We start from the raw sequence: 55,784 nt of genomic DNA, 5'->3' as shown, positions 1-55,784 counted from the left end.
GCGCGAGGAAGGGCACGGGGGCGTGCGGGCACCCGATTGGGTACGGTCTCTGCAACCGGTTGCAGAGACCGGTTGCAGGTATCATGACATGGCATAAAGGGAAAGTGAACAGCGGCCCGGACGAAAGCTTTGGACACCGGGCCGGGCACCTCGGCCGGGACGACCGGTCGGGACGGCGAGCAGGGGGCAGCAGTGGCGACGCTCATGGACGTGGCGCAGGCGGCGGGGGTGTCGAAGGCCACCGCCTCGCGGGCGTTGCAGCGCCCCGACATGGTCGCGGAGGGCACCCGACTCCGGGTGCGGGAGGCCGCGGACCGGCTCGGGTTCCAGCCCAACTCCGCGGCCCGTGCCCTGACCAAGGGCCGCACGGGACTGGTCGGCCTGATCGTGCCGACGCTCTCCAACCCCTTCTTCGCTCCCCTGGTCATCGGCGCGCAGCAGGCCGCGGAGGACACCGAGAGCCATCTGCTCATCGCCGTGTCCGAGTACGACGCGGAGCGTGAGGCAGCCCTCGCCGACCGGCTGTCCGAACAGGCCGACGGGCTGATCATGGTGACGCCGGTGGGCACGGACGCCGCGCTGCGCGAGCGCTTCAAGCGGCGACCGCTGGTGCTCGTGGACCGCCAGGTGGGACGCCTGCCGGCCGTCGTGGCCGACACGGCGGCGGGCCTGGCCGAACTCCTCGGCCACCTCATGGACCTCGGCCACCGCGAGATCGCCTACGTGTCCGGGCCCGCGGGTTCCTGGGCGGACGAGCAGCGGCGGGCCTCGCTCACCGCGCAGGCCTCGGACGCGGGCGCCCGCATCCATGTGCTGGGCCCGCTGCCGCCCACGTTCGACGCGGGCATCGAGGCGTCGCGGTCCCTGCCCGGCGCCGCCACGGCCGTGCTCGCGTACAACAGCTATCTCGCGCTGGGCCTGCTGCACGGTCTGGGTACGACGGGGCGGCGCGTGCCCGAGGACATCAGCCTGGCGGCGGCCGACGACCTGAGCACGCTCGGCGCGACGACTCCGCCGGTGACCGCGCTCGATGTGCCGCTGCGGGAGGTCGGCACGCTCGCCGTCACCCGGCTGCACGAGCTCATCGACGGGCATCGGCGCACGGTGACGTCCCGGGTGCCCGCGGCGCCGGTGCTCCGTGCGTCGACGGCGCCGCCGCAGGCGGTCTGACGGGGGTGCGTGTCACCGTCAGTGACTCAGCGCCGGTGCCACGTCCAGCTCCAGTGTGTCGCCGACCTTGATGCTGCCCGGTGTCAGCACGTCCGCGTACACACCGAACAGGACGCCGCGGCCCAGGGTGCTCTCGCCGAGGCCCCGGTAGCCCTTGATCAGAGACAACGCGCGCATTCCCCCGGAGCCGTCGGCCGGGTCGCGGTTCACGGCGCCGCACCGCTTCACCGGGCCCTCGACGCGCAGCTCCGCCCCGCCGACGCGCACGGTCCGGCCCTCCCAGGTGTCCTCGGCGTGCGGTTCGGCGCCGGTGAAGCCGAGCGTCATGCGGAAGCGTCGCGCGTCGACCGCGTCGAGGCCGGACCTGCGGGCCAGTTCGTCCACGGAGGCGTCGCCGAGGAGGGTGACGGGACGCAGGTCCACGCCGCCGTTGTCGGCGTCGGGGCGGACCAGGCGAACCGGTTGACCCACGCGGTCCGAGAAGAGTTCGGCCCACGGACCCTCGACCAGGCGACCGGGCACCGCGTGGTGCCGGAAGAAGTCGACCTCCAGCGCGTCGCCGAGGCGCACCTCACCGGTGGCCTCCGAGCCGTCCGGGCCGGTCACGGTCAGGACCCTGGACTCCGCCGTGTAGTGGGCGGTGTACCCGGCCCAGGCTCCCGTACGGGTCATGGACAGCAGGTTGCCCTCCGCGTCCACCATGAGGAAGGCACGGTCGCCCGCGACCCCCGTTCTCGTCAGCTCCACCTCGTGGCGCGGCACGACCCCGAGTCCCTTGATGGCGGTGGTCGTCAGCGAGGTGACCTGGAGTCCTTGAACGGGTGTCATGGGCCTGTGCTCCCCTACTTGGCGTACGTCTCCGAGTACAGATCGGCCACGTAATACTTTCCCGGGTCGGTGTTGTCGTCCAGTTGCTTGTTACGGACGAAGAAGTCACCGAGCTTCTTCAGCCAGGTGTCCACCTCGCCGCTCCTGGTCTTGGCGACCAGGTCCTTGGTGGAGAGCGTCTGGACGTGGGAGGCGTCGGCCTTGGCCTGGGCCTGGGTGACCTGGAGCATCTTGGCGGTGAGGGCGACGGTCTCCTCGGGGTGTTGCTGACGCCAGTCATTGGCCTGCTGGAGGACCTTGATGACCTTCTTGTTCTTGGCCTCGGGCACCTTGTTGCCGGCGACGAAGGCGGTGGGGAAGGAGTCCTCGGTGTCCTTGGTGCTCGCTATCTCGTGCAGGCCCGGGACCTTCTTCTTGATGGTGTCGATGGCGGGGTAGAAGAAGCCGGCGCCGTCGATCTTTCCGGAGGAGAAGGCGGAGACGATGGTCGACGGGTCCATGTTGACCTTGGTGATGTCCTTCGTCGTCATCCCGGCCTTCGCGAGGGCGATGTTGAGGATCATGTCCCCGGACGTGCCCTCGGGGACGCCGACCCGCTTGCCCTTGAGGTCTTTCATGGACTTCATGCCGGGCTGACCGATGACCCGGTCCGCGTACGTGAGGGTGTCGATCGCGATCACCTTGGACTTGCCCGAGGCGGGCAGCCACATGGCGCCGGGGCCGATGTAGCCGTAGTCGAGGCTGTCGGCGCTGAGCGCCTGGATCTGCACCGGGCCGTTGTTGAACGCCTTCACCTTCGCGGTGAGGTCGGCCTTCTTCCACAGGTTCTGCCGCTCGGCGATGGCGAGCAGGCTGGCGCCGTTGTAGTCGGCGATGTAACCGAAGCGGACCGTGTTGTCGTCGTCCGAGCCGCCGCCGGAGCAGGCGGTGACGGACAGCGTGAGCATCAGGGCGGCGGGCAGCGCCGTGCGGGTGGTGCGCCTGAACCTGCTTCTGGGCATGCTGGAGGTCCTCTCGGGGTGGTGCGCGGGAAGGTGTGAGCGGAGGTCAGGCGGCGTTGGGCGGCGCGTCCTGGTGGTAGACCGAGGTCCACACCTCGTTGCGGATGCGCCGGAACTCGGGCGAGAGCCGGATCTGTTCGGTGCGCGGGTAGGGCAGGTCGACGTCGACGACGCGGTGGATGCGGCCGGGCCGCGCGGCCATCACCACGACCCGGCTGGCGAGGTAGACGGCCTCGTCCACGTCGTGGGTGATGAACAGGACGGTGCGCTTCTCCTGGCTCCAGGTCGCGAGGAGCTGGTCCTGCAACTGCACCCGGGTCAGGGCGTCGAGCGCGCCGAACGGCTCGTCCATCAGCAGGACTTGGGGGTCCACCGCGTAGGCGCGGGCGATGGCGCAGCGCTGCTTCATTCCGCCGGACAGCGTCTTGGGCAGGGCGTCGGCGAACTCGTCGAGGCCGACGAGGGCGATGGCCGCCTCGGCGCGGCGGCGGCGCTCCGCACCGGGCACGGAGGCCAACTTGAGCCCGAATTCCACGTTCTGGCGGACCGTCAGCCACGGGAAGAGCGCGTACTGCTGGAAGATCACGCCCCGGTCGGGTCCCGGCCCCGACACGGGTGTGCCGTCGACCAGGACGGCGCCGGAGTCGGGCTCCTGGAGTCCGGCGGCCATGCTCATCAGAGTGGACTTGCCGCAGCCGGAGGGGCCGACGACCGTGACGAACTCCCGGTCGGCGATGTCGAGACGGATACCGTCCAGTGCGGTGAAGGTGGCTCCCTTGAGCGGGAACGTCTTCACCACGTCCCGGAAACTGATCTTGCTGTCCATCATCGTCCCGTCGTGTGCTTCCTGTGCTTCCTTGCCGTTCATCGACGCTCCTGCCAGCCGGTGAGCCGCCGTTCGGCCAGCAGCAACAGCCGGTCCATGACGAGCCCGAGCACACCGATGGAGATCAGGGACACGAAGATCGTGTCCATTTCGAACCAGGTGGACGCCTTCTGCATCCGGTAGCCCAAACCCTCCTGGGCGCCGATGAGTTCGGCGGCTACCACGGTCGCCCAGGAGGCGCCGAGGCCGATGCGCATGCCGACGAGGATGAACGGGGTGGAGGCGGGGACGACCACCTTGGCGAAGATGGTGCGGTCCGAGGCGCCCAGCACCCGGGCGGCGTTGATGAGTGTCTTGTCGACGTCGACGACTCCTTGGAAGGAGGAGACGACGCAGGCCATGAAGGACGCCAGGAAGATCACGGCGATCTTCGGCACCTCGCCGATGCCGAGCAGCACCACGGCCAGCGGAATCAGCGCGAGCGGCGGGATGGTGCGGAAGAACTGGATGTACGGCTCGACCAGGGCGCGCACCGTCGGGTACCAGCCCATGAGGAAGCCGACGGGCACGGCGGCGAGCACGCCGAGGGCGTAGCCGAACAGGACACGGCGCAGGCTGGCGAGGGTGTCGTCGGCCAGGGTGCCGTCGGAGATCATGCTGCCGGCCTTCTCGGCCACGGCCGCGGGCGTGGGCAGGTTCTCGACCCAGCCGAGGGCGGCCACGACGGCCCATACGGCGATTCCCGCCACGACGGCGACGACGTTGAGGATCAGGGGTCGGCCGCGCCCGCGGCGCGGTGGCTGCCGCCGGGTCTCGGTGGTGGTCTTCTGAGCGGGGGTGATCACAGCCATGGTTGCCTCGCTGCCGGCTTCACGCGTGCTCCTCGGGGACGGGCGGCGGGTAGTGGGTGAGCAGGGGGGATTCGTGCAGGACGAGGGCGATGCCGCCGAGCGCGCTGCCGGCCTCGCCGAGCGTCGCGCGGCGCAGGTCCACGTGGGGGTGGGCCATCGGCATCAGGCGTCGGCGCAGGGCGCGTTCGACCGGGTCGAGGAGGGCGGCGCCCGCCTCGACGAGTTCGCCGCCGACGACGATGACGCCCGCGCCGACGACGTGACAGACCGCGGCGAGCACGGTACCGACGTCGCTTCCGACGTGCTCCAGGACCGCCAGGGCCGTCGGCTCGGCGGCGGTGACCGCTTCGAGGAACCCGGCGAGATCCTGGGCCCTGCCGCCGGACTCGCGGTAGCGGCACAGGACGGCGTCGAGCGAGGCGCGGGTCTCGAGACATCCGGTGCCGCCGCACTCGCAGGTGCGGCCCATCGGGTCCACGGTGATGTGTCCGAACTCGCCCGACAGCCCGTACCGGCCGCGGTGCAGTGCGCCGCCCACGACGAGGCCGCCGCCGACGCCGTGCGACAGGCGCAGGTAGAGGACGTCGCTGCTGTCGGCCGCCGCGCCCCAGACGGCTTCGGCGAGGGCGGCGAGCCGGGTGTTGTTGTCCAGCAGGACCGGCACCTCGAACCGCTTGCGCAGCAGGTCGGGCAGCCCGTCGAGGCCCTGGGCGTGGGCGTGTTCGCTGCCGGGGTCGGCGATCGGCCCGACGACGCCCACCCCGATGGCGGTGAGCGCGTCGAGGTGTACGCCGCGGGAGCGGCCCTGCCCACCGGCCTCGCCCGGATCGGCAGCGGGCGGGCCGGTGGCCAGGGCGTCGAGGAGCCGTTCCGCGAGGTCGACGCGTTCGGGCCAGGAGAGGTCGGGGGCGTGTGCCTCGCTCGCCGACCCGACCACCTCATGGGCGAAGTTGACGGCCGCCACGTGCACGGCGCGGCGCGCGAAGTCGATGCCGACCGCTTCACCGGCGGCCGGGTTGAGGCTGAGCTTCTCCACCGGGCGGCCACGCTTGCGCGTCTCGATCTGCGCGGGGGCGGCGACCACGGCGCCGCTGCCGAGCAGGTCGGCGACGATGTCGTGGAGCGTGGTGCGGGAGAGCCCGCTGCGGGTGCCCAACTCGGCGCGGCTCAGGGGGCCTTGTTTGCGCAGCAACTCGAGAACGGACTGCTCGTGGCCGCGTCGGAGCCGCGTCAGCGGGCCGTCGTGTTCGTGCATGCCGCACAGCATGTGAGGGCCGACGATTTTCGTCAATGAGTCGGACCGAAATACTCACGCCGCCCCTTTGCGCAACAGCCCGTGACCGCACTGAACTTGACCTGCGGTGATGTGGAGGCGCCCCGCACACGGCCGGGCCGCGGCATGCCCGGGGAACGCCATACGACTGCAACATTCCCCGCCGACCAGCACCCTCTCGACTGCCGGTCCGCCACTCCCGCACTCATTTATGTAGGCGCTCTTGACTTAAATTGCGGGCACGCTGAAGCATGCTGCGCACACCCCAGACCGATCAGCCGAGGAGCCCGCCTGATGACCCGGGAAGAGACGAACGCAGCGCACATCGGCCGCCGCGGAGTGCTGGCCGGCATCGCCGGAACCATGGGGGCGGCGGCACTCCCCTCGACGCCCGCGCTCGCGGAACCCGCCCGCCCCGCCATGAGAAGGCCGTATCCGCCCAACTGGCCCGCCCTCGCGCCGTACGGGCTCGCGGACACCCGCGAGGACCTCTGGCCGCGCGCGGACAACTCCTTCGTCCTGCCGCTGGAACTGCGGCCGCGCGACGAGGAGTTGGGCCGCGTATGGATGCGCGACACATACGTGAACTGCTTCGTCGTCGACGGCCGTCCGCTGTACGTGGCCACCGGCACCACCCGTGTGCCCGGCCTCTCGGCGGCCGGACCCTGGAACGACGGCATCTTCGTATGGACCGCCCCGTCGCTGTACGGGCCGTGGCGCCTCGCCGACACCACCGGGATCCGGCCCGGCACCGAGCGCGGCAAGGTGTGGTCGCCGGAGTTCGTGGACGAGAACCGGCCCGGGCGCACGGTCGTCGCGTCGTGGCAGGAGTACTGGCACGACGAGCAGTTCGGCAAGCGGGCCAACGCCTGGGCACCGGAGCTGCACCGCTTCCGCGGCAAGTGGTACATCGTCGCGTGCATGGGCGACCACTCCCAACTGGTGGGCTCCTTCATGCTGGTGAGCGACGGCGGGGTGGAGGGCCCCTATCGGCTCGTCGACGGCAACCTCGACAAGCCGTTCGGCGACGTGGTGCCCGGCGGGCCCGCCTTCATCAAGCCCGGCGCGTACCACCACATCGACGGGGGCCTGTTCACCGAGGGCGACGACGCGTGGTTGGTGCTGCACAACCACGTGTACGCGAAGTTCCGCGACGACATGGAGGACATCGTCCCGACGACGAACCTCCCGGCGTTCCGGCAGACCCCGTACTCGCCCGAGCCGTACCTGGAGGGCGCGTACGTCTTCAAGTACGGCGGCAAGTACTTCCTGGTCCACGCCGCGTGGGACCGCGCGTCGACGGCGGCCGACGGCAGCACGCGCCACGCCTACGACCCGCCGGGCGACGGCCGCACGCAGTACCAGTACGACGCGGTCGTGGCCGTCGCCGACCGCTTCGAGGGCCCGTACTCCAAGCGCTGGACCGCGGGCGTCGGCGCCGGGCACAACAACTTTTTCGAGGACCACCACGGCGGCCTGTGGGCGACGTTCTTTCGCAATCCCGCCTTCGGCTACTGGGCCGACCCGGCTCGTTCCGGCGACGCTGCGGTGCCCGGTGTCGTCCGCCTGGAGTGGACGGGGCCGCAGGGCAACCGCCTGTACGTGAAGCGGACCTAGATTGGACTCGATCCAAACTGGGACGTACCCTAAGAGAAACCGAGGTACATATCAGCGCAGTCAGTGACGCCTGCCACCTCCGGTAACACATCACCACGGAGGCCCCCAGATGACTTGCTACGACTGCATCCAGGAAAACCGTCCCGACTCGACCGGAATCGGCATCTGCACCCGCTGCGGCCTGGCCACCTGCCACGACCACGCGCGCGTGCTCGCCACGCACGTCCAGCGGGCCAACGGCATGAGCCGCTCGACCAGCCACCTCTCCGGACGGCGCGTCGTCTGCCGCACCTGCCTGGCCGCCGAGGCCGCGTAATGCCTGGCCAGGACGTGGGCGAGCTCCTCAGGCGCAGGGGTCTGCGCGGCACCGCGCAGCGGCGCGCCGTGCTGAGCGCGCTCCAGGGTCGGCCGCACGCGTCCGCGGCCGACCTGGAGGAGCGGATCAAGGCAGCGGCCGGGCCCGAGGGCTTCACCCGGGGCCTGTCGCACCAAGGGCTCTACAACGTCCTGGAGGACCTCACCCGGGTCCACCTCGTGCGCTGCATCGAGCCGGCGGGCTCCCCCGCCCGCTTCGAGCTGCGCGTGGGCGACAACCACCATCATCTGGTCTGCCGCTCCTGCGGCCGGATCGAGGACGTGGACTGCGCCGTCGGCGCGGCCCCCTGCCTCGACCCGGCCGAGGACAGCGGCTTCACGGTGGACGAGGCGGAGGTCACTTGGTGGGGCCGGTGCGCCGACTGCCGCCGCGCCTCCGAGCGGCCCGCCTGAGATACGACAGGCGCCGCGCGGGCCTTGTGCACGCGCCCCATCCGGCGCCGCGATCTTTGTGGCTCCTGCCAGTCGGCCCCGGCGGTGCTCCGCGAGAAGGTTGCTCGCAGACATGACCGAGCCCGTACGGGGAGGCAGCGTGAGCACGAGCGCGGAGCAGCAGTACGACCGGATCGGCGAGGCGTTCGAGGGCTTCAAGGCCCTCAACCTGGCCCGCTATGTGGAGGTGCCGAGCTTTCTCGACCTCGTCGGCGATGTGGGCGGCAGGTCCGTCGTCGACCTCGCGTGCGGGACCGGCTTCTACAGCCGACTGTTCAAGCGGCGCGGCGCCACCGACGTGTGCGGCGTCGACGTCTCCGGGGAGATGGTCGACGTCGCCCGCCGAATCGAGAGCGCCGACCCGCTCGGTGTGCGCTACGCCGTCGGGGACGTTGCCACGACCGAAGTGCCCGGCGAGCGCGGCTACGACATCGCCACCGCCGTCAACCTGCTCAACTACTCCGAGACGGTCGACACGATGGCGGCCATGTGCCGCACCATCCATGCCGCCGTCCGCCCCGGCGGCACCTTCTACGCCCTCAACCAGAGCCCCGACTACGACTTCGACGGCCCGAGCCCACGCCCGTACGGCTTCCACTGCGAGCTCGAGGGCAGCAGTGTCGAGGTGGGTCCGCGGGTGCGTGTCACCGCGTTCCTCGACCCCGAGCCCGTCTCCTTCGTCGCCAGTCTGCCGCGCCGCGAGGTCTACGCCGAGGCGCTGACCCGGGCCGGATTCACCGACGTCGCCTGGTCGCCGCTGGCCGTCTCGGCCGAGGGCCGCGCGGCCTTCCCCGCCGGGTTCTGGGACGACTACGAGGCCAATCCGCCCTTCGAGCTGCTCACCGCCCGTCGCCCCTGACCTCGGACGACCCGTCGGGGGTCTCGGGCGCGCGCCGGCCCGAGGACTCCGTCGGGTCCTCACCCGCGGCGAGGTGTTCCAAGAGCTCGGCGAGCTCGTTGCAAGCGTGCTGCACCGAGTGCCGGGTCGCGCGCTGCTCCGTGACCAGCGCGGACAGCAGCAGCGCCGTCAGCGCCGCGGCGCCGTTGAAGGCCTGGAGCTTGGTCATCACCTCGATGTTGGTCAGGTCGAAGAACGAGCCCCGGTCCACGTGCGCCGCGTACGTGGTGAGCACGGACGCGAACAGCGCGCACAGCATGCTTCCGGCCAGCTCGAAGCGCAGCGCCGCCCAGATCAGCAGCGGAAAGACCAGGAAGAGCATGCTCGGCGAGCTGAACACGGCGAACGGCACGAACAGCAGCACCGCGATCCCCAGGCACCCGGCCTCCACCCAGCGATGGACGGGTATGCGTCCCACTGACGGCCGCCGGGGCAGGAGCGTGCCCCGGGCCAGCACCAGCAGCATCGGGGTCACGAGCAGCACACCCATGGCGTCGCCCACCCACCAGGCCAGCCACACGGGCAGGAAGTCCCCCGGGGCCAGCGATCCCGTCCACACCTGTGGCGCGACGCCGGCCGTCGAGCTGATCAGCATGGCGCCGAGGCCGATGAAGACCAGGCTGGTCCCGTCGCGCAGCCGTGACACGTCCGGCCGGAAGCCGACCCCCCGAAGCAGCAGCAGGGCGCACAGCGGCGCCGCGGTGTTGCCCGCGACCGTGACGATCGCGGTCAGGTCGGGGGTGGTGAGGGAGGTGATCACGAGGAAGGAGCCGAGGGCGATGCCGGGCCAGACCCATACGCCGAACACCAGCAGGGCGGCGACCGCGAGCCCGGTCGGCGGCCAGATGGGGGTGACCACCACGCCCTCGACGCCGACCTGCCCGAGCAGGCCGAGGCGCCCTGCCGCGTAGTAGCAGGCAGCCACGGCGAGTGCCTTCAGGGCCATCTCCATGGCCGGTCGGAACCGCCGAGAAACCACCACAGCAGCCATCAGACACCGCCCGGGTCGACTCGGCCACGCGAAGCCCTCCGCTCGTGTGGAGTACGCGCACCCATCAGCCGGTCGGCGGGCGCCGTCCCACGGAGCCGACGTCGTGGCCGACGACGAGGACGGCGGCGTCGTCCTCGTGCCCCACCGAGTCCGCCAGCTTCATCACTCCCCCGGCGAGTGTGTTGACGCCGAGACCGGCCGCCGCGGTCACCTCGGCGAGCCGCCGCACCTGGCCGAGACCTTCGTCGAGGTCGAGCGAGGGGCCCTCGACCACGCCGTCGGTGGGCAGGACGAAGACACCGCCGGTGGTGAGGCGGTGGCACGCGACGGGGAACGTGGCCCCCTCCAGCACGCCGAGCGGGGGCCCGCCCTCCGTGTCGTCGATGCCGGACCGGCCGTCGGCGGTGGCCCAGATGTGCGGGATGTGACCGGCCCGGGCGGTCTCCAGGGTGCCGCTGGCCGGGTCGAGCCGCAGGAAGGTGCAGGTGGCGAAGAGATCGGTGTCCAGGGAGACCAGGAGGTCGTTGGTGCGGGCGAGCAGTTCTCCCGGGTCTCCGGTGACGGAGGCCAGCGCGCGCAGCACGACCCGGACCTGCCCCATGTACGCGGCGGCCTGGATGTTGTGGCCCTGTACGTCGCCGATGGACAGGCCGATACACCCGTCCGCCATGGTGAACGCGTCGTACCAGTCGCCGCCGACGTTGAGGCCGTGGTTGGCGGGCATGTAGCCCACGGCGAGGCGGACGCCCTCGGGGCGGGGCAGGTCGCGGGGCAACATGCCCCGCTGCAGCGCCACCGCCAGTTCGACCCGGGAGCGCTGCAACTGCGCGAGCTCCCGCGCGCGGGCGGTGAGCGCTCCGAGTTTGGTCAGCAGTGCCTGACCGTCCTCGAGGGACTCGCTGCGGAACATCGTTCGCCCCGTTCCAGGAGATTTTCCCCCACTGTGCCCGTGCGGCGCGACGGTCGCACGTCAACGACCCGCGTGCGCGGTACGGGGCCGGGCGAGGACCGCCGCGGCGAGCGCGGCCAGCAGCAGGCCGACCAGCGGCCAGCGCACCGCCGTGGTGAAGCCGTGCAGCAGCGAGGTGCGGTGCGGGGCCGCGAATCCCGCGGCAGCGCCCGCCGCCACGGTGTTGAAGACGGCGGAGCCGATCGAGCCGCCGACCTGTTGGGCCGAGTTGAGGGCGGCCGAGGCGATTCCGGAGTCCTCGGGCGGCAGGTTCGAGGTGGCGGTGGTCATCAGGGCCAGGAACGTGGCGCCCATGCCCATGCCGAACAGGGCGAGACCGGGAAGGATGCCGCTCGCGTAGTCGGCGTGCACCGTCAGGCGGCTGAGCCACCACAGGCCCGACGCGGCGACGCACAGGCCGCTGACCATCATCACGCGGGCGCCGAGCCGGGGCAGCAACCGGGTGCCGAGCTGCGTCGCGGTCAGCGTGGTGACGACGCTCAGCGGCAGGAAGCCGAGGCCGGTGCGGGCCGCCGACCAGCCGAGGACGGTCTGCAGGTGGAAGGTGAGGAAGAGCGAGAGGGACAGTTGCGCCGCCATCAGGCAGGCACCCGCCACGAGGGCCGCCACCCTGGCCCGGTCGCGCAGCAGCCGCGGCGGGAGCAGGGGGGTGCGGGCCTTGCGGAGCCAGAACGCGAAGAGGAGGAGCAGCACCAGGCCCGTCGACAGCGCCGCAACCACGGGCCGGCCGGTCCAGCCGCTGTTCTCCGCCGCGCTGAACCCGTAGACGAGCAGGGTCAGTCCGCCGCAGGCGAGCAGCGCCCCGGGAATGTCGAGGCGGCCGCGAGTGCGGGGCGCCGTGTCGGGCGGCATGAGCACGCTGCCGGCGAGGGCCGCCCCGGCGAAGAGGACATTGACGTAGAGACACCAGCGCCAGCCGGCGGTCTCGGTCAGCACGCCGCCGAGGGTGACACCGAGGGCGCCGCCCGCGCCGCCGAGCGCGCCGAAGATCGCGATGGCACGGCGGCGTTCGCGCAGGTCGGGGAAGGTCGTCGTGATGAGGGCGAGGGCGCTCGCGGCGAGCAGCGCGGCGAACACTCCTTGCAGGGCGCGCGCCGCGAACAGCGTTCCCGATCCCGGGGCCGCGCCACCGGCGGCGGAGGCGACGGCGAAGCCGGCCAGGCCGGTCAGGAAGACCCGCTTGCGGCCGACGAGGTCGGCGATCCGGCCCGCCAGCAGGAGCAGCCCGCCGAAGGCGAGGGTGTAGGAGGTGATGGCCCAGGGGCGGGCCGCGTCGCTCATGCCGAGGTCGCGCTGCATGGAGGGGAGCGCGACGTTCACGATGGTCGCGTCCAGCAGGATCATCAGCTGGGCGAGGCCGAGCACCGCCAGGCCCCACCAGCGGCGGGGCGGGGCGGGCGGGGCCGGTGCGGCGGTGGCCGCGGCGGCGGCGCAGTCCTGTGTCATGTTGTGTGGTGGTCCGTGGGATCCGGTTCCAAAGAGGGGCGGGGTGATCTTCGCACCCCGTCGGGGCGTCAGGCGCTGGTGGGGGCGCCGGGGACGCGGCGGTCGCCGCCGTTGCGCCGCTGCCACTCGCGGTAGACGTCGACGGCATCGGAGTGCGGCTCGTAGGTCATCGGCAGCCGGCGCTCGTCCCAGTTCTTGGCGAACTCGCCGTAGAAGGTGTCGAGCTCGAAGTACTTGCGGTCGTCGACGTAGTGCGGGGCGTAGGCGTCGCGGGTCGTGACGAAGACGACCTCGGCGGGGCTGCAGTAGTAGAGCGCGGCGAGGCACATCGGGCACGGGTGGGCGAGGACGTAGATCGTGGCGTCGGTGAGGTGCTCGGTGCCCAGCTTGATGCAGGCCTCGCGGATGGCGAGGATCTCGGCGTGGGCGGTGGGGTCGTTGGTCTGCGCGACCTGGTTGGGGCTCTCCACGATGATCTCGCCGTCCTGGACGATGACGGTGGCGAAGGGACGCCCTCCGTCGGCGACGTTGGCGCGGGCGATGTCGATGGTGCGCTGTGCGAAGTCCTTGACGTCCATGGCGAGCTCCTTGTTGTGCCGTTCCTGATCGGACGCTCCCGGAGGAGCGGGCCGATGGATTCACCGTGCATCAACTGGAGCTATAGCGTCAAAGACTCGTTGGGCATGAGTTCTATTGGTGTTCTCTATACCTGCTCGTACGCTGGGAGCATGTCCGTCGAACTGCGTCAGGTGCGCTACTTCATGGCCGTGGTCGAGCACGCGGGGTTCACCCGCGCCGCCGAGGCGCTGCGGATCTCCCAGCCGACCCTGTCCCAGCAGGTCAGACAGTTGGAGCGGAGCCTGGGCGTGCAGCTGCTCGACCGCGGCGGGCGCACCGTGCGGCCGACCGACGCGGGGCGCGCCTATCTGGATCACGCGCGGCGCGCGCTGCGGGACCTGGCCGCCGGGGAGCGGGCCATCCATGACGTGCGCGACCTGTCGCGCGGGCATCTGCGCCTGGGGGTGACGCCGACGTTCACCGCGTATCTGGTCGGGCCGCTGATCGCCGCGCTGCGCGAGAGTCATCCGGGCATCACGGTCTCCGTGCGGGAGTTGACGCAGGACCTGCTGGAGGCGGAACTGCTCGCCGACGCGTGCGATCTGGGGATTGCGTTTCAAGGCGGTGAGCTACCGGGGATCGCGGTGGAGCCGCTGTTCACGGAGAACCTGAGCCTGGTCACGGGCGACGGGGCCGGCTCCGCCCGTGCGGCGGACGGGCCGTGGACGGCGGCCGACCTCGACCATCTGCATCTCGCGCTGCTCAGCCAGGACTTCGCCACGCGCGGGCGGATCGACGCGTATTTCGCCGAGCACCGGGTGCGGCCGTTGATCGCGGTGGAGGCCAACTCCCTGCAGACGCTGATCGACATCGTGCAGCGCACGGGTCTCGCCACCGTGCTCCCGGACCCGGTCACCCACGGCCATCCGCATCTGACGCCGGTCCCGGTCGCCCCTCCCCTGCCCACGCGAACGGCCGCGCTCCTGCGCCGCGAGGACGGCTACCGGAGCGCGGCGGCGGACGCCTTCGCCCAGCTCGTGCGCGCGCATGTCGAGGCCCATCCGCTCCGGCCGCCCGAATCTCAAACCCGTGTGACGCAGGACACACATTAGACGTGCATGATCACGGGTATGAGCCCGGGCGCTGCCTGGACAGATCCAGGGAGAACGACAAGAAACACCACACCCTGGGAGGTATCGATGTCCTCGAAGCGACGCCGTAAGAAGAAGGCCCGCCGCAAGAACGGCGCCAACCACGGCAGCCGTCCCCAGTCCTGAGGGACTGACGGCAGCGATACGGAGCGGGGCGGCAGAGCACATCTGCCGCCCCGCTTCCGTTTCCCGGCGTGCATCCGGCCGTGCCCGCCGGGACTGAACGCGCCCACCGGGGCGCACGTATCTCTGTGCGACGCACTGCTCGCTACGCGCCTCGAGGCGCGGAGGAGGACCGTGGAGATGCTGGAATCCGGCCAACCATCCCTGCACGCACTGCCGGACGGTGAGGCGGAACTCGCCGTGGTGCTGCGGCTGACGTGGGAGGACGTCGCCGCGATCGGACAGGAGGCGAGCAGGCTCGCCGCGCGGGCGCAGCGGTCCGTGACGCTGGACGAGGCGGTTAGCCACCGGCTGCGCTCCCGTCCGCCCGCCGCCTCCCACGCCAAGCCGCCCCAGGCGAGTGCCGCGGCGCTGCCGGCCCTGGCCCCGAACGGGCACGCTCCGGCCGAGCAGGCCCGCCAGGCCATCGACAAGATCAACGGCAGGTCGGGCCCGGAATCGGGGTGAGAGCCTGTGAACAAACCCCCGTCGTCCGCCCGAAGGGCGGGCGCTGCGGCGTCCGGTGCGTGCGATCGCAAGGCGCCGGAGCGTCCTAGGGCGCGTATCGGGTCGTGATCAATGAGTGGTTCGGGTGAGGTCTTTGATCCAGATCATCGAGGCACGCAGATGAAGTCCGGCGAGGTAGCTTTCGGGGGTTTTGTCGTAGCGGGTGGCGATGCCCCGCCATCCCTTGAGCTTATTGATCAGGCGCTCGACGGTGTTCCTTTCCTTGTAGAGATCGGCGTCGTGGCCGACGGGCCGTCCTCCCTTTCGGCCCTTCTTCTTCCGGTTGGCTGCCTGGTCGCGTTTCTCCGGGATGACGACCTTGATGCCGCGTCGGTGCAGGTGGGCGCGGTTGCCGCGGGACGAGTAAGCCTTGTCCCCGGCGACTGCGTCCGGCCGGGTGTGAGGACGGCCGACAGGCCCGCCGATTCGCACTTTGCTCAGTACGGGGATGAACTGCGGGCTGTCGGCGGCCTGGCCCGCGGTCAGGACGAACGCCAGTGGGCGGCACTTGCGGTCGGCGGCGAGGTGGATCTTGCTGGTCTGCCCGCCCCGGGAGCGTCCCAGGAGTGCGGCCTTCAGCCCGAGTTTGCGCCGGCGTCGCAGGCGCCGCCGTTCCTCGCGTACGGGATCATCGTCGGTGTCCTGCACGTTTCGTTCCCCGCTGCCGCCCCCTTTGGTCTGAGCTTCTCTTCGGTGGCGGCCTTCTCCAGGGCGTCGAGTACGCCGGGAGCGAGGTGCATCCCGGCGGCGTCGTGGTGGGCCCGGGTCGTGGTGGAGTCAACACTGATTAGGGACAGGTCGACCTCGCCTCGCTTCGCGGCCTCAGCTATCAGCCCGTCCAGCAGGGTTTCGAAGACACCGGTGTCGCGCCACTGCCGGAACCGGTTGTGGACGGTCGGCCAGGCGCCGAACTCGGCCGGGATCTCCCGCCACTGCGCTCCAGTGGCGAACCGCCACACGACCCCTTCGAACTGCTGCCGCAGCCGCATCGGGTACGGGCCGTACTCGCCGATCGGCAGGTACGGCTCGATGAACTCCCACTCTGCTTCGGTCAGTTGCGTTCGCGTCATGCAAGACGATCTACCGGTTCGAGGATCCACACGGAGGGGAAGCCCGCAGATTGATCACGACCGCTACGCGCCCCTGGTGCTGGGCCTGGACGAAACGAAGTACCTGGTCGGCGGCGAGGGCTTTCTCTTCTTTCGTCGGCAGGCTGACTGTGCCGAATGATGGGCTTTCGGCGGGTCCTGCCAAGTGGGTCTGGAGGCGGCGGAAGCTGTCGATCTGGCGGGTGAGGGCGTCGATGTCGACGAGGTCTCCCTCGAGTTCTGCGAGGAGGTAGAGGGGGCCGGTGACGAGCGCGACAGCGGGGATACGTTGGTCGTGGAGTGGCTCGCCTTCACCCAGGTGGACGAGTGCTCCCGGCTTCAGGGGGGTGGAGGAGCCGACGGTGACACCACTCCACGTCGCGCGGGTCAGTTCTGCCAGTTCGCTTGTCGTCGCGTACAGGATTTCCGGCTCGAGAGTGCCGTCGGGTTCGTAGTGCCCGGAAGCGGGATTGATCCCGAAGTGCTTGGCGCCGAGGTGTTCGATGGCCAGTCCGGCGACGGCCGTGAGGCCCTCGGTGTCGGGGGACCAGAGCTCGGGGTGGGCGTTGAGCCACGCGGTCGTGGCCTGGCCGTGCTGGGTGACGGCGGGGATGCGGAGGTGTCCGGCGGTGCAGACGAAGACGATGGTCCTGTTGTGAGGGGTTGTCGCTGCGTCGCGTGCGAGGGCGAGGAGTCCGAGGTGACCGTTTTCTTCGACGGCGTTGCCGCCGTCGCTGTGCGTGACAACGAGGACTGCTTCGTCGGCGTTCGGCCCGGATCCGGCAGACACCGCCCACAGGGTGTCCATGGAGGCGTCCGGGGTCTTGGTCGCGTCCAGGGTCAGGGTGGCGGTGTCACCGCGCTCGGCGGCGCTGAGAACGATGTCGCGTTCGGATTCCGGTACCCAGAGGGCCGGGATGCCCTGGTAGTCGCGGGTGAAGGGCAGGTACTGCCCGCGTGCCGCGTCGTCCGCGAGGCCGCTCCAGACGGCGATGACTCCTACGACGCCGGCCTCGCGGGCCTTCGTCAGGTCGGTTCCGGCGAACTCGGATCCGATGACGGGGTTGGCGACGGTCTCGAAGGGGAGTTCCTCCGACCAGGTGTCGAACAAGAGCTTCGACGGCACGTCGAGGTTGTGCACGTCGATGACGGCGATCTTCCCGGCGGCCGCTGTCCAGTCCTTGGGTAGACCGGTGACGAGTGTCAGTGGCGCTGTGGCTCCCTGGGGTCCGGTCTCGCCGGAGTAGGGCCAGGGAGAGGAGACGGTGATGTCTTTCTGGCCGATCGTGAGGGTGCTGCCGCCGTCCGCGACATCCCATCGCTCGAAGGAATGGGTATCACGTTCAACGGTGTATCCGAGTGCGGAGAGTTCGCTCGCCACGTCCTCGATCAGGGTGCGATGGGCGTCATTGCCGGAGTATCTCGGTCCCAGCTCGCGCAGTCGTTGGATCTGGTGTCCGTAGTCGGTCATAGTTCTCCTTTCTCGCTGAAGCTCTCACGTGCGCGCTGACCGGGCCACACGAGATCAGCAGGTCGGCCCGTAACGCACTGGCCGGTGGGCAGGCCGTGGATCACACGACGGACGGCGAACCACTGAGGGTCCGCCGACAGCGTCTGCAGCCACAACGCACATGCTGATCACGACCCGATACGCGCCCCAGTAGCGGAGCTACTCGGGCGGTTCGGCAACGCAGCGAGCGTGCGTGCCGGACGCCGCAGCGCAGACGGGGGTTTGTTCACAGGCTCTCAGGCCGTCAGTGCGGGGCGGGCGCGAACTCGTTTCCGCACGGGCCGCCGCCGGTGCTCTCCTGCGCCTCCACCACCTGCCCGTCCATCGTCCGCAATCCGTAGTAGCCGGCGATGCGTTCGGTGGAGCGGCCGACGTAGTGACAGATGAAGGAGCGGCGGAAGCGGTCCGTGGTGCGGTTGGGTCCTGAGCCGTGGACCAACGTGCCGTTGAAGAACAGGACGTCCCCGGGCTCCATGTCGACGGGCTCGGGAACGAGTCCCGGGGGCGGCGGCACGTACTCGCGCGCGAAGGACAGGCTCGCGTCCGCCTCTTCGGGACAGAACAGATCCATCAGGTGTGTGCCCGGGACGACTTCGAGTCCGCCGTTGTCCCGGTCGATGCGGTCGAGGGCGACCCAGGCGGCGATGCAGGTGCCGGGTTCGACCCGTAGGTAGAAGTTGTCCTGGTGCAGGGCCTGGCCGCGGGCGCCGGGCGGCTTGAAGTAGAACATGCTCTGCGCCGCGAGCGGTTCCTCGCCGAAGAGTCCTTCCAGGATGCCCGCGAGGCGCGGGTCGAGGAGGCGGCGGCGCGCAAGGCCGTTGAAGCGGTGCGGCTGCATCACGCGGGGGTACGCGAGGAGCGGGTCGAGGACGCCGTCGGCCGGTTGCGGCTTGGGCTCGAAGTGTCCGGGTACGGCGCCCGAGGCCTGCAACTCCATGAATTCCTCGGCCAGTTCACGGGTCTCGGCGGGATCGAGGAGGGCGCGGGCGATCGCGTAGCCCCTGGAGCGGAACCGTTCTTGAAAGGCCGCGGTGTCTCGGACGTCGAACTCGTCTGTCTGCACGGGATGTTCCTCTCGGCCGTCGGACGTGTCTTGAGCGGGCGCGCACCGTGTGCTGGACTGCTGCCCACTCGTGGTCCGCACGCCGGCGGACCGATCCGAACCTACGGCCGAGGCGGCGGACACCGAATGACGGGCACCAGCGCGCACATGCCTGAAACTGCTGCGGACACACCGTCCCCGCCGGCGCGGCTGCTGGTCGCCTCGCGGTTCTCGCAGCCCGCCGACTACCGGGTGACCCGTGCCGCGGGCGCCGCCAACTGGCTGCTCATGTGGACCTCGGAGGGGCGTGGCCAGATACGCGGAAGCGGCTCCTGGATCGCACAGCGGCCGGGTGATCTCGCCGTGCTCCCCGCGCACCGCCCGCACGCCTACCGCACCGACCCCGCCGGACGTTCCTGGGGCGGCTGGTGGGTGCACTTCCAGCCGCGCGCGGCCTGGCCCGCCTGGTTGCGCGAGCACACGCGGGACGGCGGCGTGTACTGCGTGGCAGGGGTGCCCGGCCCGGCGCGCGGCCGGGTCGACGCGGCGTTCCGGAGGCTGCACGCCGACGCGCGCTGGGCCGACGGTGAGGCGCCGCCCGCCCAGGACCCGACGGGCATCGCGATCGCCTCCGCCGGGCCCGGCCGGGAGCTGGCGCTCGGCGCGATCGAGGAGGTGCTGCTGCTGGCCACGGGATCCACCGCCGCCGCGGGCCGGGCCGCCACGGCGCTGCGCGATCCGCGTGTGGTGCGAGCCGACGCGATCGTCGCCGCGGATCCGGGCGGCCCGCACACGGTCCGCTCGCTGGCGGGCCACGTCGCCCTGTCGCCCTCACGGTTCGCGCACCTCTACACCGAGCAGACCGGCCGTACGCCGATGCAGGCGGTGCGGGCCGCGCGGCTCGGCCACGCCCAACAGCTCCTGGACGCCACCGACCTGGACATCGGCCAGGTCGCACGGGCCGCGGGCTTCGCGAGCCCCTTCCACTTCAGCCGGGCCTTCCGGGAGCGCTTCGGGGTGCCGCCGACCGGCTACCGGACGGACGCCGCGCAGCCGCCGCCGGAATGACCGGGCGCGCCGTCCGTCACACCGACGCCCCCGCCCGCAGCCCTTCGAGCACCGCTTCCTCCACCGACCGGGGGCTCACGCAGTCGCCGATCGCCACGGCACCCGGGAGGTCCGTGAGGTCGGTGACGGGTGTGTGTCCCTGCGCCAGGACGACCGCCGCGATGTCGTCGAGGACCACGGGCTCCTCCGTCAGGGTGTGCTGGAGGTAGGCCGTGTCGTTGTCGGCACCGTAGAGCCGGACGTTGGGGACGACCTCGATCTTCGCGCGCACGGCCGCCGTGAGCATGGCCGCGCGCACGTACTGCTGCAGGTGCTCCCCTGCGGCGAAGCCCGTGACGCCCAGGGTGACGCGGCGGCCCTGCTGGGCCAGGAGGAGCGCGACGCCCAGGCCGACCCAGTCGCCGCGCCAGTCGGCGACGAGGACGCGGCCGCGCGGCGTGCGGGCGCCCTGGATGACCTGCCAGGCATCGAGGACGACCGGGTCGTCCAGGCACTCCAGTCGAGGCCGCAGCGGCTGGGCGCCGGTCGCCAGGATCACCGCGTCGGGCGCGGCGTCGGCGAGCAGCGCGTGGTCGACGCGGGCGTCGGTGACGATGCGGACCCCGGCACGCCGCGCCTCGCCCTCCAGATTGGTGGCCGCTCCCCCGAACTCGGCGCGGCCCGGCAGCTCCTGGGCGAGCAGGACCTGGCCGCCGGGGCGTCGGCCGGCCTCGTACAGGGTCACGTCGTGTCCGCGTCCCGCCGCGACCGCCGCGGCCTTCAGACCGGCCGGGCCGCCGCCGACGACCACGACGCGCTTGCGCCGTGTGATCAACGGCAGGGTGCCGAAGCGCACCTCGCGTCCGGTCTCGGGGTGCTGGATGCAGGAGATGGGGTGGCCCGACTGGAAGTGGCCGATGCAGGCCTGGTTGCAGCCGATGCAGGCGCGGATCTCCTCGGTGTCGCCGCGTTCGGCCTTTCCGGGCATGCGGGGGTCGCAGATCAGGGCGCGAGTCATGGCGCAGGCGTCGGCCTGGCCCTTGGCGATGATGGTGTCCGCTTCCTGCGGCTGGTTGATGCGACCCGCGACCATGACGGGGACGCCCACCACGTCGCGTACGCGCGCGGCCATCGGCGCGGTGTAGCCGGCCGGGTGGGCCATCGGCGGCGCGATGTGCTGGGCCGCGGACAGGGTGGCCGAGCTTCCGGCGCACACCGACACGTAGTCGACGAGTCCTTCCGCGTCGAGCCGGGCGGCGACGTCGCACACCAGCTCTGGGCTCAGCCCGTCGTGAGCGAGTTCGTCGCCGGAGATGCGCAGGCCGACCACGAAGTCGTCGGTGGCGTGCTTGCGTGCGGCCGCGAGGGATTCGCGCAGGAAGCGCAGCCGGGCGTCGGCGCTGCCGCCGTAGCCGTCGGTGCGCTGGTTGACCTGCGGGTTGAGGAACTGCGCGGGCAAGTAGCCGTGGCTCGCGACCACTTCGACGCCGTCGAGGCCCGCGGCGCGCAGCCGTCGAGCCGCCTCTCCGTAGCCCTCGATCACCTCACTGACCTCCTCGCCGGTCATCGCGCGCGGCATCACGTGGAAGCGCTCGCTGGGCACGGCCGAGGGCGCCCAGGCGACCGGGGCGCTGCCGTCGGGTGATTCGAGAATCTCGCGGCCCGGGTGGAAGATCTGACCGAAGACGGTGGCGCCATGCCGGTGGGCGGCCTCGGCGAGGCGGGCGTATCCCTCGACGCAGGAGTCGTCGTCGGCCATGAGGACGTGCGAGGTGTAGTGGGCGCTCGCGTGCACGCCGCCGACCTGGACGACGATCAGACCCACGCCACCCTCGGCGCGCGCCGCGTGGTAGGCGACGAGCTCGTCGGTGACTTTGCCGTCGCGCACCAGGACGGTGTCGTGGCCGGACGACACGACACGGTTCTTGACGCTCACGCCCGCGATCCGCAGCGGGCTGAACAGGTGCGGGAACTGCGATTCCACGTGACTTCTCCGTCCCGGCGCGCCGCGGCGCCCTGAGGTTCAACACCCTTACTGGGCAGGCGGGTTCAGGCCCTGCTCTTGGGCGCCCGGACTCCGAACACCGTGCGGGCGGTGCCGAGCAGCACATCGGCGTACTGCTGCGGCGTCATACCCCCGCGCGAGGCCACCGCCATGTCGCAGCCGTCGACCAGGACCACGACCGAGGCGATCGCCGTGTCCACGGGAATGGGCGGCACGAACTCTCCCTGCGCAACGCCGTCTTCGGCGATGCCGGTGAGGAGGGCGCGCCACTCCTCGTGCACGGCCCGTACGCCGTCGCGCAGCCGGGGGTGACGGGCGGCGCTCGCGCAGAACTCCGTCCATGTGGCGCACCGGCGCTCCAACTCCGCGTCCCCCGTGAGGGCTTGGACGAGCAGCTCGAAGCGGTGCCAAGGATCCGGCTCGTCGGCCGCCGAGGCCCGCCAGCGCGAGATCAGCTGCTCGATGGACCACTCGAAGGCCTCACGGAACAGCTCGTCGCGGGTATCGAAGTGATGCTGCAACGCGCCGATGGAGACCCCGGCGGCCCGCGCAACATCCCGCAACCGGGCGGCGTCCAGGCCCCGTTCGGCAAGCACGAGCGCCGCCGCGCGCAGCACATCCTCACGGTCGACCACTGGCCCTCCCCGGCTTTGGCGAATGTCTCTGTGCCCTCCATCTTGCCAGAGAATAATAACGCATTATTGTGAGCTGCCGCACAGTCCTCACCTCCCCAAATTCCCTCAGAGGTGGTCCTCTTGGACGGGCACAACGCCGGACACACGGCCGGGCACAGCGGTCCCGAGCCGCTGCGCAAGACGCTCACCTGGCGCGACGGTTTCGCCATCGCCCTCGTCATCCCCAACGGCCTGCTCCTCACCGTCGGTTACGCGATCGGGGCCATCGGCGCCTGGACGGCGATCGCCATCTGGGTGGGCGGCGCACTCGTCGGCCTGTTGCAGAACATGCTGTTCTCCGAGACCGCGGCGATGTTCCCCGGCATGTCCGGAGGCGTCAGCCGGTACGCGATCGAGGGCTGGAAACGCTATTTCGCCCCACTGGGCGCCGTGGCCTCCTTCGGGTACTGGATCGGCTGGTCGTTCAGCATCGCCGTGAACGGCGCGGCCATCGGCACCCTCGTCACGACGCAGTGGCTGCCCGGCCTGCCGTCGTTCCCGCTGTTCGGCCACGAGATCGGCGGCACCGAGATGATCGCGGTCCTCGCCATCGCCGCCGGCTGGGCGTGCAACTACTTCGGGGCGCGGCTGACCGCCGCCACCAGCAAGGTGGTCAGCGCGGTGGTGCTGTGCGGGCTTGTCGTGGTGGTCGTGGCGCCGCTCGTGCGCTCGACGAGCTGGGACGTCGACCGGCTCACCTGGTTCCACGGCGGGTCCTGGATGACCATCGTCGTCTGGTACTACGTGACGTGCTGGACGACGTACGGAACGGAGATCTGCGCGTCCTTCGCGCCGGAGTACCGCGATACGGTGCGCGACACCGCCAAGGCGCTGCGCGCCACGTCGCTCGTATCCCTGGGACTGTTCCTCGTCGTGCCGCTCGCGATGACGGGGTCGGTCGGCGAGAAGCCCATCGCGGCCGACCCGGTGGGGGCCTTCGCGCTCGCCTTCGAGAAGGCGCTGGGCGGCATGGCCCCGCTCGGCGTCGGCATCCTCGTCGTCTCGATGTTCCTCGGCATGGTCTCCACCACGGCGGACGGCGGCCGCGCGCTGTACGGGCTCGCCCGCGAGGGCATGACGCTGCGCCAGCTGGACCGGCTCAACCGCTGGGGTGTGCCCGGGCGGGCGCTCACGCTGGACGCCGTGGTCAACGCGGCGATCGTGCTGCTGCTGGGCGAGCCCCTGAGCATCCTGCTGGCCAGCAACTTCGGCTATCTGACAGCCGTCACGCTCGCCGTCGCGGCGTTTCTGCTGCTGCGCCGGGACCGTCCGAACTGGACGCGGCCGATCCGGCGGCGGCGCGCCTGGATCCCGGTGGCGTGGGGACTGCTCGCCCTGAACGTCGTCGTGGTCGCCATCGGTGTGACACATCCCTCGCTCGCGGGATACGGCGGCATCGGCGACACACTGGTGGGTGTCGCGATCCTCCTCATCTCAGTGTGTCTGTACGGGTATCGCTGCCTGGTGCAGGACCGGCGGCCCATCGCCTGGCGCATCGAGACGCCCGACATGCCGGTGTCGCGCGCAGACGCACCGATTCGCACCGAGTGACCCGACACATCACCCATGCGGGATGCGGTAACTCCCCGTAACGCGGGGCTGGTTGTGCGCGGCCACACACCGGGCAGGCACACACCGAACACAGCGCCTACGATGTGCCGCCGTGCCCCGCACCCGATTGTGAAGGACCCGCATGGCGCCCCCGTCCCGAGGCCCCGCCGGAAAGCGGCGCAAGCCGCGCACCTCGCCGGCCGAGTGGCTGTCCGCGCGCGCCTCCGCCGCGGGGGAGCGCACGCGGGCCGCCCTGACCGGCCGCCGCGCCGGTGCGTTCGTGGCGGGCGGGGCCGTCCTGGTCTCGGCCACGGTGGGCGGCACCTTGCTGGCCACCGGAGGCGACGAGGAAGCGGCTGTGACCGCGCGCTACCAGGGCACGACCACCTCGCAGAGCGCCTTCTCCGGACGCTACGTGCTCCACAACGGCGGCGGATCAGCAGCCCCCGACTGGAAGCTGTCGTTCACGCTGCCGAAGGGCGCCACCCTCTCGTCACTGTCGCCCGCGCACTACGCACTGCGGGGCCGGCACGTGACGGTCGAGCCCCGCCCGGGCGATGCCCCGCTCGCGGCCGGCAAGTCGCTCACCCTCACCCTCAAGGCCCGCTCGACGTCCGGCGCGCGCCCCACGGACTGCTCCGTCGACGGCGCCCCCTGCACGATCGGCGCGATACCCGAACCGAGCCCCGCCAAGAGCACCTCGCCGTCGCCGCACCCCTCGCACTCCCCGCCGAAGAAGCACACGCCGAAGCCGACCCACTCGACCTCCCCGCCCCAGCCTGTGTCGTTCGCCCCGTACGTCGACACCTCCCTCTCCCCCGCCTTCGACCTGCCCCGGTCCGCCCGCGACACGGGCGTGAAGACCTACACCCTCGCCTTCGTGAAGCCCAAGGGCGACTGCACACCCCAGTGGGGCAGGTCGACGCTCGACGACAACCCGGTCGCCGCCAGGATCGGCGCGCTGCGCTCCGCGGGCGGCGACGTACGTGTCTCCTTCGGCGGCCAGAGCGGCAACGAACTCGCCCGCACCTGCACATCGACCTCCCGCCTCACCTCCGCCTACGAGGAGGTGATCGACCACTACAAGCTGACCAAGGTCGACTTCGACATCGAGGGCGACGCGCTGAGCGACCGCGCGAGCGTGGACCGCCGCAACCGGGCCGTCGCGGCGCTGCAACGCCAACACCCGGGCCTGGACGTGTCGTTCACCCTCCCGACCCTCCCCCGCGGCATCACGGCGGACGGCCTGTCCCTCCTGCGCAACGCCAAGAAGCACGGCGTGGACATCGGCGCCGTCAACGCCATGGCCATGAACTTCGGCTCCTCCCCCGCGCCGCACCCGCGCGGCCGGATGGGCGCGTACGCCATCGACGCGGCCGAGGCCACGCACGCCCAGCTCAAGGACATCGTCGGCGGCTCCGACCGCGCGGTCTGGAACCGCGTCGCACTCACCCCGATGATCGGTGTCAACGACATCGACGAAGAGGTGTTCACCCTCTCCGACGCCGCCGAACTCGGCGCGTTCGCCAAGTCCAAGGGCATGGCCTGGCTCTCCCTGTGGTCCGCGACCCGCGACCACGCCTGCCCCGACGGACCGGGCGGCCCGGCGGCGGCGACGTGCAGCGGGGTGGGGCAGTCGACGGGCGCGTTCATGAAGGCGTTCGCGTCACACATTCGTTGACGTGCGACGACGCACCAACCAGCGCTGAGATTTAGCGGTTGTTTGCCTCTTGACTCAACTCTGGCCGTGGTCTTCATAATTGGCGTCACGAAATACGGGATGGTGTCCTACATTTTATGACGACCAACGAAGCGAACAACACGACAAAGCCCATGACCTCCGCCCTCAAGCTGCTGCGTCTCCTCGACGTGGTGGGAGAGACCACCGACCCGGTGCGGGTGGCGGAGCTGGCCCGAGCCGTCGGCGCCACACGCTCCGAGGTGCACCGCCAACTGGTCACGCTCGTGGCCGCGGGCTGGATGGAGCAGCTGCCCGACGGCGCCTACCAACTCACCGTACAAGCCGCCCACTTGGGTAACGCCGCGCTTCAGCACGCCGGGTTCGGTGAACGTGTCTCTCGCGTCCTCGCCGACCTCGCCGAGCGCATCGGCCAGTCGGTGTGTCTCGCGGTCCTCGACGACGACGCGACCCGCGTGGTCAAGCGAGCGGAGCCCGGCACGACGGCCCATGTCACGCTCGCGCTCGGCCGGCGGATGTCGCTGCGGGGCGGCGCGACGGGGCGGGCGCTGATCGCCCACGCCGACGAGGCCACATTGGCGGCGCTGCGCGAGCGTGGCGTCCCGCTCCCTGACGACGAGGAGCTCGTCGAGATCCGGACGGCGGGTTACGCGCTGATCCCCGAGTACGCCGACGAGGGCCTGGCCGCCATCGCCTTCCCGCTCATCGGCCGCACCGGCCGACCGACGGTGACGCTCTGCGCCGTCGGCCCCCAGACCCGCTTCGACCCGCTGTCCGCCAAGGACGTGCTCGCCGACGCCGCCGCCGATCTGGCCCGGCTCACCGCCGGCCTCGGCGAGGGCCACACCTCCTGGACGGCCTGACCACCGCAGCTGCGCTCGCGCAGTCCCCTCTCCGAAGGGAGTCACATGACCACCCGGAGCGAACTCCGGCCCTCCGAGGACCACCCCGAACCCGCCGCGGCCTTCATGCGTCCCGAGCGGCTCGCCACCCTCGCCCCGAGCAGGCTCAGCGCCAGCCGCTCGCTCATGCACCTGATGACGCGGGAGCGGTGGACGGTCGACCTCGTGCGCTTCGACATCGATGAGCGCGCCCGGGGCGAGGCGGTGTACCGCGTGCGCACGCCCAGTGCCGTCTTCGACTTCATGGTGTTCTCCTTCGAGCCGAAGCTCGAGGGGCGCACCGGACGGATCATCGGCACCGACTGGGACATGATGGGCGCGCTCGTCGAGGGCGAGGCCACCGACGAGGACCTGCGCGCCACGCGCGAGGAGATGCCGAAGCTGTACGCGGGGCGGGCCACGCCCGGCAGTCTCGTGTGGTGCCGCTCCAACCGCAGCCTGCGTCTGTTCGACCATGTCATCGAGCACCTCGCGGCCGGCCGCCAGCCGCGCGTCGCCGAGTTGTGGCCGGTCGGCTACCTGATGCGCAACACGGGCCTGGACGGAAACGGCACCTTCGGCACCCGCTCGTTCGGGGCGCTGGAGGAGGACCACCCGCTGCGCCTGCCGTACCACGCGCAGATGCTCGCCGCGTATCTCATGCGCGAGTTCTCCGTGGACCTGGTCGAGCACCTCGCCCGCTGCCGCGCGCCGCAGGCCGCACGGCTCGACCCGGAGCTGCGGCGCTTTCTGGGCCTCGGCAACGGCTCCGCGCTCGGCCTCGTGTTCTTCGCGAACAACCATCCGGTGCTGCTCGACCGCTGGCTCACCCTGCGCCGCACGGCAGTGGCAGAGGCCCGCCGCATCCCGGTGGTACCGGGCTCGGCGGAGGCGGACCGGGCCGCCGAACTCCTGGCGCGCGCGGTCGACTTCCACGACCAGGACCCGCTCACCTACCACGACTTCACGGCGTCGTGCGTGGTGGCCGACGGGCTGCGCGTCATCGTCGAGCGGCTGGCGGGCGCCGGGCCCGACGCCGTCTTCGGCGATCTCCTCACCGGGCTTCCCGACGACCGGGTGTGCCAGGAGTCCGTCGAGGTGTTCGACGCCGTCCTGCTGGAGCTGCGCCCGGAACACACCGATGCCCTGCTGCGCCACCAGCCCACGGACGAGACACTGCGCCACCGCCCGCAGGAGACCGTCACGCAACTGCGGGACCTGCTCACCCGCGAGTACGCCTGGGCCCTCGACCACGACCTGGACGACCCCGACCAGCGGTACTTCCGCTGGTACAAGTCACGGGACGCCGAGGAACCGCGCCGCGGTCCGGTCGAGGAGGTACCCGGCGGCTTCGAGTGGGCCCTGGACCTGCCCGGCGACATCCAGCGGCTCGCCGCAGCCCTCGACAAGGTGCCCGGTGACACCCTCGTCGGGGAATTCCTCGCCGAACATCCAGAGGAGCGCTGGGCGGTGACCCGGGCGCAGGGCCTCGCGGGGCGCCACCACCACTCGCCACACATGAACATGCTGGCGAAGGACTTCGTCCCCGTGCACATCGTGCGGCTGATGAACGCCGCGTTCCACGGCCTGGACAAGACCGTGGACGCCTTCGGCCGCAGCGTGCTCGGTCTCCTCTTCCACGGCGCGCCGACTCGCACGGATCTCGCCGAGGGACACGCCTTCGACTGGATCTACCCCCGCCGCCCCGAGGAGCGTGACTGATCGTGACCTCAACCTCCAACACCCGTACGGCCACTTCATCCGTCAACATCTCACTGCGCGAGTGCCGTCTGGTGACCGGACGTGTGCTGCGGGCGCTTGGCGTGCCGCGCGGCGCGGTTCCCGCCGCCCGCGACACGACGGTCGTCGCCGAGTCCCTGGAACTCGACGCGCTGCGCCGACTGTACGAGGACGCCGACATGCTGCGCACAACGGCGGGACTGCGCAGCCGACGCCGCGCGAAAGGACCCGACACCCTCGTCGACGCCCGCGGCCGCCACGCGCTCGTCGCCTCGCCCGATCTCCTCGACCTGGCCGTGGCGCTGACCCACCGCCATGTGCAGGCCCGCATCACCGTGACGGATGTGGTCCGGCCGGAGCTGCTCGACGCTCTGCCCGTGCAGGCGGCCGACTTCGGTGTGGCGCTCACCGTCGGCGGCGGCTCTCCCGGCGAGCGGACTCTGGACTGCGTCCCGTTGCAGGATCCACCGCCCGCCACGATGCCCCCCGTGGACCACGTACTTCGCCACGGTCTCGACGTGTCCGCCGACCTGTGGTGGAGCCTGTTCCACCTCGGCAACGAGGCACTGACCCCGGACTCGGACCTGTCGCGGCAGCACACCGGACGTTCGGTGTTCGACGAGAGCGGCCGGATCGTCGGCGAGGTCGGCGAGGACTGGGCCGACCAGCCCGCCGGCGCCGGCGCGACCCCCATACCCAGCGACGGAAGGTGACGGCGTGCTCTACATCGACGGCCTCGAGTGCAGCCTGTACGACCGCGAGGTCTTCCAGGAGCTCAGGACGGGTCAACTCGCCTGCGTGACACCCACATTGGCGTTCTGGGAGAACGCCACGGAGACGATGGACGAGATCGGCCGCTGGCGCGACCTGGAACGCGAGAACGCCGACCTGATCCGCATCGCCCGCACCGCCGACGACATCGAACAGGCCCACCGCGACGGCCGCACCGCCATCCTCCTCGGCACCCAGAACTCCTCGCCGATCGAGGACCGCATCCGCTTCCTGGAACTCTTCCACGACATGGGCCTGCGGGTCATGCAGCTCACGTACAACAACCAGAACGCCATCGGCGGTTCCTGCTACGAGCCCGAGGACAGCGGCCTGTCCCGGTTCGGGCGGGAGGTCGTCCAGGAGATGAACCGGCTCGGCATGGTCGTGGACCTCTCCCACGTCGGCGAGCGCACCGGGCTCGACGCCGTCCGGGTCTCCGGACGCCCGGTCGCCGTCACCCACGCGAACCCGCGCTCCCTGTACGACCACCCGCGCAACAAAGGCGACGAACTGCTCAAGGCACTCGCGGCCGGCGGCGGCATGCTCGGCCTCGCCACGTACCGCAACATCAGCGGGCCGTGGGCGAACAGCCGCGAGGAATGGTGCGACATGGTGCGCCGCACCGTCGACCTGATCGGCATCGACCACGTCGGCATCGGCACCGACCTGAGCCGCAAGAGCGGCGAGCCGGAACTCCAGTGGATGCGCAAGGGCCGCTGGACACGCACCGAGCAGCGCGGCGCCGCCCTGTCCGGCACGCCCGGCAAGGCGCCCGCGATCACCTGGATGGAGTCCACCGCCGACTTCCCGGCCCTGGCCCAGTGCCTCTCCGAGCACGCCGGGTTCGACAAGAACGAGGTCGCCAAGATCATGGGTGGCAACTGGCTCCGCTTCTACCGCCAGGTCCTCAAGCCGGCCTGACACCCCACCTGTTGTTCCCCCGCGCCGGGGCGTGGCCCCGCCCTGCCCCGGCGCCCGCACCACCCTGCTCGATCCGCAAGACCGCACCACCCGCACCACCCGCACCACCGCAAGGAGACAGCCCCCACTCCTCCCCAATCCCGTGCCGCGCTCGTCCGGCGCGGTCCCGAAGGGCGGTCACCGTGACCCCACAGACCTCCACCCCACCCCACCAGCTGACCGGCGCCGCCCGTGAAGTGGCGGCCCGGCTCGACCGGCTGCCGTTCACCCGCGTCCAGCGCGGCATCCTCCTCAAGGGCGGCCTGAGCACCACCTTCGACGGCATGGACAACGGGATCGTCTCGTTCCTGCTGCCCATCGTGGCCGGTGTCTTCGCGCTCTCCGGCCTGGAACAAGGGCTGCTCGGCAGCTCCTCCCTCATCGGCGCCGTGATCGGGGCGCTGCTCGTCGGCTTCATCGGCGACCGCACCGGCCGGCGCAATCTCCTCGTCTGGTCGATGACCTGCTACAGCGCGGCGATGATCCTCGGCGCGTTCTCCCCCGACGCCTTCGTGCTCGTCGCCACCCGCATCGTCGGCGGCGTCGCCATCGGCATCAACGCCAACATCGTGATGCCGTACCTGGCGGAGTTCTCGCCACCGTCCCGGCGCGGGCACTTCGTCGGCTCGCTCGCCGGGTTCTTCGCCTTCGGCTACGTACTCGCCGCACTGATCGGCTACTTCATCATCCAGGCCTTCGACGGTGGCTGGCGCATCGCACAGATCGTGGTCGGTCTCCCGATCATCCTGGCTGTGTTCTGGCGGCGCAGTCTGCCCGAGTCACCGCGTTATCTGGTCTCGCGCGGGCGGGTGGACGAGGCGCTGGCCGAGGTCGAGCGTCTGGAGGACAAGGTCCGCGAGGCCACCGGCGCGCCGCTGCCCGAGCCCGCGCCCATGGGGCACGCGGCGGCTACGGGCCCCGCGAACGGCCAACCGACCGGACTGGCCCGGTTCCTGGCGCTGTGGCGGCCTCCGCTGGTGCGGCAGACCGGACTCGTCTGGGTGCTCTGGTTCTGTTTCAGCTTCGTCTACTACGGCTTCCTCGTCTTCCTGCCGACGCTCCTCGTCGATCGGGGCTTCTCCATCAGCGAGAGCTTCGGCTACTCCATCCTCATCGAGGTCGCCCAGGTCCTCGGCTACTACCCGGCGGCCGTACTGTCCGAGCGCCTCGACCGGAAGTGGAGCATCGTCATCTTCCTGCTGGCCGGCGCGCTGGCCGCGCTCGGCGCCGCGACGACCCACAGCGACGCCGTAGTGATCGTCTGCAGTGTGGCCCTCGCGTTCTTCCTCAATGGTGCCTACGCGCCTCTGTACACGTACACGCCCGAGGTCTACCCGACATGGATCCGCGGCACGGGCGTCGGCGCGTCCGCTGTCTTCAGCCGCGTGGGCGCGGCCCTGGCACCGATCATCCTCGGCGCCGCCTACACCTCGCTCACGTTCGTCGGCGTCTTCCTGCTGCTGTGCGCCGTGATCGTGGTCGCGGTGGTGGCCGTCGCCGCGTTCGGCACCTCGACGCGAGACCGGAGCCTGGAGGACATCACGGCCTGACGGAACGGTCAGCGCCGGTGCGCCGCGATCAGCCTCCGATACCAGTGATAGCTCTCCTTCGGCGTCCGCTCCTGCGTGTCGTAGTCGACCCGCACGATCCCGAAGCGCTTCGCGTAGCCGAGGGCCCACTCGAAATTGTCGAGCAGGGACCAGACGTAGTAGCCGCGCACGTCGACGCCCGCGTCCATCGCGGCCCGCAGTGCCGTCAGGTGGTCGTGCAGGTAGGCGACGCGGTCGGTGTCGTGCACGGTGCCGTCGGTGGTCGGGGTGTCGTGTTCGGCTGTGCCGTTCTCGGTGATGTGGATCGGCGGAAGGGCGTCGCCGTAGCGGGCCTTCAGGGCGGTCAGCAGGTCGGTGAAGGTCTCGGGGACGACCGGCCAGCCCATCGCCGTGCGGCGGACGTCGGGGTAGGGGCGCTCCTCGTAGCGGTTGTCCGTGGCGACGCGGCGCGCCGGGTCCGGCTCGCGGTGCGGGGCGTCGGCGACGACGATCGGGCGGTAGTAGTTGACGCCGAGGAAGTCGAGGGGCTGGGCGATGAGTTCGAGGTCGCCCTCTCGGCGGAAGTCCTGGGCGGCGATGAGTTCGCCCCAGGTGTCCTCCTCCGTCGTCGGGTAGCGGCCGGCGAGGATCGGTTCCGTCCACACGAGGTTGTGCTGGGTGTCGGCGCGGGTGACGGCCGCGCGGTCGGCGGCCGTGTCCGTGGCCGGGACGTTGCGGTCGAGGTTGAGGGTGATGCCCGCGTCGCGCACGCCCGCCGCCCGCAACGCCTTCATCGCCAGGCCGTGGCCGACGAGCAGGTGGTGGGCGGCGGCAAGGGCGCCGGTGCCCTCCTGCGCTCCCGGTGCGTGGCGGCCCACCGAGTAGCCGAGGAAGGCGCTGCACCAGGGCTCGTTGAGGGTGATCCAGCGCGGGACACGGTCGGCGAGGCGCTCGGCGACGATGCCGGCGTACTCGCCGAAGCGTTCGGCCGTCTCGCGGACCCGCCAGCCGGCCTTGTCCTCCAGTGCCTGCGGGAGGTCCCAGTGGTACAGCGTGGCGGCGGGTTCGATGCCCGCCTCCAACAACTGGTCGACCAGCCGCGCGTAGAAGTCGAGGCCCTTCTGGTTGACCGGGCCCTCGCCCGTCGGCTGGATGCGCGGCCAGGCGATCGAGAAACGGTACGAGTCGACGCCGAGGTCGCGCAGCAGTGCCACGTCCTCGGGGTAGCGGTGGTAGTGGTCACAGGCCACATCTCCGGTGTCGCCCTCGTGCGTACGGCCGGGTGTGTGGCTGTAGGTGTCCCAGATGGAGGGGCCGCGGCCGTCCTCCTTCGCGGCGCCCTCGATCTGGTACGAGGCGGTGGCCGCGCCGAGCACGAAGCCTTCCGGGAATACGGGCAGTTCGGTCATGAGCAGCCTCACTTGATGGAGCCGCCGGTGATTCCGGCGGCGATGTACTTCTGGGCGAGGACGAGCAGCACGGCGGCCGGGATCGCCGACAGGACGGACGCGGCCATGACCGAACCCCAGTCGCCGACGTGTGCGCCGATGTACTGGTAGATGCCGAGGGTGACCGGCTTGACGTCGTCCGTCGTGTTCAGCGTGAGCGCGAACATGAAGTCGCTCCACGCGTAGAGGAAGGAGAACAGGCCCGCCGTGATCAGGGAGTTGCGGCTCATCGGCAGGACGACCTGGACGAAGGTACGCAGCTTGCCCGCGCCGTCGGCCTCGGCCGCCTCGATGACCTCCTTCGGGATCGCCACCATGAAGGAGCGCATGAGGACGATGGCGAAGGGGATGCCGAGCGAGGCGTCGGCGAGCATGAGGCCGAAGTAGGAGTTGACCAGGCCCAGATCGACGTACGCGCTGTAGAGGGCGTTGGCGATGACGATGCCCGGCACCATCTGCGTGATGAGGGTGCCGAAGACGATGGTGCGGCTGCCGCGCAGCCGGAACTGGGCGAGCCCGTACGCCGCGGGCGCGGCGATGGCCAGGCAGATGACGACGGCGCCGAGCGCGACGGCGAGCGAGGTGAGCAGATGGCCGCCCTGCTCGGTGATCGCGGAGGTGAAGCCGGACAGGTCCAACGAGCCGGGTACCGGTGAGACTTCGAGCAGCCCCGACTCCGGCTGGAGGGCCGTGTTGATCATCCAGTACAGCGGGAACAGCATGACGCCGAGGATGACGATCCCGGCGACGGTTGCGCCCCAGCGGCGCCCGGACGCGGTGGTGGCGTTCGCCATGCCGGTCACTTCCCCTCGGAGCGGTTGGCCCGCAGGTAGAACACCGCGAAGACGGCGGAGATGAGGATGAGGACGTTGCCGACGACGGCGCCCGCGCCGAAGTCGAGCTGAACGAAGGAGTTCTGGTACGTGAGGGTGCCGAGCGTCTGGGTGGCGTCGGCGGGGCCGCCGTCGGTGAGGGCGAGGATCAGGTCGAGGATCTTGACCGTCGACATGAAGCCCAGGACGAGCACGACCGTGATGACGGGCTTGAGGAGCGGCAGGGTGATCGAGCGGAAGGTGCGCCAGGCGGACGCGCCGTCCAGGGAGGACGCCTCGTACAACTCCTTGGGGATCTCCTGGAGTCCGCCGTAGAGGATCACCATGTTGAACGGGATGCCGATCCAGATGTTCACCATGATCACGGAGAACAGGGCCATGCCGGGGCTGGTCAGCCAAGGGGTGGCGCCGCCGAGGCCGATGGTCTCGGCGAAGGAGTTCAGCACGCCGGTGTCCTGGTCGAGAATGCGGCGCCACACGATGCCGGAGACGACCATGGGGACGAGCCACGGCAGCAGGATCAGCGAGCGCAGGAACCCGTTCAGCGGGAACCGCTTGGTGAAGAAGACGGCGAGCGCGAGTCCGATGCCGAACTGGCCGAGCAGCGAGCCGATCGTGAAGACGATGGTGTGCCACAGCGCCTTGCCGAAGAGGTCGTCGTGGAAGACCTTGCTCCAGTTGTCGGCGCCGTTGAAGGGGGACTTGCCGTCGAAGAACGTGGACGGCGAGAAGTCCTGGAAGCTCATCACGATGTTACGGACGAGCGGGTAGCCGAAGAACAGCAGCATGAAGACGACGGCGGGGGCGATGAACCCCCACTGGCTCAGTCTGCGGCGGCTTCTGGCGCGCGCCGGGTCGGTTGTCTTCTGAACTGCCTTGCGCTGGACGGCGGGTGCGGTGGCCGTGGTGGTCGACATGGCGTGAGTCCCCCTCAGTTCCCGCTCGTGGCGCGGCTCTGCGCCTTCTTCAGCGCGGCCTCGCTGGACTGTCCGGTCAGCGCCGACTGGAAGGCGCTCTGCAGGGCGAGGGACACGGACGACCAGCGCGCTCCGACCTTCGCGGTGCGCGAGCGGGCGGTGGCCACCTGGTCGGCGAGCGCGTCGAGTTCGGGCACTTCCTCGCGCCAGGTCGCGGCGGCCTTCTCGTTGGCCGGGACCATCCAGCTGTTGCGGGCGTACGTGATCTGCTCGCGCGCGGAGGACATACAGCGGATGATCTTCGCCGCGGTCTTCTGGCGCCCGGTGTCCTCGGTCTTCGGCACGGTGAGGACGGCGCCGCCGAGGGGGCCGACGGACTTCATGCCGCTCTTGGGGACCGGGATCCGCGCGATGCCCCAGTGCAGGTTCTTCTTGGTGTTCAGTGTCTCCACCTGCCACGGGCCGTTGATCATCATCGCGGCGTTGCCGGCCATGAACTGGTCGTTGACGTCGGCCTGCGTCCAGTTGACGGTCGACCTGGACAGCGAGCCGTCCTTGATGAGGCCCTTCCAGTAGTCGAGGGCGCCCGCGACCCTGGGTGAGGCGAGATTCGTCTCGTCGCCGCCGTTGGACCACATGAACGGCGCGAACTGGAAGACACCGTCCTCCGCGCCGCCTGCGCTCAGCGCGATGCCGTACTGGCCGCCCTGGGTGAGCTTCTCGGCGCTCTCCCGCATCTCCTGCCAGGTGGTGGGCACGTCGAGCCCGGCCTTCTTGAGGATGTCCTTGTTGTAGAAGAGGGCGAGGGTGTTCACCGTGCGCGCGGCCCCGTAGTACGTCCCCTTGTAGGAGCCGAAGTCGACGATGCCCTGCGGGACGTCCTTCGTGGACAGGCCCAGCGAGCGCAGGTCGACCAGGCCGCCCGCCTGCGCGAACGTCGGCATCTCGGAGGCGTCGAACTGGATGACGTCCGGGAGCGACTTCGACGACGCCATGCGCAGCGACTTCTGCATGACCTGCGCGGCGGGCACGCTCTGCTGCTCGATCGTGAGGCCCAGCTTCGTACCGCAACGCTTCAGCGTGGTGGCGTCCCAGCCGTGGTACGAGGCGTCGGTCGAGGAGTTGAGGACGGTGAACACACCGGGGTCGCGGCCCGCGCCGCAGCCGGTGAGCGCCGCGCCGGCGACGAGGGCGGAGCAGGCGGTGAGTGCCGCGGTGGTGCTTCGGCCGCGGCGTCCGCGCCGGGGGCGCGGCCCGTCCGGTGGAAGTGCTGCTGTCACGGTGGATACCCAAGCCTTGAAGGGGTGGCCGGCCCCGACGGAACTCCCGTGTCCCGGCGAGGTGTTCGCTTCGCGCGGTACGGCTCCGGCCCGCGCCGCACACGCAGAGCGCGTTTTTGTTTTCTGCCATGACTAATACGTCATCAAGCGCTTCGACACCAGACCTTGCGTACGACTTCATCGCTCGTGCACGGCCCGCTACGCCCCGTTGTTCACGTGTCGACGCGTGAATCGAAGCGCTTCGACGATTCCTGGTCCCGGCCTCTTGATCTTTCGATGCCCTTGAGCTCAAATGCGGTGTACCGACACCTCCTTGCCCCCGCACCTTGCCCACCCAGAGGAAGATGATGAAGTTCACCGACGGCTTCTGGCTGATGCGCGACGGGGTCGAGGCCTCGTACGCCACCGAGGTCCGCGACCTCCGCGTCGACGCCGACCGCTTCACCGCGTTCGCCGCGGTCAAGCGGATCGAGCGGCGCGGGGACACGCTCAACTCCCCCTTGCTGACCGTCGACTGCTTCACCCCCGCCGAGGGCGTCATCGGCGTCCGCGTCACTCACCACGCGGGAAAGCGCCACCCGGGGCCCGACTTCCGGCTGCCGGGCGAGAACACCGGCACGGGCACGGTGCGCCGCGACGACACCCGCGTCGAGCTGTCCAGCGGCGCCCTGACCGTGTGCCTCGACGAGGCCGCGCCCTGGCAGTTGTCCTTCCGCGACGCCGACGGGCGTGAAGTCACCTCGTCGGGCCGCAAGGGCGCCGCCTTCTTCCGGACCGGCGACGGCGCGCACCACATGGCCGCCCAGCTGTCACTCGGCGTCGGCGAGCAGGTCTACGGCCTCGGCGAGCGCTTCACCCCGTTCGTCAGGAACGGCCAGGTCGTCGACATGTGGCAGGCCGACGGCGGCACGAGCAGCGAACAGGCGTACAAGAACGTCCCGTTCAGCCTGCACGTCTCCCCCGCGGGCGCCTACGGCGTGTTCGTCGCGCACCCCGGCCGGGTCAGCTACGAGATCGGCTCGGAGTCGGTCGGCCAGATGCAGTTCAGCGTCGAGGACCAGTCGCTGGAGTACTACGTCGTCGCGGGCCCCACCCCGAAGGACGTGCTGCGCCGCTACACCGCGCTCACCGGCCGCCCCGCGCTGCCGCCCGCGTGGTCGTTCGGCCTGTGGCTGACGACGTCGTTCACGACGCAGTACGACGAGGAGACGGTGACGTCGTTCGTCGACGGCATGGCGGAGCGCGACATCCCGCTGAGCGTCTTCCACTTCGACTGCTTCTGGATGCGCGAGTACCGGTGGTCGGACTTCGAGTGGGACCCCGCGGTCTTCCCCGATCCGGTGGGCATGCTGGCCCGCCTCAAGGAGCGCGGGCTGCGCATCTCGGTGTGGATCAACCCGTACATCGCCCAGAAGTCGGCCCTGTTCGAAGAGGCCGCGGCACACGGCTACTTGGTGAAGCGGGCAGACGGCGACATCTGGCAGTGGGACCTGTGGCAGGCGGGCATGGCGCTCGTCGACTTCACGAACCCGCGGGCGTGCGCCTGGTTCGCCGCCAAGCTCAAGGTGCTGCTCGACCAGGGCGTCGACTGCTTCAAGACGGACTTCGGCGAGCGCATCCCCACCGATGTCGTGTGGCACGACGGCTCCGACCCCGAGCGCATGCACAACTACTACACGCACCTGTACAACCAGGTCGTCTTCGGCCTCCTGGAGAAGGAACGCGGCCGCGGCGAGTCCGTGCTGTTCGCCCGCTCGGCCACCGCGGGCGGGCAGCAGTTCCCGGTGCACTGGGGCGGCGACTGTTTCTCGTCGTTCGGTGCGATGGCGGAGTCGCTGCGCGGCGGTCTGTCGCTGTCCCTGTCCGGCTTCGGCTTCTGGTCGCACGACATCGGCGGCTTCGAGGGCACCCCGGACGCGGCGGTCTTCAAACGCTGGCTGGCCTTCGGGCTCCTCTCCTCGCACAGCCGCCTGCACGGCTCGTCCTCGTACCGGGTGCCGTGGGAGTTCGGCGACGAGGCGGTCGACGTGGCGGGCCGGTTCACCCGCCTCAAGCACCGCCTGATGCCCTACCTGTACGGGGCCGCTGTCGAGGCGCACACGACGGGCGTGCCGCTGATGCGCCCGATGCTGCTCGACTTCCCCGACGACCCCACGGCGCGCGCACTCGACCGTCAGTACATGCTCGGCCCGGACCTCCTGGTGGCGCCGGTGTTCTGCGAGGACGGCGACGTCGAGTTCTACGTCCCCGAGGGCACATGGACCCATCTCCTGACCGGCGAGCGGGTCGAGGGCCCGGCCTGGCGCCGCGAACGGCACGGCTTCGACAGCCTGCCGCTGTACGTACGTCCGGGCGCGGTGCTGCCGATGGGCGCGGACACGTCGCGCCCGGACGGCGACTGGCTCACCGGACTCACGCTGCTCACCACCCCGGACGCGACGGATGTGACGGTGACGGTGCCCGATCCGCACGGAGGTGTCGCCACCACGTACCGGGTGGTGCGCGACGCGGCGACGGGACGGGCGACGGTCGAGGCGGGCGACGGAGAGGTGACGCTTCGGGAACTCTGAGCGAAGCGGCGGTCAGGACGCGGGGGGCGCTCCCGGAACGGCCAGCCGGTCGAGCAGGTCGCGGTGCTCGGGGTCCCGGTGCAGACCGTCCGCGGCGAGGTTCTCCTCCAGGTGCTCGATCCTGGCGGTGCCGGGGATCGGGAGGACGGCCGGTGAGTGGCCGAGCAGCCAGGCGAGCGCGACCTGCGTTGACGTGGCGTCAAGCGCCTTCGCGACGGCGGCGATGTCCGTCTCCGCTCCGGACTTCCCCCACGCGACGGGTCGCCAGGGCAGGAACGCGATCCCGGCCGCCTCGCAGGCGACGAGGACCGGCTCGTGTTCGCGGTCGAGCAGGTTGTAGCGGTTCTGGACACTCGCGATGTCGACGATCCGCCGGGCCTGTTCGAGTTCGTCGACGGTGACCTCGGACAGCCCGATCCGGCCGATCTTTCCCTCGCTGCGCAGGTCCCGCAGCGTGCCGAGCTGGTCGGCGAGCGGTGTCGCCGGATCGATCCGGTGCAGCTGGAGCAGCTCGATCCGTTCGACACGCAGCTGGCGCAGCGCCTGTTCGACCTGCTCGCGCAGCACGGCCGGGCGCCCGTCGAGCCGCCACTCCTCCCCGGGACTCGACCGCGCGATGCCGACCTTCGTCGTGACGAGGAGGTCTTCCGGGTACGGGTACAGGGCCTCGGCGAGGAGTTCCTCATTGGCTCCGCCGCCGTACTTGTGCGCGGTGTCAATCAGCGTCACGCCCAGTTCGACGGCCCGCCGGGCGACCGCGACGGAGTTCTCCCGGGCGGGCTCCGGCTCGGTCGGCAGGTGCATGGCCCCGAACCCGAGCCGCCGTACGCCCAGGTCCCCGCCGATGCGAAACGTGCTCGATGTCATCCGCCCCTCCACCCCTCGGTCAACACGGCACCGTTAACAGGGCAGTTGACCGTGCACGGTGTGGTGCGGGCGGGCCGCCGGGGGCTCAGTGCAGGGCCAGGAACGGCGCCGACGCCAGGAGGAAGGCCACCATCGCGTACTTCAGGCGGCGGGCCGGCAGGGCGTGTGCGATGCGCCAGCCGATGAGCACGCCGACCAGCTCCGGCACGCCCACGAGGGCCGCGAGCCGCCAGTCGACGGCCCCGTGCGCCACGTACGCCACCGTGCCCACGCTCGCGATCACGATCGACTGGGCCTGGGCGGCGGCCAGCGACGACAGCACCGGAAGGCCGGCCACCACGAGCAGCGGCACGCTCAGCATGGGACCACCGAGCCCGAACAGGCCCGCCACGATCGCGACGACGACACCGATCAACGCGGTGCGGCCCAGCGGGATGTGCGCGCGCTCCGCGCCGTCCCCGGCGCGCCGGTCGCGCACCCACACGAGGATGCCGGTGACGACGACGGCGCAGGCCAGCAGGATCCCGAAGCCGCGCCCCGCGACCAGGGTGTTGCACAGCACGCCCAGCGGTGCCCCCACGAGGGCGGCGCCGGCGAGCACGGCGGCGCAGCGCCGGGTGCCGGGGTCGCGGAGCTGTCCCGAGCGGGCGTACGCCGCCGTGCCGAGCAGGCCCGTGGCGACGTGGGTGACGATGGCGGTGCCGGCCACGCCCGAGGGCGTGAGGCCGGAGAACAGGAACAGGCCGATGGTGGGCAGCACGCCGCCGGGTCCGATGGCGGTGATCCCGATGCCGCCGAGCAGCCCGGCCACCGCCAGGAGGACGAGGTGTGTGGTGTCCAGGGTCATGTGCGCTCCCGCCCGCCCTGCCGGTCTCTTCGTCGTCGGCTCCGCACGTTCGGCTCCTTCAGTCCCTCGGCAGGACGGCCCGCAGGGCGAACCGGTCGGCGCGCACCCGCAGTGACTCGGCGTCGACCGGGCGTCCGTCCGCGAGCCTGGTCAGCCGGTCGATGGTGAAGAGCGCGGCGCCCTCCGCCACGTCCAGCAGGCACGCGGTGTCCGGGTCGGCGGTGACGGCGTGCACAGTCACCTCGGCGCTGCCGAGCCGTGTGCCGCTGGTCTCCTCGATGAGCGCGAACAGATCGCGTCCCGCCAGGTGGCGGTCGAGCAGCGGGCGGCCGATGTCGGGGGCGAGCCAGGTCGAGTCCAGGGAGAGCGGGTCCGCGTCGAGCGATCTCAGGCGCTCGATGTAGACCGCCTCGGAGCGCTCCGGGAGGTCGAGCCGTCGTGTGATCGCGGGTGGCGCGTGCGGCACGACACGCGCCTCGCGCACCTCGTTGGTGACCGTGCCGTACGCGGTCAACTCCTCGGCAAGGCCCACCAGTCGGGAGAGCCCGTGCCCGGCCTTGTGGCCGGTCACGAGGGTGCCGATGCCGCGCCGCCGCGTCACGACCCCCTCGTCCCGCAGCATGTTCAGTGCCTCGCGCACGGCGTTGCGGGTGGCTCCGAGCGAGCGGCCGAGGCTCCGCTCGTCCGGCAGCACACCCTCGTACGCCCCGTCGACGATTCCCTGGCGCAGCACGTCGGCGACGCGGCGTGCCCGGTCGGCCCGCGGTCCGTCACGGTCTTCCATGCCCGTCCCTTCCGTGTGGTGCATGTGACGGCAGACCGTACGCCCTCGCGTGTTTCGCGGGTGTTACGCCACCCCATCCGACCTGCACAAACTCCTGACCTGCGGCGGAGCGGAGCCGGGCGGCGGCAACGCCGGTTCGCCGGGGTCACCGCATCGACACACCCGCCGCTCCACCCACCCCTTCACCCGACACCACCACGACGTATCAACTGCCGTATGGAATACCCTGGTTGACCAGTGATCCCCGGCGAACCATCGACCCTTCGGAGCGACTCGTGCCCCAGGACCGTCCGCTGATCGACAGTGACGCACCGCATTCGGCCCGCATCTGGAACTACTGGCTCGGCGGCAAGGACTGTTACGAGGTCGACCGCCAGGTCGGTGACGCCATTCAGCAGGTCAACGCGGAGATCGTGCACGTGGCTCGCGCCCAGCGCGCCTTCCTCGCCCGGACCGTTTCCCACCTCGTGCGGGACGTGGGCATCGACCAGTTCCTCGACATCGGCACCGGGCTGCCCACCATCGACAACACCCACGACGTGGCGCAGCGCCACGACCCCACGGCTCGCATCGTCTACGTCGACCACGACCCGGTCGTGCTGCGGCACGCGGAGGCCCTGCTGACCAGCACCGCACAGGGAGCCACCGCCTACATCGAGGCCGACCTGACCGACCCCGCCGACATCCTCCGACAGGCCGCGGACACGCTGGACTTCAGCCGCCCCGTGGCCCTGATGCTGCTCGGGGTCGTCGCCCATGTCACCGACGACCACGCCTACACGATCGTCGAGGAGCTCAAGAGCGCGCTGCCCGGCGGCAGTCACCTGGTGCTGTGCGACAGCACCGAGGTGTACCACCCCGAGGCCACCCGTGCGATGGTCGAGCAGTGGAACAGCACCAGTGACAACCCGCGGACCAATCGCACCCCCGAGCAGATCGGCCGTTTCTTCACGGGACTTGAGCTCGTCGAACCGGGTCTGACCTCGGTTTCCCAGTGGCGTGCCGAGGCCGGCGAGGGTGAACTCCCGGAGCCCGTCAGCAGCTTCGGTGGCATCGGACGCAAGCCCTAGCGGGCGTCAACGCGCCAACTCCCCTACCGTAAAAGGTGACCGATCTGTGCTGACGTGCCACGCGATGGGCACCCGTGTGAGTACCATCCGGCCCTACAGCACACACGTACACACACCGACAGATCACTCCTTGCCACGAAAGCGAGCCACCATGTCGGACACCACTCCTCAGACCGAGCTCAAGGCCCGTTACGCCGACCGGATCCGGGACGACATCGCGCACAACGAGAGCGAGTTGAAGCGGATCAGCGAGGAAATCACCGCACTGCAGGCCGAGTTGGGCACCCTCGAAGAGAATCGCACGCTCCTGGAGAGCATGCTCAAGTCCATCGGCAGCGGCGACCTGCCGCCCCTGCCGGTGCCCGCCCCCGAAAAGGCGGCAGGCAAGTCGGCGGGCAAGGTGCCGCGCCAGAAGTCGCGGGACACGACGGCCGCGAAGCCCGCACCGGCCAGGAAGACCCGCGAGAGCGCCGCGGCCCCCGCCAAGGCGGCCAAGCCCGCGAAGCCCGCCAAGGCCGCGGCGGCCACCAAGCCCAGCGCGCCCGCCGCCGAGAAGTCCGCGCCGCAGGGCTCGACGCTCGTCGAGCTGATCGTGGCCCAGCTGGACTCCGAGTCCAGCCCGCGCTCGGCCGCCGAGATCACGTCGACGCTGCAGAAAGCGCACCCCAAGCGGGAGTTCAGCACCAAGGTCGTCCGCAACACGCTGGAGGCCCTGGTCGCCAAGGCCCGCGCCGAGCGCACCCGGCAGCAGCGTTCGGTGTTCTACGTCGCCTCGCCCGGCACCGACGCGCCGGCCAAGGACGCCGCCGACACCAAGACCGGGGCGGACGCCAAGGCCGGAGCGGACAAGGCGGTGGAGAGCAAGGCCGGGGCGAAGGGCGGCGCCGCGTGACACCCCGTCCGGCGCCTGCGCGATGAGTCTCGTTCGCCGTGGCAGTCTCACAGTTGTCGATCACGCAGGAGGAGCCCCGTGAAACAGCAACTGCTGAAGGTCCAGAATTTCAACGTGTCCGCGGACGGGTTCGGCGCCGGTCAGGGCCAGAGCCTGGAGCGGCCGTTCGGCCACGCCGACCCCGGGCAGATGTTCGCCTGGGCCGGGGCCACGGCGAGCTGGCCCAATCGCACGGATCCGGGAGGCTCCCGCGGCATCGACGACTATCTGACGCGGGACTTCTCGAACAACATCGGCGCCGAGATCATGGGGCGCGGAAAGTTCGGGCCCCAGCACGGGCCCTGGCAGAACCACGAGTGGCGCGGGTGGTGGGGCGAGGAGCCGCCGTTCCACACCCCGGTGTTCGTCATGACCCACCACACGCGCCCGTCGATCACCCTCTCGGACACCACGTTCCATTTCGTCGACGCCGATCCCGGCACCGTCCTCAAGCAGGCCAGGGTGGCCGCCGAGGGCAAGGACATCCGGCTCGGCGGCGGGGCCACCACCGTGCGCGAATTCCTCGAGGCCGACCTCGTCGACACGCTGCACGTGGCGGTCGCGGACGGTGTCACGCTCGGCTCAGGATCCAAGCTCTGGGACTCCCCCGACGAGCTGTTGGACCGCTTCCACCTCGATGTCGTGCCGAGCCCTTCGGGCGCGGTGCGACACCACCTGTTCTGGCGGAAGTGACGCCCGGCGCGCGGGGAGCCACGTACGCGCTCAGTGGCCCCGCGCGTGGAAGGGTTCCGGCTCGATCAGGACGCAGCGTGTGCCCGTGTAGATGGTGGGCATGCAGCGGTTGCAGTGGATGCACAGCGAGTGCGTGGGCCGGTCCGCGGCGCGGTCCTCGACGAAGCGGTTGATCAGGTCGGGCTCGCGCAGTAGGGCGCGGCCCATCCCCACGAACTCGAAGCCCTCGGCCACGGCCTGTTCGGCGGTCTCGCGGTCCGCGATGCCGCCGAGCAGGATCAGCGGCAGTTTCAGCGCGGCCCGGAACTGGCGCGCCGAGGGCAGCAGGAACGCCTCCTCGTAGGGGTAGGCACGGATGAACTTCTTGCCGACGCGCTCGATCCCGAACCGCTGGGGCTGGGGGAAGGTCGCCGCGAACTGGCGCACGGGCGCGCCGCCGCGGAACAGGTACATGGGATTGAGCAGGGAGCTGCCCGCGGTCAGTTCGAGGGCGTCGACGCTGCCGTCGGCCTCCAGCCAGGCGGCGGTGCGCAGGCTCTCGTCGAGCCAGATGCCGCCGGACACGCCGTCGTCCATGTTGAGCTTGGCGGTGATCGCGATCTCGTCGCCGACCTCGTCGCGGACGGCGCGTGCCACGCCGCGGGCGACCTTGGCCCGGTTGGCGAGGGTGCCGCCGTACTCGTCCTTGCGCTTGTTGAGCTTCGGGCTGAGGAAGGAGCTCGCGAAGTAGTTGTGGCCGAGGTGGATCTCCACCGCGTCGAATCCGGCCTCGACGGCGGTGCGGGCCGCGCGGGCGTGGGCGCGGGTGACACGCGCGATGTCCTCGCGGGTCGCCGGGCGGGCGAAGCGGAAGGACTGCAGGTTCAGGAAGCGGCTGGGTGCGAGCGCGGGCAGGCCGTTGGAGACGGGGTCGGCGACGGGCCCCGCGTGCCCGATCTGCGCGGAGATCGCGGCGCCCTCCGCGTGCACGGCGTCGGTGAGTCGACGCAGTCCCGGCACGGCCTCCGGCCGCATGTGGATCTGGTCGCGTTCGGTACGTCCCTCGGGGGCGACGGCGCAGTACGCGACGGTCGTCATGCCGACGCCGCCGGCCGAGGGGCGGCGGTGGTACTCGATGAGTTCGTCGCTGACCAGGGCGTCGCGAGTGACACCTTCGAAGGTGGCCGCCTTGATCACGCGGTTGCGGAGGGTGAGGGGTCCGAGGCGCGCGGGGGCGAGCAGATCGGGCGCGGGCCCGGTGGTGTCGCGGGTGGAGTCGGCTGTGCTCATGGCTGTGCAACTCCTCAACTGTCGGTTCAGGGGCGGGCGTCGAGGCCCGCCGCGACGAAGGCGATGACCGTGTCCGCCGGCGGACGCGGCGTGCCGCCCAGCTCGGCGGTGGCCAACTGCGGCTCCCCGTAGAGCTGGAGCAGCAGGTCGAACGTCATGCGCAGCCGGTGCCCGGCCTCCGTGCGGGAGAGGTCCGGCCGTGCGGCGCGCAGCAGCTCGCGCCACGGACCGTGCCCGAACCACCGCTCGTCGAAGGGGAGTTCACGGCGGCGCAGGACGACGCGGGCGAGCAGGTGCAGCAGCATGCGGCCGTGCGGGGTCCGGGTCAGCTCGTCGAGCGGCCGCACCAGTACCTCGACGAACTCCTCGACACGCGGCGCCGTCCCGTCGGCCGTCCTGCGCTCCACGTCGGCGAGCGGCGCCGCCCACAGCGGTCCGAGCCGGCTCTGCAGCAGCGCGGCGACCAGGTCTTCCTTGGTGCCGAAGTGGTAATGGACGGCGGCCGGGTTCATGCCCGCCGCGGCGTTGACCGCGCGCACCGACACCTGCTCGTACCCCTTGGCGAGGAAGAGCCGTTCGGCGGCGTCGAGCAGTGCCGCCCGCGTGGTGTCGGTGGGCATGCGCGCAGGAAAGCACGGCACGGCACACTTTTCAATCAGTGATGGAAAACTCTCCCGGTCGAACAGAACCATACAAACTGTTAGATATCGCTCTGATCGGGAACGCGATGTCCATGGACATCGGATACACCTTGATGACCGAGCAGGCGGGACCGCGCGAGCTGGTGGGCCATGCGGTCGGGGCCGAGGAGGCCGGGTTCGACTTCTCGGTGACCAGCGACCACTCCTTCCCCTGGCTGCACTCCCAGGGGCACTCCCCGTACGCCTGGAGCGTGCTCGGCGCCGTCGCGCAGGCGACGTCGCGGCTGCCGCTCATGACATACGTGACCTGCCCGACCTTCCGCTACCACCCGGCGGTGGTCGCGCAGAAGGCGGCGACCGTGCAGCTCCTGTCGCAGGGCCGCTTCCGCCTCGGGCTCGGTTCGGGGGAGAACCTGAACGAACACGTGGTGGGCCGCGGCTGGCCCGGGGTGGCCGTGCGGCACGAGATGTTCGAGGAGGCCGTGACGATCATCCGCGCCCTGTTCGAGGGCGGGCAGGTCACCCATCACGGCCGGCACTACGACGTCGACAAGGCCCGCCTGTGGGATCTGCCCGAGACGGTCCCACCGATCGGCATCGCTGTGTCGGGCGAGCGGTCCTGCGAGCTGGCGGGCCGCCTCGGCGATCTGCTCATCGCCACCGAGCCCAAGGCGGACCTCCTGGCCGCCTTCGACCGGCACGGCGGCGAGGGCAAGCCACGCATCGGCCAGCTGCCCGTCTCCTACGACCCCGACCGAGGCGCCGCGGTCGCCCGCGCGCACGACCAGTTCCGCTGGTTCGCCGGCGGCTGGAAGGTCAACTCCGAGCTGCCGCACCCCGATTCGTTCGAGGGTGCGACCCAGTTCGTGCGGCCGGACGACGTCGCCGCGTCGATCCCCTGCGGCGACGACGTGGAGGAGTTCGTGAAGGCGGCGCGTCCCTTCGCCGACGCCGGATTCACCTCTCTCGCGCTGGTCCAGATCGGCGGCGACCAGCAGGACGGCTACCTTCGGTGGTCCACCGAGAAGCTGCTGCCCGCCCTGCGCGAGGCCTTCGGGTGAGCCGGCGATGACCGAGCGCACGCCCGCCCCGCCCGCCGAGGGCTCGGCGCTCGTCGTGATCGACATGATCAACACCTACGACCACGACGACGCCGAGCTGCTGCTGCCCGCGTCCCGCGCCATCGTCCCGGCCGTGGTGGAACTGCTGGAGCGGGCGCGCGCGGCCAAGGTTCCGGTGATCTACGTCAACGACAACTTCGGCGAATGGCGCTCGCACCACGGCGAGTTGGTGGACTCGGCGCTCGCCGGACCGCACTCCGATCTGGTCGAGCCGCTGCGGCCCGACGAGGACTCCCTCTTCGTCGTCAAGGCCCGCCACTCGATCTTCTACGAGACCCCGCTCGCGTATCTGCTGTGGGAGCTGGGCGTCGGACACATCGTGCTGTGCGGCCAGGTCACCGAGCAGTGCGTGCTCAACTCGGCGCTCGACGCGCACATCCGCCATCTGCGGACCACGGTGCCGCACGACGCGGTGGCCGCCATCCATCCGCAGCTCGCGAGCGCGGCCCTGGACATGATGCGGCGCAACATGGGTGCGCACATCGTGCCGGCCTCGAAGGTGACGTTCACGGACCAGGGCCCCGCAACGGATCGGCCGAGGGGTCGGGCCGTACACCATAGACAGGGCCCGACCTGCTGTGATCTCATCCGTTGCGGCGGATCGGACACCCTCGACGCTGCTCGGCGGGCGATCCCTGTGTGTGGCACGTGACCCGACCGCTCGCGTCGGCTCGTGACCCTGTGGGCCGGCTTCCGCACGCCTCCCGCTCAGGTCCGAAAGACGACACACCTCCCATGCAGAAGACCAAGGCCGCGCTCTGGGAGTTCCTCCAGAGCCTCGGCAAGACGTTCATGCTCCCCGTGGCGCTGCTCGCGTTCTGCGGCATCATGCTCGGCATCGGCTCGTCGCTCTCCAGCGACGCCGTCACCGGCAACCTGACCTTCCTCCAGGGCCAGGGCTTCCACCTGGTCTTCACGTGGATGGCCAACACCGGCCAGGTCGCCTTCCAGTTCCTGCCCGTGATGTTCGCGATGGCCATCCCCCTCGGGCTCGCCCGCGAGGACAAGGGCGTAGCCGCCTTCTCCGGCTTCGTCGGCTACGCCGCGATGAACCTCGCGGTGAACTTCTTCCTGACCGCCAAGGGCGTCGACCTCGACGACGCGAAGGCCATCGCCCACTACGGCATCGCCGATGTCATCGGCATCCAGTCCATCGATACGGGACTCCTCGGCGCGGTCGCCGTTGGCATCGTTGTCACCCTGCTTCACCAGCGGTTTCGTACGCAGCGGATGCCCGACGCACTGGCCTTCTTCGGTGGCCTGCGCTTCGTTCCGATCGTCTCGGCGCTCACGCTCAGTGTGCTCGGTCTGCTCATCCCGCTGGTGTGGCCGACGTTCAACGGCTGGATCACCGATCTGGGCCGTGCGATCGGTCACGCCGGGGTCTTCGGGCCGTTCTTCTTCGGCATGGGCGAGGTGCTGCTGCGCCCGGTGGGCCTGCACCACATCCTCGTCGCCATGTTCCGCTTCACGGACGTCGGCGGTTCCGGCGCGGTGTGCGGGGACCAGGTCTCCGGAGCGCTGAACATGTTCTACGCGCAGCTCAACTGCTCCAAGCCGCCCACGGCCGCCGTCACCGACGCCACCCACTTCCTCTCGCAGGGCAAGATGGCGGCCTACCTCGGCGGTCTGCCGGGCGCCGCGCTGGCGATGTACCACTGCGCCCGCAAGAGCATGCGCCCCGAGATCAAGGCGCTGCTGGTCTCCGGCGTCGTGGCCTGTGTCGTCGGCGGCATCACCGAGCCGCTGGAGTTCCTGTTCCTGTTCATCGCGCCGTGGCTGTACGTCCTCCACGCCGTCCTCGTCGGCCTCGGCTTCCTCGCCGCCGCCGTCCTCGGGGTGTTCATCGGCAACACGGACGGCAATGTCATCGACTGGCTCGTCTTCGGCGTCCTGCAAGGCACGACCACCAAGTGGTACCTGGTGCCGGTGATCGCGGCGGTGTGGTTCGCCGTGTACTACTTCCTGTTCCGCTGGGCCATCGTGCGCTTCGACCTCAAGACGCCGGGCCGCGAGGAGGAGACGGCGGAGGAGGAGCCCGCCGAGGAGGCGGACGGGTCCGGTGCGCCGCGTGAGCTGGTCGCCGGGAAGTACGACGCCGTGGCGATCCTCGCCGCGATCGGGGGCGCGGACAACATCACCTCGCTCGACAACTGCATCACCCGACTGCGGCTGACCGTCGAGGACGCGGAACGCGTCGACGAGCCGCGGCTGAAGAAGCTGGGCGCCGTCGGCGTCGTGAAGCTCGACGCGCACACCGTGCAGGTGGTCATCGGCCCGCAGGTGCAGTCCGTGAAGGACGCCATCGCCACGATGGTCCCGGTGGGCTGAGCCGTGCGACACACCTCCCCCGACTCCCCTGCCTTCCCCGGGTACGACTTCGACACCGTCGTCGACCGGCACGGCACCTGGTGCACACAGTGGGACTACGTCGAGGACCGTTTCGGCGTGCCGGACCTGCTGCCGTTCACGATCTCCGACATGGACTTCGAGACGGCCCCCGAGGTCCTGGCGGCGCTGCGCGCCCGCCTCGATCACGGCGTCCTCGGCTACTCCCGCTGGCGCCACGAGGACTTCCTGTCCGCGATCGTGGACTGGTACGGCGCCCGGCACGGCGCCCCCGTGGATCCGGCGTCGATCGTCTACGGCCCGTCCGTCATCTACCAGGTCGGGCAGCTGCTGCGGCTGTGGTCGCGGCCCGGCGACGGCGTCGTGACGCACTCACCGACCTACGACGCCTTCCCCAAGACGGTCACCGCCCACGAACGGCGGCTGCTCACCTGTCCGTTGGACGACTGGGCCGAGCTGGAGCGGCTGCTGGCGCTGCCCGACACCTCGGTGCTGCTGCTGTGCTCGCCGCAGAACCCCACCGGTCACGTATGGACGGCCGCCGAGCTGGAGCGCATGGCTCAGCTGTGCGCGCGCCACGGTGTGGCGGTGATCAGCGACGAGATCCACTCGGATCTCGTCCACCCGCCTGCCGCGCACCGCCCGTGGACGCTGCACGCGGCCCCCGGTACCCGCTGGGCCGTCGTCACGTCCGCGTCGAAGTCCTTCAACATCCCCGCACTGACCGGCAGTTACGGGATCATCGGGGACCCCGACTCCCGGGACGGGTACCTGCACCGCCTCAAGGAGGCCGACGGTCTGTCGTCCCCCGCGGTGCTCTCGGTGGTCGGCCACATCGCGGCCTACCGGGAGGGCGGCGCGTGGCTGGACGCGCTCGGCACGTACCTGCGCGGCAACCTGTCCTACGTGGCGGAACGCCTGGCGCAGGCGTTCCCCGAGCTCGGCTGGACGCCACCCGAGGCCGGGTATCTCGCCTGGATCGACCTGCGCCCCCTCGACATCGACGAGGAGGCGCTCCAGCGCGAGCTGGTCGAGCGGCAGCGGGTGGCGATCATGCCGGGCACGGCGTACGGCGCGAGCGGGCATGTGCGGCTCAATGTGGGCAGCCCGCGCTCCAAGGTGGAGCGCGGGATGAGCGCCCTCATCGACGGCGTCCGCGCGATCCGCTGAGAGCCCGTGTGCCCAGGCTCCGGGAATCGGCTCAGCGCACGAGTGCGTAGACGAGCCAGCCGAGGAGGAACAGCGCCACGATCCCGGTCAGGATCGCGGTGCCCCTCCCCGGTTCACCGCGGAGTTCCTGTTCGAGTTCCTTCTCCTTGATGAAGGCTTTCGTGTCTTCCTCGGTGCGTGTGCGCACCCACTGTCCGCCCGGTGGACCGAACATCCCCGTACCTCCCCGTTGTCAACTGATCGGGCGCCTAACCGAATCACGCCGGATCAAACGCGGCGGCGGATCACGCCCCGGGGCCCCGCAGTTCGGCCAGGACCGCGGCGTTCAGCGGGCGCGGCGGGGCGTCCGTGCCGGTGCCGACGAGAACGACCGTGCAGGCGCAGGCGTGTGTGAGCGCGGTGGTGAAGCTGCCGTCGGCGAACTGGGCGAGCGGGCCGCGCGGCGAGTGCCCGACGGCCACGACGCGGGCGCCGGCCTCCGCCGCGTGCCGGGCCAGCACACGCCCGGCGGCGGCGTGGTCGCCGACGCTGTTCAGGATCTGCCCGGTGGCGGCCACCCCTTGGCCCGCGAGCCGGTCGAGGTGGTCCTGCACGGCGGCGCGGGCCTGGGCCAGGTCCTCGGCGTCGGCGGCCTGGTCGTCGACCACGGCGGTCTGCCGGACGTGCACGACCTCCAGCGGGCTCGAGGTGTCCCGGGCGAGGCGGGCGGCCGCGTCGACGATGGCGGGCGCCCTCTCGTGGTCCCCGACGGCGACGACGACGCGCGGGTCGGCGCCGCGGGCCACGGCTCCCACGGGCGTGAGCGACGGCAGCACCGGCTCGCCCCCGTCCAGGTCCGCCTCGGCCCGGCGCAGCAGCTTGTGGCCGCTGGCGAGGACCGGGATGGCCAGGAGGAAGGTGAGCGCGGCCAGGTAGAAGGGCACGCTCAGGTCCATGGCGTCGGCCAGCTTGCCGGCCACGTACGGGGCGAGGCCGCCGCCGATGAACCGGAGGAAGCCGTACGCGGACGAGGCGACGGGCCGCTCCACCGGTGAGACCAGCATGACGGCCTGCGTGGTGAGCGTGTTGTTGATGCCGATGAAGGCGCCGCTGACGATGACGGCGACGATCACAACGGTGGGCGTCGAGACCCCGGCGGCGATGACGGCCATGACGACGCCGAGGCAGAACAGGTTCGCGTACAGGACGGCCGCGGTGCCGTGGCGCGCCTGGAGGCGCGGCGCGAAGTACACGCTGAACAGGGCGACCAGGAGTCCCCAGCCGGTGAAGACGAGGCCGAGTTCGTGGGCGTCGAGCTCCATGGGGTACGGCGCGTACCCGAGCATCGTGAAGAAGCCCCAGTTGTAGAGCAGCGCCATGATGCCCATGGTCAGCAGTCCGCGGTGGCGAAGCGCCTTGAGCGGGGCGATCGGCGACGTGATCTTTTTCGGCCTGGGCAGATCGGGCACGAACGCGATGGTGGCGACCAGCGCGATGGCCATCAGGACGGCGACGCCGAAGAACGGGCCGCGCCAGCTGATCGCCCCCAACTCGCCGCCGAGCAGCGGTCCGACGGCTATACCGAGGCCGAGCGCGGTCTCGTAGAGGATGATCGCGCCACCGAATCCGCCGCTCGCCGACGCGACGATGACGGCCAGGGACGTGGCGATGAACAGGGCGTTGCCGAGGCCCCAGCCGGCGCGGAAGCCCACGATGCCGTTGATGGAGCCGGTGGCCCCGGCGAGCGCGGAGAAGACCACGATGACGCTCAGGCCGATGACGAGGGTGCGCTTGGCGCCGAACCGGCTGGAGAACCAGCCGACGACGAGCATCGCGACCGCGGTGACGATGAGATAGCTGCTGAACAGCAGGGACACCTGGCTGGGCGTGGCATGGAGGCTGTCGGCCAGGGCGGGCAGGATCGGGTCCACGAGACCGATGCCCATGAACGAGATGACGCAGGCGAACGCGACGGCCCAGACGGCTTTGGGCTGCTTGAAGGGGCTCGCGGTCTTCGCGGTGGGTGCACTCATGTGTGCTTCTCTTTCGCGACGTATGGACGAGTGGGACGACGCGGGTGCGCACGGTGCTGTCAGGGGCGCCGGTGCCGCTCCTGGATCACGCGCGCGAGGGCCGGCAGGGCGAGCCGCACGGCGGCCTGCTCGGCCTCCGTCAACTCCCCCACCAGGTCGTTCAGGGCCTGGTCCCGTTCGGCCCTGCGCTGCCGGAAGACCTCCATGCCGCTGTCGGTGACGTCGACGAGGACGCTCCGCCCGTCGCTGTGGTCGGCGGTGCGGCGTACGAGGCCCGCGCGTTCCAGGCGGCTCACGAGTTGCGACATGTTCGGCTGTGAGGCGCCTTCGGCGCGGGCGAGGTCGGTGAGGCGCTGGGGGCCTTCGCGGCCGAGCCGGGCGAGGGCGGCGGAGGCCGCGGTGCTCAGACCGCCGGTGACGGCGCTTCTGCGCACGTGGCGGACCAGCTCCTCCACGGAGACGATGAGGCTCTCCCGCGGGGCAGCTGCGGAAGGGCCGCCGGGATCCATAACCCGCTTATACATGTAGGCATCATGCATTTGCGTGTACGCGGAATCAAGAAGTCGCCAGGCTTTACTTTCGCCCCGGACATGTCAAGCTCTGGGGACGCAGAACGGGCACCGCTCCCCCACAGGGAGCGGTGCCCGCAATCCGGTTGCTCAGGCGCCGGCCCGCTTCGGCAGCGTCCAGTTCGGGCGCGGGAAGTGGCAGGTGTAGCCCTCGGGGTAGCGCTCCAGGTAGTCCTGGTGCTCCGGCTCCGCCTCCCAGAAGTCGCCCACCGGCTCCACCTCGGTCACGACCTTGCCGGGCCACAGGCCGCTCGCCTCGACGTCCGCGATGGTGTCGACGGCGACCTGGCGCTGCGCGTCGTCCGCGAAATAGATCGCGGACCGGTAGCTGCGCCCCAGGTCGTTGCCCTGGCGGTCCTTCGTGGTCGGGTCGTGAACCTGGAAGAAGAACTCCAGCAGGTCCCGATAGGTGACCACCGAGGGGTCGTAGACGATCTCGATGGCCTCGGCGTGGTCGCCGTGGTTGCGGTACGTGGCGTTCGGGGTGTCACCGCCGGAGTAGCCCACCCGCGTCGACAGCACGCCCGGCCGCTTGCGGATCAAGTCCTGCATTCCCCAGAAGCAGCCCCCCGCCAGGACGGCCTTCTCGGTTACCTCCGACATACGTCACTCCCTGCGCTACCTGATGACACGACGAGCAGATCCAACAGGTCCAACAGACCGCGACCCACAGATCTTCCAGCTTAGGCCGAACCCCTAAAGCAAAGCTATCGCCCCCCATAAGGCAGCCTTATGTGCCCATAGACCGGACCCGCCTACTTTCTAAGGCTTGCCTTACTTTAGGCTTCCCCTCAAGCACTCGTGGCCCGACCAGCACGTACGGACCACGGGAACCACTCGAAGGGAACCTGAACCATGCCTCGCCCCCTGAGGGTCGCCATCGTCGGAGCCGGCCCCGCCGGCATCTACGCCGCCGACGCCCTGCTCAAGTCCGAAGCGGCCTCCGAGCCGGGGGTGTCCATCGACCTCTTCGAGCGCATGCCGGCCCCGTTCGGCCTGATCCGCTACGGCGTCGCGCCCGACCACCCGCGCATCAAGGGCATCGTCAAGGCCCTGCACCAGGTCCTCGACAAGCCGCAGATCCGCCTGTTCGGCAACGTCGACTACCCGCGCGACATCGACCTCGACGACCTGCGCGCCTTCTACGACGCGATCGTCTTCTCCACCGGCGCCACGGCCGACCGGGCGCTCGACATCCCGGGCATCGAGCTCGAGGGCTCCTACGGCGCCGCGGACTTCGTGTCCTGGTACGACGGCCACCCCGACGTCCCGCGCACGTGGCCGCTGGAGGCCGAGAAGGTCGCCGTCCTCGGCGTCGGCAACGTGGCGCTCGACGTCGCGCGCGTGCTCGCGAAGACGGCGGACGAGCTGCTGCCCACCGAGATCCCGGCCAACGTGTACGAGGGCCTGAAGGCCAACAAGGCCCTGGAGGTCCACGTCTTCGGCCGTCGTGGCCCCGCGCAGGCGAAGTTCAGCCCCATGGAGCTGCGCGAGCTCGACCACTCTCCGTCCATCGAGGTCATCGTCAACCCCGAGGACATCGACTACGACGAGGGCTCGATCGCCGCCCGCCGCAGCGAGAAGCAGACCGACATGGTCGCCAAGACGCTGGAGAACTGGGCGATCCGCGACGAGGGCGACCGCCCGCACAAGCTTTTCCTGCACTTCTTCGAGTCCCCGACCGAGATCCTCGGCGAGGACGGCCGCGTCGTCGGCCTGCGCACCGAGCGCACGGAGCTGGACGGCACCGGCAACGTCAAGGGCACCGGCAACTTCACCGACTGGGACCTCGGCGCCGTCTACCGCGCGGTCGGCTACCTCTCCGACGAACTGCCCAAGCTGCCCTGGGACATCAAGTCCGGCACCGTTCCGGACGAGGGCGGCCGGGTCATCCAGGAGAACGGCGAGCACCTGCAGTCGACGTACGTGACCGGCTGGATCCGGCGCGGCCCGGTGGGCCTGATCGGGCACACCAAGGGCGACGCCAACGAGGCCGTCGCGAACCTGCTCGCCGACCACGCGGAGGGCCGCCTGCAGACGCCGGTCTCCCCCGGCCCGGAGTCCGTCGAGGAGTTCCTCGGTGAGCGCGGCATCCGGTACACGACCTGGGACGGCTGGTACAAGCTGGACGCCGCCGAGAAGGCGCTCGGCGAGCCCCACGGCCGCGAGCGCGTGAAGATCGTGGAGCGCGACGAGATGCTCGACGCCAGCGAGGCGTGACACCACGGGTGAGGGCCCGGCCGAGTTCCGGCCGGGCCCTCACCCGTACCCGCGGGTTCGAGGTACGACGGGCGACGGGATAAAGTGGCGTTCAGGTAGATGTAAAACCCACTCACCTTGTCCGCCGCGGAGGCGCCGTGCCTCAGATCACCGTCGACTACTCGCCCCGACTCTCCGACACTCTCGACCGGCGCGCCCTCGCCACGCGACTGCACGCCCTGGTCGTCGAGGGCTCCGGCTCGCGCGGCACCTGCAAGACGTTCTTCCGCGCCGCCACGGAGACGTACGTGATCGGCAGCGAACACGACGACGTGCCGGTCGTGCACGTGGAGGTGGCCCTGCTCCCGGGGCGCAGCGAGCGGACCATGACGCGCCTTTCGCAGCGGATCCTGGCGCTGCTCCTGGAGCAGGTGGGCGCGGGCTCCGGCGCCGACGTGGTGTGCTCGGTGGAGGTGCGTCCCCTCGCGGCGTACAGCCTGTACCCGACGCGCCGCGAGTTCAGCGCGCGGACGGGTCCCCGCCCCGATCGGAACGGGTGCAGGCCGGCCGCCTAGGGCTTGTCGTTTGGATCAGGCCGGATCAGGGAGCGGGGCCTGGTGCGTGCGATCGCAAGGCGGAGGAGGGAGGCGACGCGGAGCGT

At 70.7% G+C, this 55,784-nt stretch carries 51 protein-coding genes and 2 pseudogenes; 26 read left to right on the top strand and 27 right to left on the bottom strand.

The genetic code is table 11. The annotated features are described in order from the left end of the window. Positions 1–192 precede the first annotated feature (192 nt). Positions 193–1,170: a LacI family DNA-binding transcriptional regulator gene (locus tag ACIA8D_RS30060; RefSeq protein ID WP_399237190.1), complete on the top strand. Its 978-nt coding sequence runs from the start codon at positions 193–195 to the stop codon at positions 1,168–1,170. Between the two features lie 18 nt (positions 1,171–1,188). Here ACIA8D_RS30060 and ACIA8D_RS30055 read toward each other — a convergent pair whose 3' ends face one another. The 5 genes from ACIA8D_RS30055 to ACIA8D_RS30035 are packed head-to-tail and all read right to left on the bottom strand — an operon-like array spanning position 1,189 to position 5,943. Then, positions 1,189–1,998 carry an MOSC domain-containing protein gene (locus tag ACIA8D_RS30055; protein WP_399237188.1) on the bottom strand — a complete coding sequence of 270 codons (810 nt, stop codon included), beginning with the start codon at positions 1,996–1,998 and terminating at the stop codon, positions 1,189–1,191. A 14-nt stretch (positions 1,999–2,012) separates the two neighbouring features. Beyond that, a complete protein-coding gene (locus ACIA8D_RS30050) occupies positions 2,013–2,999 on the bottom strand; it encodes an aliphatic sulfonate ABC transporter substrate-binding protein (RefSeq protein WP_399237186.1) in 987 nt (328 codons plus the stop codon). A 46-nt stretch (positions 3,000–3,045) separates the two neighbouring features. After that, on the bottom strand, positions 3,046–3,825 hold the full coding sequence (locus ACIA8D_RS30045) for an ABC transporter ATP-binding protein (protein ID WP_399237267.1): 780 nt from the start codon (positions 3,823–3,825) through the stop codon (positions 3,046–3,048). Between the two features lie 38 nt (positions 3,826–3,863). After that, a complete protein-coding gene (locus ACIA8D_RS30040) occupies positions 3,864–4,676 on the bottom strand; it encodes an ABC transporter permease (protein WP_399237184.1) in 813 nt (270 codons plus the stop codon). A gap of 19 nt (positions 4,677–4,695) precedes the next feature. Then, positions 4,696–5,943 (bottom strand): ROK family protein, encoded by a 1,248-nt coding sequence (locus tag ACIA8D_RS30035; protein ID WP_399237182.1) that lies wholly within the window; start codon positions 5,941–5,943, stop codon positions 4,696–4,698. A gap of 300 nt (positions 5,944–6,243) precedes the next feature. Between ACIA8D_RS30035 and ACIA8D_RS30030 the strand changes: the two genes are divergently transcribed. The 4 genes from ACIA8D_RS30030 to ACIA8D_RS30015 all read left to right on the top strand — a co-directional run bounded on the left by ACIA8D_RS30030 (position 6,244) and on the right by ACIA8D_RS30015 (position 9,232). After that, positions 6,244–7,566, top strand: a complete 1,323-nt coding sequence (locus tag ACIA8D_RS30030; protein ID WP_399237180.1) for a family 43 glycosylhydrolase — start codon at positions 6,244–6,246, stop codon at positions 7,564–7,566. A gap of 109 nt (positions 7,567–7,675) precedes the next feature. Beyond that, on the top strand, positions 7,676–7,882 hold the full coding sequence (locus ACIA8D_RS30025) for a DUF2180 family protein (protein WP_399237178.1): 207 nt from the start codon (positions 7,676–7,678) through the stop codon (positions 7,880–7,882). Then, positions 7,882–8,334 carry a Fur family transcriptional regulator gene (locus ACIA8D_RS30020; RefSeq protein ID WP_399237176.1) on the top strand — a complete coding sequence of 151 codons (453 nt, stop codon included), beginning with the start codon at positions 7,882–7,884 and terminating at the stop codon, positions 8,332–8,334. Before ACIA8D_RS30025 ends, ACIA8D_RS30020 begins: the two co-directional genes overlap by 1 nt. A gap of 139 nt (positions 8,335–8,473) precedes the next feature. Continuing rightward, positions 8,474–9,232, top strand: a complete 759-nt coding sequence (locus tag ACIA8D_RS30015) for a class I SAM-dependent methyltransferase (RefSeq protein WP_399237174.1) — start codon at positions 8,474–8,476, stop codon at positions 9,230–9,232. Here ACIA8D_RS30015 and ACIA8D_RS30010 read toward each other — a convergent pair. The 4 genes from ACIA8D_RS30010 to ACIA8D_RS29995 form a co-directional block, all read right to left on the bottom strand. Then, positions 9,213–10,223 (bottom strand): MASE1 domain-containing protein, encoded by a 1,011-nt coding sequence (locus ACIA8D_RS30010; protein WP_399237172.1) that lies wholly within the window; start codon positions 10,221–10,223, stop codon positions 9,213–9,215. The genes ACIA8D_RS30015 and ACIA8D_RS30010 overlap by 20 nt on opposite strands. 103 nt (positions 10,224–10,326) lie before the next feature. Next, complete coding sequence (locus tag ACIA8D_RS30005; protein WP_399237170.1) at positions 10,327–11,172, bottom strand: PP2C family protein-serine/threonine phosphatase; 846 nt, start codon at positions 11,170–11,172, stop codon at positions 10,327–10,329. Between the two features lie 60 nt (positions 11,173–11,232). Beyond that, a complete protein-coding gene (locus ACIA8D_RS30000; protein WP_399237168.1) occupies positions 11,233–12,678 on the bottom strand; it encodes an MFS transporter in 1,446 nt (481 codons plus the stop codon). 68 nt (positions 12,679–12,746) lie between these two features. Continuing rightward, positions 12,747–13,256: a nucleoside deaminase gene (locus tag ACIA8D_RS29995; RefSeq protein ID WP_399237166.1), complete on the bottom strand. Its 510-nt coding sequence runs from the start codon at positions 13,254–13,256 to the stop codon at positions 12,747–12,749. Positions 13,257–13,406: 150 nt separating this feature from the next. On the opposite strand from ACIA8D_RS29995, the gene cynR reads away from it, so the two are divergent. From cynR to ACIA8D_RS29980, 3 genes are all read left to right on the top strand, one after another. Further along, positions 13,407–14,348 carry a transcriptional regulator CynR gene (cynR, locus tag ACIA8D_RS29990; protein WP_399237164.1) on the top strand — a complete coding sequence of 314 codons (942 nt, stop codon included), beginning with the start codon at positions 13,407–13,409 and terminating at the stop codon, positions 14,346–14,348. 87 nt (positions 14,349–14,435) lie between these two features. Next, complete coding sequence (locus ACIA8D_RS29985; protein WP_370443954.1) at positions 14,436–14,513, top strand: 50S ribosomal protein bL37; 78 nt, start codon at positions 14,436–14,438, stop codon at positions 14,511–14,513. A gap of 177 nt (positions 14,514–14,690) precedes the next feature. Then, positions 14,691–15,017, top strand: coding sequence for a hypothetical protein (locus ACIA8D_RS29980; protein WP_399237264.1), 327 nt, complete (start codon positions 14,691–14,693; stop codon positions 15,015–15,017). Positions 15,018–15,125: 108 nt separating this feature from the next. On the opposite strand, the pseudogene ACIA8D_RS29975 reads toward ACIA8D_RS29980, so the two are convergent. The 3 genes and pseudogenes from ACIA8D_RS29975 to ACIA8D_RS29965 all read right to left on the bottom strand — a co-directional run bounded on the left by ACIA8D_RS29975 (position 15,126) and on the right by ACIA8D_RS29965 (position 18,717). Continuing rightward, a pseudogene (locus tag ACIA8D_RS29975) lies at positions 15,126–16,126 on the bottom strand (IS5 family transposase). A gap of 10 nt (positions 16,127–16,136) precedes the next feature. Continuing rightward, positions 16,137–17,615: a hypothetical protein gene (locus ACIA8D_RS29970; RefSeq protein ID WP_399237162.1), complete on the bottom strand. Its 1,479-nt coding sequence runs from the start codon at positions 17,613–17,615 to the stop codon at positions 16,137–16,139. Between the two features lie 283 nt (positions 17,616–17,898). Beyond that, positions 17,899–18,717: a phytanoyl-CoA dioxygenase family protein gene (locus tag ACIA8D_RS29965; protein WP_399237160.1), complete on the bottom strand. Its 819-nt coding sequence runs from the start codon at positions 18,715–18,717 to the stop codon at positions 17,899–17,901. A 147-nt stretch (positions 18,718–18,864) separates the two neighbouring features. Between ACIA8D_RS29965 and ACIA8D_RS29960 the strand changes: the two genes are divergently transcribed. Next, positions 18,865–19,764, top strand: coding sequence for a helix-turn-helix domain-containing protein (locus tag ACIA8D_RS29960; protein ID WP_399237158.1), 900 nt, complete (start codon positions 18,865–18,867; stop codon positions 19,762–19,764). Between the two features lie 16 nt (positions 19,765–19,780). Here the strand turns inward: ACIA8D_RS29960 and ACIA8D_RS29955 are convergent, their stop codons facing one another. Both ACIA8D_RS29955 and ACIA8D_RS29950 read right to left on the bottom strand, forming a co-directional pair. Then, positions 19,781–21,727 carry an FAD-dependent oxidoreductase gene (locus ACIA8D_RS29955; protein WP_399237156.1) on the bottom strand — a complete coding sequence of 649 codons (1,947 nt, stop codon included), beginning with the start codon at positions 21,725–21,727 and terminating at the stop codon, positions 19,781–19,783. 65 nt (positions 21,728–21,792) lie between these two features. Next, positions 21,793–22,383: a TetR/AcrR family transcriptional regulator gene (locus tag ACIA8D_RS29950; protein ID WP_399237154.1), complete on the bottom strand. Its 591-nt coding sequence runs from the start codon at positions 22,381–22,383 to the stop codon at positions 21,793–21,795. Positions 22,384–22,503: 120 nt separating this feature from the next. On the opposite strand from ACIA8D_RS29950, the gene ACIA8D_RS29945 reads away from it, so the two are divergent. From ACIA8D_RS29945 to ACIA8D_RS29915, 7 genes are all read left to right on the top strand, one after another. Beyond that, positions 22,504–23,973, top strand: a complete 1,470-nt coding sequence (locus ACIA8D_RS29945) for an APC family permease (RefSeq protein WP_399237153.1) — start codon at positions 22,504–22,506, stop codon at positions 23,971–23,973. Between the two features lie 142 nt (positions 23,974–24,115). Next, a complete protein-coding gene (locus tag ACIA8D_RS29940; RefSeq protein WP_399237152.1) occupies positions 24,116–25,654 on the top strand; it encodes a cellulose binding domain-containing protein in 1,539 nt (512 codons plus the stop codon). 116 nt (positions 25,655–25,770) lie between these two features. Next, complete coding sequence (locus ACIA8D_RS29935) at positions 25,771–26,535, top strand: IclR family transcriptional regulator (protein WP_399237151.1); 765 nt, start codon at positions 25,771–25,773, stop codon at positions 26,533–26,535. A 45-nt stretch (positions 26,536–26,580) separates the two neighbouring features. Continuing rightward, complete coding sequence (locus ACIA8D_RS29930) at positions 26,581–28,275, top strand: hypothetical protein (protein ID WP_399237149.1); 1,695 nt, start codon at positions 26,581–26,583, stop codon at positions 28,273–28,275. 2 nt (positions 28,276–28,277) lie between these two features. Next, positions 28,278–29,006 (top strand): hypothetical protein, encoded by a 729-nt coding sequence (locus tag ACIA8D_RS29925; protein ID WP_399237148.1) that lies wholly within the window; start codon positions 28,278–28,280, stop codon positions 29,004–29,006. Positions 29,007–29,010: 4 nt separating this feature from the next. Continuing rightward, positions 29,011–29,985, top strand: coding sequence for a dipeptidase (locus ACIA8D_RS29920; RefSeq protein ID WP_399237146.1), 975 nt, complete (start codon positions 29,011–29,013; stop codon positions 29,983–29,985). Between the two features lie 182 nt (positions 29,986–30,167). Beyond that, positions 30,168–31,574: an MFS transporter gene (locus tag ACIA8D_RS29915; RefSeq protein ID WP_399237144.1), complete on the top strand. Its 1,407-nt coding sequence runs from the start codon at positions 30,168–30,170 to the stop codon at positions 31,572–31,574. A gap of 8 nt (positions 31,575–31,582) precedes the next feature. Here the strand turns inward: ACIA8D_RS29915 and ACIA8D_RS29910 are convergent, their stop codons facing one another. Genes ACIA8D_RS29910 through ACIA8D_RS29895 form a run of 4 tightly spaced genes read right to left on the bottom strand, consistent with a single transcriptional unit; the run spans position 31,583 to position 36,031 of the window. Then, a complete protein-coding gene (locus ACIA8D_RS29910) occupies positions 31,583–32,962 on the bottom strand; it encodes a GH1 family beta-glucosidase (protein ID WP_399237143.1) in 1,380 nt (459 codons plus the stop codon). An 8-nt stretch (positions 32,963–32,970) separates the two neighbouring features. After that, positions 32,971–33,795: a carbohydrate ABC transporter permease gene (locus tag ACIA8D_RS29905; protein WP_399237141.1), complete on the bottom strand. Its 825-nt coding sequence runs from the start codon at positions 33,793–33,795 to the stop codon at positions 32,971–32,973. A 5-nt stretch (positions 33,796–33,800) separates the two neighbouring features. Next, a complete protein-coding gene (locus tag ACIA8D_RS29900; protein ID WP_399237139.1) occupies positions 33,801–34,751 on the bottom strand; it encodes a carbohydrate ABC transporter permease in 951 nt (316 codons plus the stop codon). 14 nt (positions 34,752–34,765) lie between these two features. Beyond that, positions 34,766–36,031, bottom strand: a complete 1,266-nt coding sequence (locus ACIA8D_RS29895) for an ABC transporter substrate-binding protein (protein ID WP_399237137.1) — start codon at positions 36,029–36,031, stop codon at positions 34,766–34,768. A 347-nt stretch (positions 36,032–36,378) separates the two neighbouring features. Between ACIA8D_RS29895 and yicI the strand changes: the two genes are divergently transcribed. After that, entirely contained in the window at positions 36,379–38,601 is a 2,223-nt protein-coding gene (gene yicI / locus ACIA8D_RS29890; protein WP_399237135.1) for an alpha-xylosidase, read from the top strand. Positions 38,602–38,613: 12 nt separating this feature from the next. Here yicI and ACIA8D_RS29885 read toward each other — a convergent pair whose 3' ends face one another. The 3 genes from ACIA8D_RS29885 to ACIA8D_RS29875 all read right to left on the bottom strand — a co-directional run bounded on the left by ACIA8D_RS29885 (position 38,614) and on the right by ACIA8D_RS29875 (position 41,099). Then, on the bottom strand, positions 38,614–39,468 hold the full coding sequence (locus ACIA8D_RS29885; protein WP_399237133.1) for an aldo/keto reductase: 855 nt from the start codon (positions 39,466–39,468) through the stop codon (positions 38,614–38,616). 85 nt (positions 39,469–39,553) lie between these two features. After that, complete coding sequence (locus ACIA8D_RS29880) at positions 39,554–40,315, bottom strand: sulfite exporter TauE/SafE family protein (RefSeq protein WP_399237131.1); 762 nt, start codon at positions 40,313–40,315, stop codon at positions 39,554–39,556. Positions 40,316–40,373: 58 nt separating this feature from the next. Next, positions 40,374–41,099 carry a GntR family transcriptional regulator gene (locus ACIA8D_RS29875; protein WP_399237129.1) on the bottom strand — a complete coding sequence of 242 codons (726 nt, stop codon included), beginning with the start codon at positions 41,097–41,099 and terminating at the stop codon, positions 40,374–40,376. 275 nt (positions 41,100–41,374) lie between these two features. Here ACIA8D_RS29875 and ACIA8D_RS29870 point away from each other — a divergent pair, with 275 nt between their 5' ends. From ACIA8D_RS29870 to ACIA8D_RS29860, 3 genes are all read left to right on the top strand, one after another. Continuing rightward, positions 41,375–42,169: an SAM-dependent methyltransferase gene (locus tag ACIA8D_RS29870; protein ID WP_399237127.1), complete on the top strand. Its 795-nt coding sequence runs from the start codon at positions 41,375–41,377 to the stop codon at positions 42,167–42,169. Between the two features lie 151 nt (positions 42,170–42,320). Then, positions 42,321–43,061, top strand: a complete 741-nt coding sequence (locus tag ACIA8D_RS29865; RefSeq protein ID WP_399237125.1) for a hypothetical protein — start codon at positions 42,321–42,323, stop codon at positions 43,059–43,061. 78 nt (positions 43,062–43,139) lie between these two features. Further along, positions 43,140–43,793 carry a dihydrofolate reductase family protein gene (locus tag ACIA8D_RS29860; protein ID WP_399237123.1) on the top strand — a complete coding sequence of 218 codons (654 nt, stop codon included), beginning with the start codon at positions 43,140–43,142 and terminating at the stop codon, positions 43,791–43,793. 30 nt (positions 43,794–43,823) lie between these two features. On the opposite strand, the gene ACIA8D_RS29855 is transcribed toward ACIA8D_RS29860, so the two are convergent. Further along, complete coding sequence (locus ACIA8D_RS29855) at positions 43,824–45,062, bottom strand: NADH:flavin oxidoreductase (protein WP_399237121.1); 1,239 nt, start codon at positions 45,060–45,062, stop codon at positions 43,824–43,826. 26 nt (positions 45,063–45,088) lie between these two features. Continuing rightward, positions 45,089–45,682 (bottom strand): TetR/AcrR family transcriptional regulator, encoded by a 594-nt coding sequence (locus ACIA8D_RS29850; RefSeq protein WP_399237119.1) that lies wholly within the window; start codon positions 45,680–45,682, stop codon positions 45,089–45,091. 113 nt (positions 45,683–45,795) lie between these two features. Here ACIA8D_RS29850 and ACIA8D_RS29845 point away from each other — a divergent pair, with 113 nt between their 5' ends. From ACIA8D_RS29845 to ACIA8D_RS29830, 4 genes and pseudogenes are all read left to right on the top strand, one after another. Next, positions 45,796–46,764 carry an LLM class F420-dependent oxidoreductase gene (locus ACIA8D_RS29845; RefSeq protein WP_399237117.1) on the top strand — a complete coding sequence of 323 codons (969 nt, stop codon included), beginning with the start codon at positions 45,796–45,798 and terminating at the stop codon, positions 46,762–46,764. A 7-nt stretch (positions 46,765–46,771) separates the two neighbouring features. Beyond that, a pseudogene (locus ACIA8D_RS29840) lies at positions 46,772–47,332 on the top strand (isochorismatase family cysteine hydrolase); the annotation flags it as partial. Positions 47,333–47,559: 227 nt separating this feature from the next. After that, on the top strand, positions 47,560–49,155 hold the full coding sequence (gene malX / locus ACIA8D_RS29835; protein WP_399237115.1) for a maltose/glucose-specific PTS transporter subunit IIBC: 1,596 nt from the start codon (positions 47,560–47,562) through the stop codon (positions 49,153–49,155). A gap of 3 nt (positions 49,156–49,158) precedes the next feature. After that, positions 49,159–50,343, top strand: coding sequence for a MalY/PatB family protein (locus ACIA8D_RS29830; protein WP_399237113.1), 1,185 nt, complete (start codon positions 49,159–49,161; stop codon positions 50,341–50,343). Positions 50,344–50,374: 31 nt separating this feature from the next. Here the strand turns inward: ACIA8D_RS29830 and ACIA8D_RS29825 are convergent, their stop codons facing one another. The 4 genes from ACIA8D_RS29825 to msrA all read right to left on the bottom strand — a co-directional run bounded on the left by ACIA8D_RS29825 (position 50,375) and on the right by msrA (position 53,527). Continuing rightward, positions 50,375–50,557, bottom strand: coding sequence for a hypothetical protein (locus tag ACIA8D_RS29825; protein ID WP_399237111.1), 183 nt, complete (start codon positions 50,555–50,557; stop codon positions 50,375–50,377). Between the two features lie 70 nt (positions 50,558–50,627). Next, positions 50,628–52,355 carry an MFS transporter gene (locus tag ACIA8D_RS29820; RefSeq protein ID WP_399237109.1) on the bottom strand — a complete coding sequence of 576 codons (1,728 nt, stop codon included), beginning with the start codon at positions 52,353–52,355 and terminating at the stop codon, positions 50,628–50,630. Positions 52,356–52,414: 59 nt separating this feature from the next. Continuing rightward, complete coding sequence (locus tag ACIA8D_RS29815) at positions 52,415–52,879, bottom strand: MarR family transcriptional regulator (protein WP_399237107.1); 465 nt, start codon at positions 52,877–52,879, stop codon at positions 52,415–52,417. 135 nt (positions 52,880–53,014) lie between these two features. Next, the gene (gene msrA, locus ACIA8D_RS29810) at positions 53,015–53,527 is read right to left on the bottom strand and encodes a peptide-methionine (S)-S-oxide reductase MsrA (RefSeq protein WP_399237105.1); all 513 of its coding nucleotides are present in this window, start codon (positions 53,525–53,527) and stop codon (positions 53,015–53,017) included. Positions 53,528–53,779: 252 nt separating this feature from the next. Between msrA and ACIA8D_RS29805 the strand changes: the two genes are divergently transcribed. Then, positions 53,780–55,144, top strand: a complete 1,365-nt coding sequence (locus tag ACIA8D_RS29805; protein ID WP_399237103.1) for an FAD-dependent oxidoreductase — start codon at positions 53,780–53,782, stop codon at positions 55,142–55,144. A 137-nt stretch (positions 55,145–55,281) separates the two neighbouring features. Next, positions 55,282–55,698: a 5-carboxymethyl-2-hydroxymuconate Delta-isomerase gene (locus tag ACIA8D_RS29800; protein WP_399237101.1), complete on the top strand. Its 417-nt coding sequence runs from the start codon at positions 55,282–55,284 to the stop codon at positions 55,696–55,698. Positions 55,699–55,784 lie beyond the last annotated feature (86 nt).

This window comes from Streptomyces sp. NPDC051684 (assembly GCF_044453445.1).
In the GTDB taxonomy this organism is placed as follows: domain Bacteria; phylum Actinomycetota; class Actinomycetes; order Streptomycetales; family Streptomycetaceae; genus Streptomyces.
The sequence above is the reverse complement of the archived record's forward strand: the minus strand, read 5'-3'. Positions and strand labels throughout refer to the sequence as shown.

Excerpts from the sequence above, each read along its gene's own strand:
- ACIA8D_RS30020 (WP_399237176.1), top strand. The coding sequence starts at position 7,882 with ATGCCTGGCCAGGACGTGGGCGAGCTCCTCAGGCGCAGGGGTCTGCGC.
- ACIA8D_RS29885 (WP_399237133.1), bottom strand. The coding sequence starts at position 39,468 with ATGACATCGAGCACGTTTCGCATCGGCGGGGACCTGGGCGTACGGCGG.
- malX (WP_399237115.1), top strand. The coding sequence starts at position 47,560 with ATGCAGAAGACCAAGGCCGCGCTCTGGGAGTTCCTCCAGAGCCTCGGC.
- ACIA8D_RS30005 (WP_399237170.1), bottom strand. The coding sequence starts at position 11,172 with ATGTTCCGCAGCGAGTCCCTCGAGGACGGTCAGGCACTGCTGACCAAA.
- ACIA8D_RS30030 (WP_399237180.1), top strand. The coding sequence starts at position 6,244 with ATGACCCGGGAAGAGACGAACGCAGCGCACATCGGCCGCCGCGGAGTG.
- ACIA8D_RS29930 (WP_399237149.1), top strand. The coding sequence starts at position 26,581 with ATGACCACCCGGAGCGAACTCCGGCCCTCCGAGGACCACCCCGAACCC.
- ACIA8D_RS30025 (WP_399237178.1), top strand. The coding sequence starts at position 7,676 with ATGACTTGCTACGACTGCATCCAGGAAAACCGTCCCGACTCGACCGGA.
- yicI (WP_399237135.1), top strand. The coding sequence starts at position 36,379 with ATGAAGTTCACCGACGGCTTCTGGCTGATGCGCGACGGGGTCGAGGCC.
- ACIA8D_RS30055 (WP_399237188.1), bottom strand. The coding sequence starts at position 1,998 with ATGACACCCGTTCAAGGACTCCAGGTCACCTCGCTGACGACCACCGCC.
- ACIA8D_RS29805 (WP_399237103.1), top strand. The coding sequence starts at position 53,780 with ATGCCTCGCCCCCTGAGGGTCGCCATCGTCGGAGCCGGCCCCGCCGGC.
- ACIA8D_RS29940 (WP_399237152.1), top strand. The coding sequence starts at position 24,116 with ATGGCGCCCCCGTCCCGAGGCCCCGCCGGAAAGCGGCGCAAGCCGCGC.
- ACIA8D_RS29875 (WP_399237129.1), bottom strand. The coding sequence starts at position 41,099 with ATGGAAGACCGTGACGGACCGCGGGCCGACCGGGCACGCCGCGTCGCC.
- ACIA8D_RS29980 (WP_399237264.1), top strand. The coding sequence starts at position 14,691 with ATGCTGGAATCCGGCCAACCATCCCTGCACGCACTGCCGGACGGTGAG.
- cynR (WP_399237164.1), top strand. The coding sequence starts at position 13,407 with ATGTCCGTCGAACTGCGTCAGGTGCGCTACTTCATGGCCGTGGTCGAG.
- ACIA8D_RS29905 (WP_399237141.1), bottom strand. The coding sequence starts at position 33,795 with ATGGCGAACGCCACCACCGCGTCCGGGCGCCGCTGGGGCGCAACCGTC.
- ACIA8D_RS29845 (WP_399237117.1), top strand. The coding sequence starts at position 45,796 with ATGGACATCGGATACACCTTGATGACCGAGCAGGCGGGACCGCGCGAG.
- ACIA8D_RS29855 (WP_399237121.1), bottom strand. The coding sequence starts at position 45,062 with ATGAGCACAGCCGACTCCACCCGCGACACCACCGGGCCCGCGCCCGAT.
- ACIA8D_RS29880 (WP_399237131.1), bottom strand. The coding sequence starts at position 40,315 with ATGACCCTGGACACCACACACCTCGTCCTCCTGGCGGTGGCCGGGCTG.
- ACIA8D_RS30050 (WP_399237186.1), bottom strand. The coding sequence starts at position 2,999 with ATGCCCAGAAGCAGGTTCAGGCGCACCACCCGCACGGCGCTGCCCGCC.
- ACIA8D_RS29910 (WP_399237143.1), bottom strand. The coding sequence starts at position 32,962 with ATGACCGAACTGCCCGTATTCCCGGAAGGCTTCGTGCTCGGCGCGGCC.
- ACIA8D_RS29825 (WP_399237111.1), bottom strand. The coding sequence starts at position 50,557 with ATGTTCGGTCCACCGGGCGGACAGTGGGTGCGCACACGCACCGAGGAA.
- ACIA8D_RS29900 (WP_399237139.1), bottom strand. The coding sequence starts at position 34,751 with ATGTCGACCACCACGGCCACCGCACCCGCCGTCCAGCGCAAGGCAGTT.
- ACIA8D_RS30040 (WP_399237184.1), bottom strand. The coding sequence starts at position 4,676 with ATGGCTGTGATCACCCCCGCTCAGAAGACCACCACCGAGACCCGGCGG.
- ACIA8D_RS29985 (WP_370443954.1), top strand. The coding sequence starts at position 14,436 with ATGTCCTCGAAGCGACGCCGTAAGAAGAAGGCCCGCCGCAAGAACGGC.
- ACIA8D_RS29960 (WP_399237158.1), top strand. The coding sequence starts at position 18,865 with ATGCCTGAAACTGCTGCGGACACACCGTCCCCGCCGGCGCGGCTGCTG.
- ACIA8D_RS30045 (WP_399237267.1), bottom strand. The coding sequence starts at position 3,825 with ATGGACAGCAAGATCAGTTTCCGGGACGTGGTGAAGACGTTCCCGCTC.
- ACIA8D_RS30010 (WP_399237172.1), bottom strand. The coding sequence starts at position 10,223 with ATGGAGATGGCCCTGAAGGCACTCGCCGTGGCTGCCTGCTACTACGCG.
- ACIA8D_RS30000 (WP_399237168.1), bottom strand. The coding sequence starts at position 12,678 with ATGACACAGGACTGCGCCGCCGCCGCGGCCACCGCCGCACCGGCCCCG.
- msrA (WP_399237105.1), bottom strand. The coding sequence starts at position 53,527 with ATGTCGGAGGTAACCGAGAAGGCCGTCCTGGCGGGGGGCTGCTTCTGG.
- ACIA8D_RS29970 (WP_399237162.1), bottom strand. The coding sequence starts at position 17,615 with ATGACCGACTACGGACACCAGATCCAACGACTGCGCGAGCTGGGACCG.
- ACIA8D_RS29935 (WP_399237151.1), top strand. The coding sequence starts at position 25,771 with ATGACGACCAACGAAGCGAACAACACGACAAAGCCCATGACCTCCGCC.
- ACIA8D_RS29995 (WP_399237166.1), bottom strand. The coding sequence starts at position 13,256 with ATGGACGTCAAGGACTTCGCACAGCGCACCATCGACATCGCCCGCGCC.
- ACIA8D_RS29820 (WP_399237109.1), bottom strand. The coding sequence starts at position 52,355 with ATGAGTGCACCCACCGCGAAGACCGCGAGCCCCTTCAAGCAGCCCAAA.
- ACIA8D_RS29815 (WP_399237107.1), bottom strand. The coding sequence starts at position 52,879 with ATGTATAAGCGGGTTATGGATCCCGGCGGCCCTTCCGCAGCTGCCCCG.
- ACIA8D_RS30035 (WP_399237182.1), bottom strand. The coding sequence starts at position 5,943 with ATGCTGTGCGGCATGCACGAACACGACGGCCCGCTGACGCGGCTCCGA.
- ACIA8D_RS29865 (WP_399237125.1), top strand. The coding sequence starts at position 42,321 with ATGTCGGACACCACTCCTCAGACCGAGCTCAAGGCCCGTTACGCCGAC.
- ACIA8D_RS29850 (WP_399237119.1), bottom strand. The coding sequence starts at position 45,682 with ATGCCCACCGACACCACGCGGGCGGCACTGCTCGACGCCGCCGAACGG.